At 62.8% G+C, this 55,643-nt stretch carries 53 protein-coding genes and 3 pseudogenes (1 of these 56 running past the window's edge); 30 read left to right on the forward strand and 26 right to left on the reverse strand.

Annotation, left to right across the window (positions count from 1 at the left end; genetic code table 11):
• Positions 1–146 precede the first annotated feature (146 nt).
• On the forward strand, positions 147–1,082 hold the full coding sequence (locus AC1DJB_RS13040) for a pilus assembly protein TadG-related protein (RefSeq protein WP_476910447.1): 936 nt from the start codon (positions 147–149) through the stop codon (positions 1,080–1,082).
• A gap of 339 nt (positions 1,083–1,421) precedes the next feature.
• Here the strand turns inward: AC1DJB_RS13040 and AC1DJB_RS13045 are convergent, their stop codons facing one another.
• The 9 genes from AC1DJB_RS13045 to AC1DJB_RS13085 all read right to left on the reverse strand — a co-directional run bounded on the left by AC1DJB_RS13045 (position 1,422) and on the right by AC1DJB_RS13085 (position 8,717).
• The gene (locus AC1DJB_RS13045; protein ID WP_476910448.1) at positions 1,422–1,655 is read right to left on the reverse strand and encodes a hypothetical protein; all 234 of its coding nucleotides are present in this window, start codon (positions 1,653–1,655) and stop codon (positions 1,422–1,424) included.
• Between the two features lie 47 nt (positions 1,656–1,702).
• The gene (locus AC1DJB_RS13050; protein ID WP_476910449.1) at positions 1,703–2,578 is read right to left on the reverse strand and encodes a type II secretion system F family protein; all 876 of its coding nucleotides are present in this window, start codon (positions 2,576–2,578) and stop codon (positions 1,703–1,705) included.
• A 13-nt stretch (positions 2,579–2,591) separates the two neighbouring features.
• Positions 2,592–3,542 (reverse strand): type II secretion system F family protein, encoded by a 951-nt coding sequence (locus AC1DJB_RS13055; RefSeq protein WP_476901963.1) that lies wholly within the window; start codon positions 3,540–3,542, stop codon positions 2,592–2,594.
• Positions 3,539–4,867: a CpaF family protein gene (locus AC1DJB_RS13060; RefSeq protein WP_476910533.1), complete on the reverse strand. Its 1,329-nt coding sequence runs from the start codon at positions 4,865–4,867 to the stop codon at positions 3,539–3,541. The genes AC1DJB_RS13055 and AC1DJB_RS13060 overlap by 4 nt, the downstream gene beginning before the upstream one ends.
• 146 nt (positions 4,868–5,013) lie before the next feature.
• Positions 5,014–6,219, reverse strand: coding sequence for a CpaE/TadZ family protein (locus tag AC1DJB_RS13065; RefSeq protein WP_476910450.1), 1,206 nt, complete (start codon positions 6,217–6,219; stop codon positions 5,014–5,016).
• The gene (gene cpaB / locus AC1DJB_RS13070) at positions 6,216–6,983 is read right to left on the reverse strand and encodes a Flp pilus assembly protein CpaB (protein ID WP_476910451.1); all 768 of its coding nucleotides are present in this window, start codon (positions 6,981–6,983) and stop codon (positions 6,216–6,218) included. The genes AC1DJB_RS13065 and cpaB overlap by 4 nt, the downstream gene beginning before the upstream one ends.
• A gap of 21 nt (positions 6,984–7,004) precedes the next feature.
• The gene (locus AC1DJB_RS13075) at positions 7,005–8,003 is read right to left on the reverse strand and encodes a TadE/TadG family type IV pilus assembly protein (RefSeq protein ID WP_476910452.1); all 999 of its coding nucleotides are present in this window, start codon (positions 8,001–8,003) and stop codon (positions 7,005–7,007) included.
• Positions 7,991–8,374 carry a TadE/TadG family type IV pilus assembly protein gene (locus AC1DJB_RS13080; RefSeq protein WP_476901958.1) on the reverse strand — a complete coding sequence of 128 codons (384 nt, stop codon included), beginning with the start codon at positions 8,372–8,374 and terminating at the stop codon, positions 7,991–7,993. The genes AC1DJB_RS13075 and AC1DJB_RS13080 overlap by 13 nt, the downstream gene beginning before the upstream one ends.
• Positions 8,375–8,510: 136 nt before the next feature.
• Complete coding sequence (locus tag AC1DJB_RS13085) at positions 8,511–8,717, reverse strand: Flp family type IVb pilin (RefSeq protein ID WP_476910453.1); 207 nt, start codon at positions 8,715–8,717, stop codon at positions 8,511–8,513.
• 1,456 nt (positions 8,718–10,173) lie between these two features.
• Here AC1DJB_RS13085 and AC1DJB_RS13090 point away from each other — a divergent pair.
• The 5 genes from AC1DJB_RS13090 (at position 10,174) to AC1DJB_RS13110 (ending at position 14,748) form a co-directional block, all read left to right on the forward strand.
• Entirely contained in the window at positions 10,174–10,779 is a 606-nt protein-coding gene (locus AC1DJB_RS13090) for an RNA polymerase sigma factor sigma-70 region 4 domain-containing protein (RefSeq protein ID WP_476910454.1), read from the forward strand.
• A 542-nt stretch (positions 10,780–11,321) separates the two neighbouring features.
• The gene (locus AC1DJB_RS13095) at positions 11,322–11,774 is read left to right on the forward strand and encodes a hypothetical protein (RefSeq protein WP_476910455.1); all 453 of its coding nucleotides are present in this window, start codon (positions 11,322–11,324) and stop codon (positions 11,772–11,774) included.
• Between the two features lie 88 nt (positions 11,775–11,862).
• Positions 11,863–12,711: a COG1470 family protein gene (locus tag AC1DJB_RS13100; RefSeq protein ID WP_476910456.1), complete on the forward strand. Its 849-nt coding sequence runs from the start codon at positions 11,863–11,865 to the stop codon at positions 12,709–12,711.
• Position 12,712: 1 nt separating this feature from the next.
• Positions 12,713–13,222, forward strand: a complete 510-nt coding sequence (locus AC1DJB_RS13105) for a hypothetical protein (RefSeq protein ID WP_476910457.1) — start codon at positions 12,713–12,715, stop codon at positions 13,220–13,222.
• The gene (locus tag AC1DJB_RS13110; RefSeq protein WP_476910458.1) at positions 13,219–14,748 is read left to right on the forward strand and encodes an OmpL47-type beta-barrel domain-containing protein; all 1,530 of its coding nucleotides are present in this window, start codon (positions 13,219–13,221) and stop codon (positions 14,746–14,748) included. Before AC1DJB_RS13105 ends, AC1DJB_RS13110 begins: the two co-directional genes overlap by 4 nt.
• 156 nt (positions 14,749–14,904) lie before the next feature.
• Here the strand turns inward: AC1DJB_RS13110 and AC1DJB_RS13115 are convergent, their stop codons facing one another.
• Positions 14,905–15,195: a hypothetical protein gene (locus tag AC1DJB_RS13115; RefSeq protein WP_476910459.1), complete on the reverse strand. Its 291-nt coding sequence runs from the start codon at positions 15,193–15,195 to the stop codon at positions 14,905–14,907.
• Positions 15,196–15,879: 684 nt separating this feature from the next.
• Here AC1DJB_RS13115 and AC1DJB_RS13120 point away from each other — a divergent pair.
• The 4 genes from AC1DJB_RS13120 (at position 15,880) to AC1DJB_RS13135 (ending at position 18,199) form a co-directional block, all read left to right on the forward strand.
• The gene (locus AC1DJB_RS13120) at positions 15,880–16,017 is read left to right on the forward strand and encodes a hypothetical protein (protein WP_476910460.1); all 138 of its coding nucleotides are present in this window, start codon (positions 15,880–15,882) and stop codon (positions 16,015–16,017) included.
• Positions 16,018–16,027: 10 nt separating this feature from the next.
• A complete protein-coding gene (locus AC1DJB_RS13125; RefSeq protein WP_476910461.1) occupies positions 16,028–16,207 on the forward strand; it encodes a hypothetical protein in 180 nt (59 codons plus the stop codon).
• 462 nt (positions 16,208–16,669) lie between these two features.
• The gene (locus AC1DJB_RS13130; RefSeq protein WP_476910462.1) at positions 16,670–17,251 is read left to right on the forward strand and encodes a recombinase family protein; all 582 of its coding nucleotides are present in this window, start codon (positions 16,670–16,672) and stop codon (positions 17,249–17,251) included.
• Positions 17,252–17,788: 537 nt separating this feature from the next.
• Entirely contained in the window at positions 17,789–18,199 is a 411-nt protein-coding gene (locus tag AC1DJB_RS13135) for a hypothetical protein (protein WP_476910463.1), read from the forward strand.
• A 366-nt stretch (positions 18,200–18,565) separates the two neighbouring features.
• Here AC1DJB_RS13135 and AC1DJB_RS13140 read toward each other — a convergent pair whose 3' ends face one another.
• The 5 genes and pseudogenes from AC1DJB_RS13140 to AC1DJB_RS13160 all read right to left on the reverse strand — a co-directional run.
• The gene (locus tag AC1DJB_RS13140) at positions 18,566–21,097 is read right to left on the reverse strand and encodes a DUF4268 domain-containing protein (RefSeq protein WP_476910464.1); all 2,532 of its coding nucleotides are present in this window, start codon (positions 21,095–21,097) and stop codon (positions 18,566–18,568) included.
• A gap of 200 nt (positions 21,098–21,297) precedes the next feature.
• Positions 21,298–21,939: a recombinase family protein gene (locus AC1DJB_RS13145; RefSeq protein WP_476910465.1), complete on the reverse strand. Its 642-nt coding sequence runs from the start codon at positions 21,937–21,939 to the stop codon at positions 21,298–21,300.
• 110 nt (positions 21,940–22,049) lie between these two features.
• Positions 22,050–22,373 carry a TniB family NTP-binding protein gene (locus AC1DJB_RS13150; protein ID WP_476910534.1) on the reverse strand — a complete coding sequence of 108 codons (324 nt, stop codon included), beginning with the start codon at positions 22,371–22,373 and terminating at the stop codon, positions 22,050–22,052.
• A pseudogene (locus AC1DJB_RS13155) lies at positions 22,372–22,497 on the reverse strand (IS3 family transposase); the annotation flags it as partial. The pseudogene AC1DJB_RS13155 and the gene AC1DJB_RS13150, both read right to left, overlap by 2 nt.
• 80 nt (positions 22,498–22,577) lie before the next feature.
• A pseudogene (locus AC1DJB_RS13160) lies at positions 22,578–22,713 on the reverse strand (recombinase family protein); the annotation flags it as partial.
• 165 nt (positions 22,714–22,878) lie between these two features.
• On the opposite strand from AC1DJB_RS13160, the gene AC1DJB_RS13165 reads away from it, so the two are divergent.
• From AC1DJB_RS13165 to AC1DJB_RS13175, 3 genes and pseudogenes are all read left to right on the forward strand, one after another.
• Positions 22,879–23,229, forward strand: coding sequence for a hypothetical protein (locus AC1DJB_RS13165; protein ID WP_476910466.1), 351 nt, complete (start codon positions 22,879–22,881; stop codon positions 23,227–23,229).
• A gap of 88 nt (positions 23,230–23,317) precedes the next feature.
• Positions 23,318–23,545 (forward strand): annotated as a pseudogene (locus AC1DJB_RS13170) (DUF4913 domain-containing protein); the annotation flags it as partial.
• Between the two features lie 29 nt (positions 23,546–23,574).
• Positions 23,575–24,195, forward strand: coding sequence for a DUF6308 family protein (locus AC1DJB_RS13175; RefSeq protein ID WP_476910467.1), 621 nt, complete (start codon positions 23,575–23,577; stop codon positions 24,193–24,195).
• A gap of 93 nt (positions 24,196–24,288) precedes the next feature.
• Here AC1DJB_RS13175 and AC1DJB_RS13180 read toward each other — a convergent pair whose 3' ends face one another.
• Entirely contained in the window at positions 24,289–24,849 is a 561-nt protein-coding gene (locus tag AC1DJB_RS13180) for a recombinase family protein (RefSeq protein ID WP_476910468.1), read from the reverse strand.
• A gap of 1,158 nt (positions 24,850–26,007) precedes the next feature.
• Between AC1DJB_RS13180 and AC1DJB_RS13185 the strand changes: the two genes are divergently transcribed.
• Positions 26,008–26,778 (forward strand): ParA family protein, encoded by a 771-nt coding sequence (locus AC1DJB_RS13185; RefSeq protein ID WP_284750799.1) that lies wholly within the window; start codon positions 26,008–26,010, stop codon positions 26,776–26,778.
• Positions 26,775–27,266 (forward strand): hypothetical protein, encoded by a 492-nt coding sequence (locus AC1DJB_RS13190; RefSeq protein WP_476910469.1) that lies wholly within the window; start codon positions 26,775–26,777, stop codon positions 27,264–27,266. The genes AC1DJB_RS13185 and AC1DJB_RS13190 overlap by 4 nt, the downstream gene beginning before the upstream one ends.
• Before the next feature lie 93 nt (positions 27,267–27,359).
• Here AC1DJB_RS13190 and AC1DJB_RS13195 read toward each other — a convergent pair whose 3' ends face one another.
• The 3 genes from AC1DJB_RS13195 to AC1DJB_RS13205 all read right to left on the reverse strand — a co-directional run bounded on the left by AC1DJB_RS13195 (position 27,360) and on the right by AC1DJB_RS13205 (position 30,401).
• On the reverse strand, positions 27,360–29,201 hold the full coding sequence (locus AC1DJB_RS13195; RefSeq protein ID WP_476910470.1) for a MarR family transcriptional regulator: 1,842 nt from the start codon (positions 29,199–29,201) through the stop codon (positions 27,360–27,362).
• Between the two features lie 201 nt (positions 29,202–29,402).
• On the reverse strand, positions 29,403–29,633 hold the full coding sequence (locus AC1DJB_RS13200; protein WP_059389791.1) for a hypothetical protein: 231 nt from the start codon (positions 29,631–29,633) through the stop codon (positions 29,403–29,405).
• 435 nt (positions 29,634–30,068) lie between these two features.
• On the reverse strand, positions 30,069–30,401 hold the full coding sequence (locus AC1DJB_RS13205) for a helix-turn-helix domain-containing protein (RefSeq protein ID WP_284750796.1): 333 nt from the start codon (positions 30,399–30,401) through the stop codon (positions 30,069–30,071).
• 257 nt (positions 30,402–30,658) lie between these two features.
• Between AC1DJB_RS13205 and AC1DJB_RS13210 the strand changes: the two genes are divergently transcribed.
• From AC1DJB_RS13210 to AC1DJB_RS13275, 14 genes are all read left to right on the forward strand, one after another.
• Positions 30,659–31,138, forward strand: coding sequence for a hypothetical protein (locus AC1DJB_RS13210; protein WP_476910471.1), 480 nt, complete (start codon positions 30,659–30,661; stop codon positions 31,136–31,138).
• Positions 31,131–32,213 carry a CHAP domain-containing protein gene (locus AC1DJB_RS13215; protein ID WP_476910472.1) on the forward strand — a complete coding sequence of 361 codons (1,083 nt, stop codon included), beginning with the start codon at positions 31,131–31,133 and terminating at the stop codon, positions 32,211–32,213. Before AC1DJB_RS13210 ends, AC1DJB_RS13215 begins: the two co-directional genes overlap by 8 nt.
• Positions 32,214–32,218: 5 nt before the next feature.
• The gene (locus AC1DJB_RS13220) at positions 32,219–32,734 is read left to right on the forward strand and encodes a hypothetical protein (protein WP_476910473.1); all 516 of its coding nucleotides are present in this window, start codon (positions 32,219–32,221) and stop codon (positions 32,732–32,734) included.
• A gap of 50 nt (positions 32,735–32,784) precedes the next feature.
• On the forward strand, positions 32,785–33,981 hold the full coding sequence (locus tag AC1DJB_RS13225; RefSeq protein WP_476910474.1) for a MinD/ParA family ATP-binding protein: 1,197 nt from the start codon (positions 32,785–32,787) through the stop codon (positions 33,979–33,981).
• A gap of 11 nt (positions 33,982–33,992) precedes the next feature.
• Positions 33,993–34,337, forward strand: a complete 345-nt coding sequence (locus AC1DJB_RS13230; RefSeq protein WP_284750791.1) for a hypothetical protein — start codon at positions 33,993–33,995, stop codon at positions 34,335–34,337.
• 3 nt (positions 34,338–34,340) lie between these two features.
• Positions 34,341–35,123, forward strand: a complete 783-nt coding sequence (locus AC1DJB_RS13235; protein WP_476910475.1) for a hypothetical protein — start codon at positions 34,341–34,343, stop codon at positions 35,121–35,123.
• Positions 35,110–36,906, forward strand: a complete 1,797-nt coding sequence (locus AC1DJB_RS13240; RefSeq protein ID WP_476910476.1) for a hypothetical protein — start codon at positions 35,110–35,112, stop codon at positions 36,904–36,906. The genes AC1DJB_RS13235 and AC1DJB_RS13240 overlap by 14 nt, the downstream gene beginning before the upstream one ends.
• 45 nt (positions 36,907–36,951) lie before the next feature.
• Complete coding sequence (locus AC1DJB_RS13245; protein ID WP_476910477.1) at positions 36,952–38,517, forward strand: hypothetical protein; 1,566 nt, start codon at positions 36,952–36,954, stop codon at positions 38,515–38,517.
• On the forward strand, positions 38,514–40,214 hold the full coding sequence (locus AC1DJB_RS13250; RefSeq protein ID WP_476910478.1) for an ATP/GTP-binding protein: 1,701 nt from the start codon (positions 38,514–38,516) through the stop codon (positions 40,212–40,214). The genes AC1DJB_RS13245 and AC1DJB_RS13250 overlap by 4 nt, the downstream gene beginning before the upstream one ends.
• On the forward strand, positions 40,211–41,902 hold the full coding sequence (locus AC1DJB_RS13255) for a type IV secretory system conjugative DNA transfer family protein (RefSeq protein ID WP_476910479.1): 1,692 nt from the start codon (positions 40,211–40,213) through the stop codon (positions 41,900–41,902). The genes AC1DJB_RS13250 and AC1DJB_RS13255 overlap by 4 nt, the downstream gene beginning before the upstream one ends.
• Positions 41,899–42,576: a hypothetical protein gene (locus AC1DJB_RS13260; RefSeq protein ID WP_476910480.1), complete on the forward strand. Its 678-nt coding sequence runs from the start codon at positions 41,899–41,901 to the stop codon at positions 42,574–42,576. Before AC1DJB_RS13255 ends, AC1DJB_RS13260 begins: the two co-directional genes overlap by 4 nt.
• 408 nt (positions 42,577–42,984) lie before the next feature.
• Positions 42,985–44,037, forward strand: coding sequence for a PDDEXK nuclease domain-containing protein (locus AC1DJB_RS13265; RefSeq protein WP_476910481.1), 1,053 nt, complete (start codon positions 42,985–42,987; stop codon positions 44,035–44,037).
• A gap of 162 nt (positions 44,038–44,199) precedes the next feature.
• A complete protein-coding gene (locus AC1DJB_RS13270) occupies positions 44,200–44,334 on the forward strand; it encodes a hypothetical protein (protein WP_476910482.1) in 135 nt (44 codons plus the stop codon).
• A 336-nt stretch (positions 44,335–44,670) separates the two neighbouring features.
• On the forward strand, positions 44,671–46,305 hold the full coding sequence (locus tag AC1DJB_RS13275) for an ABC transporter substrate-binding protein (RefSeq protein ID WP_476910483.1): 1,635 nt from the start codon (positions 44,671–44,673) through the stop codon (positions 46,303–46,305).
• A gap of 83 nt (positions 46,306–46,388) precedes the next feature.
• Here AC1DJB_RS13275 and AC1DJB_RS13280 read toward each other — a convergent pair whose 3' ends face one another.
• Together AC1DJB_RS13280 and AC1DJB_RS13285 are read right to left on the reverse strand one after the other, a co-directional pair.
• Entirely contained in the window at positions 46,389–47,516 is a 1,128-nt protein-coding gene (locus AC1DJB_RS13280) for a glycerate kinase (RefSeq protein ID WP_476910484.1), read from the reverse strand.
• Positions 47,513–47,992: a GNAT family N-acetyltransferase gene (locus AC1DJB_RS13285; protein ID WP_476910485.1), complete on the reverse strand. Its 480-nt coding sequence runs from the start codon at positions 47,990–47,992 to the stop codon at positions 47,513–47,515. Before AC1DJB_RS13285 ends, AC1DJB_RS13280 begins: the two co-directional genes overlap by 4 nt.
• A 474-nt stretch (positions 47,993–48,466) precedes the next feature.
• Between AC1DJB_RS13285 and AC1DJB_RS13290 the strand changes: the two genes are divergently transcribed.
• Positions 48,467–49,720 carry an MFS transporter gene (locus AC1DJB_RS13290; RefSeq protein WP_476910486.1) on the forward strand — a complete coding sequence of 418 codons (1,254 nt, stop codon included), beginning with the start codon at positions 48,467–48,469 and terminating at the stop codon, positions 49,718–49,720.
• A 39-nt stretch (positions 49,721–49,759) separates the two neighbouring features.
• On the opposite strand, the gene AC1DJB_RS13295 is transcribed toward AC1DJB_RS13290, so the two are convergent.
• From AC1DJB_RS13295 to aepY, 5 genes are all read right to left on the reverse strand, one after another.
• Entirely contained in the window at positions 49,760–50,818 is a 1,059-nt protein-coding gene (locus AC1DJB_RS13295) for an ABC transporter ATP-binding protein (RefSeq protein WP_476910487.1), read from the reverse strand.
• Positions 50,815–52,875 carry a dipeptide/oligopeptide/nickel ABC transporter permease/ATP-binding protein gene (locus AC1DJB_RS13300; protein WP_476910488.1) on the reverse strand — a complete coding sequence of 687 codons (2,061 nt, stop codon included), beginning with the start codon at positions 52,873–52,875 and terminating at the stop codon, positions 50,815–50,817. Before AC1DJB_RS13300 ends, AC1DJB_RS13295 begins: the two co-directional genes overlap by 4 nt.
• A gap of 7 nt (positions 52,876–52,882) precedes the next feature.
• Entirely contained in the window at positions 52,883–53,860 is a 978-nt protein-coding gene (locus tag AC1DJB_RS13305) for an ABC transporter permease (protein WP_476910489.1), read from the reverse strand.
• A 160-nt stretch (positions 53,861–54,020) separates the two neighbouring features.
• The gene (locus AC1DJB_RS13310; RefSeq protein ID WP_476910490.1) at positions 54,021–55,217 is read right to left on the reverse strand and encodes an iron-containing alcohol dehydrogenase; all 1,197 of its coding nucleotides are present in this window, start codon (positions 55,215–55,217) and stop codon (positions 54,021–54,023) included.
• On the reverse strand, positions 55,210–55,643 hold the final stretch of the coding sequence (gene aepY / locus AC1DJB_RS13315) for a phosphonopyruvate decarboxylase (protein WP_476910491.1). Its footprint extends 703 nt past the window's final position; the window shows 434 of its 1,137 coding nt (coding positions 704–1,137); the start codon falls outside the window, past its right edge; its stop codon occupies positions 55,210–55,212. The genes AC1DJB_RS13310 and aepY overlap by 8 nt, the downstream gene beginning before the upstream one ends.

Genomic DNA, 55,643 nt, shown 5'->3' on the forward strand with positions numbered 1-55,643 from the left:
CGCAAGATTTGCGCAGGGCTTGCCTAGGTCTTACCCAGGACTTGCCTAGTTCTTCCCACCCTGGTGGAATCCGGACCGGCGGCAGCGGGCGGGCGGGGCATGATGGTTCAGACACCGTCCTGCGCACGTTCATTGGGGGCTTTCTGTTGACAAGAGAGAAGGAACGCGGCGCGGTCGCGGTTCTCGTGGCGCTGCTCTTGGTCGTGCTGCTCGGGTTCGCGGCGATTGCCGTTGACGAAGGCATGCTTTATGCCCAGAAGGCACAGCTGCAGAACGGTGCGGATGCGGCGGCACTGGCCATCGCCCAGGACTGCGCCAAACGGGGCACCACACTGTGCGTCCCGGCCGCCCCCGGGACCGCCCTGCAGCTGGCGAAAGCCAACACCAATAGCGGCATGGCCGACGCGCCGGCACCATCATTCCCCTCGCCCGGAACCGTCGTCGTGACAACCGCCGCCAAAGACGCCAACGGCAGCGGGGTATCGCTCTGGTTTGCCAGGATCCTCGGCATTTCGCGTGCCGACGTCACGGCATCCTCCACCGCGAAATGGGGATCGCCATCCGGACTCACCACCGCCCTGCCCGTGACATTCTCCGAATGCCAGTTCGACCTCTCCGGCACGGTGCAGCTGCTACCCCTCCACGGGACCAGCACATGTGTCAGTGACAGCCCGTCCGGACAGATCATCCCCGGCGGCTTCGGCTGGCTGACCCCGGACGATTCGACCGTCTGCGGATCAACAGTGACCATCGCCAACCCTGCAGTTTCGTCGAAGAACGGCGACAGCATGCCGAACCAGCAGCTGTGCAAGCCGGCGTTCACGGCCTTGGAAGGCCAGACTGTCCTTCTGCCGGTCTTCGACGGGATCGATGCCGGCGGGAATTTCCATATCAAGGGCTTCGCCGCGTTCCAGATCCTCGGCTTCAACTTTCCGGGCCAGTCCTGGAACAACACCGGCACACCCGGCTGCAAAGGCTCCTGCAAGGGAATCATCGGGAAATTCGTCAAATTCGTCTCCCTCGCCAGCCTCCCCACGGGAGGCCCTGATCTTGGTGCGGAGACAGTGAAGCTCGGCCTGTAGGAGCCCGCGGCCATGACTTCCAGCCCGGCACTTCCCATGTGTAAAGACACGGACACACATGCCGGGACCGCCGCCCACATGACGGCTGCGGACTTGCACCGCGCCCGTGTCCACCAGATAAAAGGACCCCGTGATCGAGGGCATCGGCCTGACGAAGCGGTACGGCCAACGAACCGCCGTTGACGGAATCACCTTCACCGTCCACCCCGGGCAGGTGATCGGGTTCCTGGGCCCCGAACGGCGCAGGGCGTCTCGACGTTGGACGGCCCCTCTCCCGGCTCTGGGTACCGGGAGTGGGGCCTGGAGACCAGCCGCGATCTGGGGTCGCGGCTGGTCAGCTTAGGGGGCTCTCCAGATGCGCCGGTCGGCAACTGTCCGTTTGGGCAGTCCCAGAGCAGTTTTCACTCCGCCGGCCAGCGCGTCGAAGTAGCCGTTCAGGGCAATCCCGAACAAAACCCGGCTCCCCCCACAATGACCATCGCGATGGAGCCGACCAAAATTGAGTGTTCTGCGGCCGTGGCTTCTCGCTCGCGGGGCCAGAAGAATGATCAGCTGCCTGACCTTCTTTTCCATGACGACCGCTCCTTGCTCGTTGATGCAGCGCAGTTGTTGATGTGGTTCTAGGAGAATGCAGCGATGATCTTCATGACCGCCGGGCCCAAGAGGATGAGGAACAGCGTGGGGAAGATGCAGAAGATCAGTGGAAACAGGATCTTGACGGGGATCTTCATGGCATGCTCCTCGGCCGCTTGCCTTCGCTTGGTCCGCATCTCCTGTGCTTGGGCTTTGAGGACCTTGGCGATCGCAATGCCGTAAGTATCGGCTTGGACGACGGCTCGGATGAAGCTTCGAACGTCGGGAACATCTACGCGCTGGGACAGGTCCATGTAAGCATCCTTGCGACTTCGCCCCACTTGGATGTCTTGCAGGGTCCGGATGAACTCGTCAGCCAGCGGGCCTTTCCCGTTTTCAGCGGCGCGGGCCATGGCCGCTTCAAAGCCCAGCCCGGCTTGGACTGCGATCAGCATCTGGTCCAGCGTGTTGGGCAGTTCCAGGCGGATGGCTGCCCGACGTTTTTGGGCATTGGAACGGATCAACAGATCCGGCACGAAGTAGGCCACAGCAATGACGGCAAGGCCAAGGAGGAGACGGCCGACCGATCGATCTCCGAGGAACAGCAGGAGTCCCAACCCTGCGCCGCCGAGCGCCAACAGGGGTTTGATCATCAGGATCCGCCCCAGCGGCCAATCCTTCGGCCGCCCGGCCCCGGCCAGTTGCATGTCGAGCCAGGCAACGTAACCGTCCGGCGCAAGTTGCCGTGAAAATGCCGTCAGACGGTCCTTTGTGTTGCCGGACTGTGGGGCAGCCGCCGCGCGTTCGCCCAGATTGGCCCGGATATTGCGCAGCCCTGCCCTGTCCCCGGTGAAAGCGAGCCAGACCATCCAGGAGACGGGGGCCACAATGGCCAACATGGCCGCATAAGCGATGAGTTGCATGGTGAAATCCTCCCTAGTACTTGGGCTTGATGAGCCGGTTCAACCAGAGCGCACCCAGGCTGAGCATGACGACTGCGACGCCTAGCATGATGTAGCCGGGCAGGGTAGAGGTAAAGATGTGGGCGTAGCCGGGGTTGAGGAATTGCAGGAGGATGAACATCAAGACCGGCAGCGCGAGCAGCACCAGCGCTGACATCCGGCCTTCCGCGCTTAGCGCCTTGACCTGTCGACGGATTTGATTGCGGTCACGAATCGTTTCACCAACGTGGTCCAGGACTTCGGCCAAGTCCCCGCCGACTTCCCGGTGGATTTCGATTGCTTGGGCTATCCAGCCGAAATCTTCGCTCTTCGTCCTGATGGCGACGTCGTTCAGGGATGCTCCCAGATCCCGGCCGATCCGGGTTTCGTTGACGATCCTGCTCATCTCTTCGGCCATCGGTGCCTCGGATTCCTGGGCAGTTGCGTCTACCGCGCGCAAGAGGCTGTGCCCGGCGCGCATTCCTCCGCTCATCATTTGGAGGGTGTCGGGTATCTGTTCGTCGAATTTCGCCGAACGTCTGGATATGAGCACGCTGAGGAGCGCAGTGAGGGAAACAAGGGCGACGAGCGCCATGAGGATCGCGAAGGCGAGGCCACCGAGCGTGAAGCCGATGGTGCCGGCGAAAACCGTCATGATGCCGGCTATCAAGACGTAGTCGGCCGGCTGTTTCTTCAACCCGGCGGCATCCAACCTCGCCCGGGAAAGATATCCGCCAGAGCGCGATTGAATTCGTGTCTGGATGGCGTCCCTCGCCCCGTCGGTGATCCGGGTCAGCGTGGATGTGTGGATCGGCGAATCGGGACGCCGCCTCTCGACGTCGAGTTTCCGTGACCTAAGTACCACTAGCACCAGAAGAAGCAGGGCGAGGTAGACCAGGCCTAGCCCGCCCGCCAGCCAAATGATCTGGTTTCCTGCATCGCTCATCGTGAGCCTCCCACCATGTGGGCACCGAATACTGCCGGAGAGATGGAAATACCGAGCTCCGCGAAACGGTCCGTGAAGCGGGGACGTACTCCGGTGGGGATCGGTTTGCCGAGGAATCGGCCGTTGGCATCCACCCCGGCTGAGTAGTCGAACACGAAGGCGTCCTGGAGGGTGACGATATCGCCTTCCATGCCTTGGACTTCGGTGATGTGCGTAACCCTGCGTGTTCCATCCCGCAAGCGGCTGATTTGCACGATCAGGTTCACGGCGGAGGCGACTTGTTCGCGGATTGCCCGGAGAGGCAGGTCCATCCCGGCCATGAGGACCAGAGTCTCCAAGCGGGCGATTGCGTCGCGGGGCGAGTTTGCGTGGACCGTGGAAATGGAGCCGTCGTGGCCGGTATTCATGGCTTGAAGCATGTCCAGGGACTCTCCTCCGCGGACCTCGCCCACCACAATGCGGTCCGGGCGCATGCGGAGTGAGTTCCGCACGAGATCCCGGATGGTGACTTCACCGCGTCCCTCGATGTTGGCGGGCCTGCTCTCAAGCCGCACCACGTGCTCCTGCTGGAGCTGCAGCTCGACGGCATCTTCAATAGTGACGATCCGGTCCGACGCAGGAATGAAGGAGGATAAGACATTTAACAGCGTGGTCTTGCCGGTACCTGTGCCGCCGGACACGATGATGTTCATCCGGGCAAGGACGCAGGCGCTGAGCAGTTCAGCCATTTCCGGTGATAGGCTGCCAAATTCGATGAGTTTGTTGACGGTCAGGGCCTCGCGGCCGAATTTCCGGATGGTCAGCGACGGCCCATTGACGGCAAGCGGGGGGATGATGGCATTCACGCGGGAGCCGTCAGCCAGCCGTGCATCCACGAGCGGAGACGACTCGTCGATTCGCCGCCCGACCCTGGACACAATACGCTCAATGACCCGACGCAGGGCTTCATCCGAGGAGAACTTGGCTTCCGTCTTATACAGCTGCCCATACCGTTCCACGTAGATGCTGTCGTAGCGGTTCACCATGACTTCCGTGACTTCCGGATCGTCCAGGAACCGCTGAATGGCGCCGTGGCCCAGGACGTCGTCGATGATTTCTGCTGTGAGTCGTTGCCGTTCTGCTGACGTCAGGGGCACCTGTTCCTCGTCGACAACGACCTTCAGCTCGTCGCGGACGTACCTGTGCAGTTCCGCCTCCTCGAGGGAGGAATCGGAGAGCCTGGAGCCGAGTCGTTCAAACAGGGTCTTGCTGGCGCGCTCCTTAAGGTCGTTGAGAGCTTCGCTGGCGAGGATCGTCGACGGCGTGTTTTCCTCGGAGTGGGCCATGGCGCTTGAGGACTCTGCCGCTTTCACCTCCTGGATACCGCCGAGGGTTGTCGCCGTTGGCGCCACCGCATCGGGAACTGCCATCGCTTCCGGTGCCGCGCCCGAGCCGGCGCCGTAACGACGACTTTCGAGTCTGCGTGAGAGGTTCACTGGACAACCGCCCTTCTGTGCAACTGCTTGTGTGATCGCTCGTCCCAATTCGGCCGGAACCTTTTCACCAGCAGCCGTAGGCCTTTGGTGGCGGCATCTCGCGTCCCGTCTTGGAGCAGCGGGACGCCTTTGTTGGTGGAGAAGGGAAGGGTCCGGGATCGGGGTATGGCAACATCCACGGGTACTCCGATGGTCGCTTCTACGTCCTTGAGGGCCAGCCCGCTCTTGGGGTCTGCCATGTTCAGTACCACGTGCCGGTACTGCGGGAGCAGCTGCAATTCGTCGAGAATGTTCAGTCCGGTCCGCAATCCTCGGATGCTCGGAATGTCCATGCCGCAAACCCATACTGCGTCTGTTGCGCTCTCCAGCGCAGCGAGTACATGTTCGCCGAGCCCGGGAGCTGTGTCGATCACGACGTATTGGAATTCATCGCGTAGCTGTTCCAGCAACCTGGTCACGTGCTGGGCCGTGATGCGATCCATTTCCGTCGGATTGCGGGGGGCGCAGAGCGCGTAGATGCTGGCAGGGTGAACGCTCAGGTAGGTCTTGAGCACCATGGAGTCCTGGCTGGCAGGACCGAGTACCGCGTCGGTGATGGTGTGTTCGGGGTTCAAAAGCAATCCGCTGGCCACATCGCCGAACTGAAGGTCCAGGTCCACGATCACCACCCCCATCGGCGCCAGGGCCCCAAGTCCGACCGCCAGATTGGTGGCCACCGTGGTCTTGCCCACCCCGCCTTTCGGCGACATGACGGCAATGATTCGCCCGCCCGAAGCCTGCGACGGCGTCTCGATGGCGTTGGGTGCAAGCCCTCTCCGCCTGCCGGCGGCCGCGAGGCTTGCCCGTTCCACCATGACACGGATGGTGTCCGAATCGGCAGCGGGGGAGAGGATGTCCCGCACACCGGAGCGCATTGCCGACAGGGCCAGTGATTCGCTCTGCTCTGCGGCCAGCACAACACTGATTTCCGGGAACTGGAGATCCAGCAGGGAGGCGTGCTTGAGGGAATCGTCGATTTCCAGGCCCGGTCCCAAAATCAGTACTTCAGGTGGCTCTCCGAGGAGCTGGTCCAGGATCTCCCGCGGTCCAGCGGGCAAGTAGTCGGCCTGGAACCATTGGAGGCTGCCACTCATACCGGCAGTTGCCGCGCGGACCCGCCGTTCGAAGTCAACCTCAGGGGTGATGAGAACGAAGCGGCTCATTTGAATACACTTCCCCGGTCCATGACGCCGGAGCTAGCCTCCGTGGCGCCCGAGGGTTCTTTGCTCAGGTAGATGGTGCCGAACTCCGCGGCGTACACGATTTTTTGGACATCGACGGCGGAGCGTGCCACGGTCACAAGGTAGCCGCTGTTTGCATTTGCGGTCTTGTTGGCGTTCAGGGAACCACCGCTTCCCTGGGACGCGGAACTGCTGTTGTCCGAAATCGTTCCGCTGGCGTCTTGGACTGCGGTGACGAGGACCTTGTGGAAGGTAAAGCTCGTCTGGTCAGGGGAGCTGGATTTGTCGTCGGCTTTGAAGGACAGCACCATGCCGACAGTGTCTCCGGCAGCCACATTTCCTCCCACTACGCGTTCGATGGGCAGTTTGACCGTGACTTCCTGAAGCCCCGTGGGGACTTGCATCCTGCCGGGACCGGCGAGGCTGCTTGGATCAACCATCCGGGTGGCGAGCAATTGTTCACCAGGCATGAAGTCGATCGAAGAAACCTTGGAGCCCAGATCTCCGAGGCTGCTAACGCTGTCCGCCGCGATTGCCGATTTGGGGACGGATTTTTTGATGACGGCATCCCCGAATTTGGCGGTGGGAGTGCCGGCGGGAATTTCTTTTTGGATGACGTAGACGTCTTCGGTCTCCGTATTTGCCAGAGCGCGCTTGTCGGCGCCCTGGACGTAGAACACGAGCATCACTGTTCCAATGATGGCTACGACAAGCGCAGCGATGCCTCCCAGTAGGCGAGTTTTCACTTTATTCCCCTTAGAAATGCACTATTTGATGAGTGTCACAACGGATGTCTGGTAGTACGGCCCGCCTGGCAAGCTGGCCGCCGACGACGGAATTGTTTTCAGGAACTTGCCGCAGATCCCTCGGTTGCTGCCACCGAGTCCGGCACAGGCTGGATCGGCTTTCCCGGGAGGCAATCCATCTGAGTTCTGCACAAAATCCCAGCCGTGCACTTCCACCACGGCGTACCCGATGATGTGGAATTGTCCATTTGCGCCCCCGTTGGAACCATCGTCGAAGAGCGGAAAATAGGCGGTAACGAATTTCTTTTGGGAGAAGTCGATTGCCGCGCTCCACGCGTCCGTTACTGACTTGCAGTCGCTGGGGAATTTGCTGTTTCCCGGCGTGGAATTGACCCATCCGCTGGCATCGGGGATGGCTTGGCATGTTCCGTTTTCAGCCAACCAGCCAAAGCCTCCTGGTATGTGGTGACCGGACGGACTGCCAACGCACGGGCTCTTACCGTGTTCTTTGATGATCACGGTGGTTCCTGGCGGCGCATATGCCGGGCCCACTTGGCATTGGTCAAAGACCAGTGGAAAGTCTCCTGGCGCAGGAACCGTGGTCCAGCTCGCCGTGGCGCTGGCACCGACAGTGACGGCTGGCGTGTTGAGGGCGCTGGAGAACATCTTGCTTAGATAGCCGGCACCGGAGGTGCCGTCCTTGGTGGATGTGGTGACGGTCACCTGGCCGGCAACACTCAGATCCACGGACTTCACGGTGCTCGCACCGTCGTTGGCGTTGGCGTTGGCCAGGGGGCCAGCCAGCGACGTGTTGCAGGTTCCTTTAGCGCAGCTGTTCGCGACGGCGAGGGCGCCGGCATCTGCGCCGTTCTGCAGTTGGGCCCGTTCTTCATAGATTTGACCGACGTCCACCGCCATGGCTCCGACGCCGATCAGGACGAGCATCATGAGTGCCACGATGACGCCGGCGACACCGCGCTCCTGGTCATCGTTCTTGATGTTGCGTGTCAGCCATTGCATTGCATGGCCCCCTGCCCGGTGACGGTGATCGATGGCGTGAAAAAGCCGGTCAGCGAAGGAGCACTGAAAGTCACGGTGGCTTTCACTGTGGCTCCCGGAGTACAAGAGCCCGAGAGGCCGACGTTGCTGGGCGAAAGACTGATGCTCGGTGCACCGGCCACAGCCGCGGCCTGCGCCTTCCCGGTGTTATTTGTGATTGCCATGGTGCGGGCGGCTTCGCGGGCTGCCTGGGTGACCGAGATTTGAAGGTTGTAGAAATAGGAGAATTCAACGATCGCCACAATCAACAGCAAGAGAATTGGCGCAATGAGCGCAAATTCCACAGCGACGGCTCCGCGTTCTCCTTTTGGTCTTTCTTTGCTGCGGATCATGTTATCCCCCAGAGGATTAAGCAGCTTCAGGATTCAACAAAGTTGGGGAAGAAATTTCCCGGAAATGGAGGTGCCGCGTCCGCGTTGAGCGGACGCGGCACTCCACCAAGAGTCAGCTTGAAGCTGAACGTGCCTTCTAGGAGTGCCATCCACCTACAGTGGTGGCCAGGCTGTTGAACCAGGTGTTCAATGCGCCGCCGAAAGCGGTGACGCCGACGATGATGACGAGTGCAATGAACGCGACGAGCAGCGAATACTCAGTTGCCGTTGCGCCCTTTTCGGAGGTGAGCTTGTCTTTGATGCCGGCGATGAATGCGAGGGCGGAGATCATGAGAGTTGACATTGGAAAAACCTTCCCAGATAAGTGGATTTGTCTACGAATTCCAGTTGCCTGCATATCCCGTTTGGCGTTCGGATTTCGATAGGACAAGAATTGCCTCCCGGATGGTTAACTGGCAATGCGTACCGGTACTCGTCTTTTCAAGCACGTCGAGCTCGAATTACTCGAAAGAAGCCGCCCCGGTACTCGGTTTTACTGGCTAAGTAGTACTTAGCGCCGACACAGATGGGACTCCAGTCATCTGAAGGGAGCCCTGGATGTTGGCCCTCGCCTCTCTCAACGACAAGCACGCCTCCAATTGCCGCGGGCGCGAAAATAGCGGTCCGTGAGTCACGTCAGCAGCCTTGATTCCGTGCTTCAGGGATAACAGCAGCACCGTCATCACCCCGCTCACCACGAACCCCAGCAGCCCCCCTGGAGAACCCTTGGCTCCAGCCCCAAGTAGCCCAAGTACCCTCCGAGTAGCGCTGCGAGCTTCACATCACCTGATCCGAGACCGCCCGGAGAAATTAATCCAGGAATTAAGCACCCGAGGAACAAAATGACGCGCCGGCATTGGCGCGCAGGAGCGAAATCCAGTCCTGAACAGGGTTCTGCAGAGCCCGGATGAGCCATGGAAGGACCTGAACGCAGTGCCAGAACCCCCCGGAGTACGAGGCTCTTTCCTAGTCAGTGCTGAATAGTCTGCGGGGTTAAGGCGAGCTTGCTGGATTTTCGGGACCGGTGATTTGAGACTGTCTCCATGCAAGGTCGTGGCGACGCTCTGCGTGGATATTTGGATATGGAGGCCCTCCCCGGGGTTTATTGGGTCCCGGCCAGATTTCGCGTTCTTGCCCCGGACACCGGGGCGGTTGTTCCGGACTCGATGATGGAGGACTTCTTTCCGGACATTGCGTGGGACGATGCGGAGGCGAAGGATTTGCTGGTGTCGTCGCTTCGTCACGGACGCTTTGGCCCGTGTTGGCCGCGGTGGATCCCGATGGCCTGGACGAGTAGGACTGCGGACGCTTACGCTCTGCTGGTGTTGGTGGCCGGGCAGGACGTCGAGCCCGCGGACCGCTCCGACAGCACGGATGGGCGGTTCGCTCGGAAAGTCGCCCCGACCGGGTGATGATGCCAAGCTTCCCCCGTCCTCGTGGGGTGTTGTCAGCTGATGAGCCCCCGGCACTCGTATTCGAGTCTTCGGCCCCCCCGAGCACTGCCACGGTCAGACGGTCGTCGAACTCAACGTATCGAAGGCGCCCGTCCGTCCAACGCAACGCACAGGTTCAAGACCGTTCCGGACTGCTTCGTGCTTCTGCGACCTTCGATGAGGACGACCTTTAGGTCTGTCCGGAGGTCCGGCCACTTGAAGACTCGTGAACCGCACAGGAAAACAAATGCGCGTTACTCTTGCCACGGCTGACCCGGAGGATGTTAGCTCTTACGAGAAACCTTGGTGCTGGGGAGTGAGGGTGGGATGAACGCAGTAGTGCCGTCACGTGAGGCTCCGCTAACGTTGCGGCAGGCAGCCAAGCGGGCAGGACAAGACGTAAGGACCTTCAAGGCCTTGGCCGACACCCTTAACGGCGCGGCGGCGGATCTGCGCCTACCCGGCAACCGTGGCGCGGCCCGGTATGACGCGGAAAGGCTCCGCAACTGGATAAGGAGCCGGGAGGTGCCCGAGGAATCCGGTAGCCCGGTGGCGGTACAGATCACGGCTTCCTGGGACGGTGTGCAGTGGACGGTGCGCGATGGGGAGAGGTCCCTGAGTGTCACCGGCCCTCGACTGATGGCCGCCCAGCGGTCCCTGGCAAAGCGGCTCGCCCAGGTCCTCCCGGTCGGCCAGGACCGGATACTTTTCGACGTCGCCTACGAAGCGGCCCGTCCTGCCATGCTTGCGTGGGTGGAGGCCGAATCCCTGAAGGTCCGGGCGGACAAGTTGTTGAATGAAGCCGGGCGGCTTCGCGTGGAAGCGATCCTTGGGCTGATGGAAGAAGGCATGACCCCGCCGGAAATCGCCGACGTGTTCGGGGTGTCTTACCAGCGCATCCAGCAGATCTTGGCCAACGCGAAACGACAATGAATCACGCGCGGAAGTGCCGCCAGCCGGTGTAGCCGGTTGCGGGCGGGGCTCGTTCCGGCGTGGACGTTTTGCCCCCTGCCCGGCCCGTGTCAGCGAGGAGCCTGGGGTGTTGCCGGTGCATCCGGTCCATTTCCGTACCCGCCGGCCGTGCAAGACGCGCCGAGCCATCGCGCAGGAGCATGGGTCGAGGGCCAGAAGATCACCAACCCAACGGCACCGACGGTGAGATCACCACGGCTCACCCGATTGTCTGGCTTCCACGGATTAGCGAATGGCGGGGACTCCATGACCACGTGTTTGCACTTTTAAAATGTTTGCACTTTTAAAACCTCGCACAGCCAGTTTTCCCGCGCGCCGGGCCCAGGGCAAGTAGTACCACTCGTCTTGGTTTAGTTAAAAGACACGTAGTACCACCGCTGTTACTTAAACACGGCCCATGCCAGCATTTGGTCATCGAATGAATGGGCATTCAAGCAGGAATTGAGAATTCCTTGCCACCGTCGCCTGTTCCGGGGAATACCAATTCAAAAGGAGTCTCACTCATGCGTAAATTGAGCAAAAAAGGAAAAGTCTACGCGGTTGCAGCATCAGTTGCCCTCGTAGCGGCAAGCGGTGGAGCAGCCTTCGCCTACTGGACCACCACAGGTAGCGGCTCTGGCGCAGCGGCCAACTCGGCCGGCGGGGGCACCGTTACCCTGCACGCGAGCTTCACCCCTGGTCTCGCACCGGGCAACTCAACGCCTGTCGCATACACGGCGGACAATTCGAGCAAGACCGGGACGGTGGTCGGGGCCCTCTCCGCATCGGTAACCACCAGCGACCCAGGTTGCCTCGCTACCTGGTTCACGGTCGACGCCACAACGTCGAATTCGGCAGTAGCACCGAACTCAACCGGCACGTCGGTAGGCAGCGGAACACTGACCTTCCTCAACGCCGCCGCCAACCAGGACGCCTGCAAGAGCGCAACAGTTACGGTCACCGTCGGCAGCCTCTAGCAATCCAGCTGGTGGGCCCGTCAACGGCCCACCAGCTTGTCCCTTTCCAGTCGTCGTAACCCAGGTAAAAAGATCCAAGGAGGCACAGGTGCCGAGCATCCCGGAGTTCTTCCGCTCGCCGAATCGCACCGTCCGCGCGGGGGCCAAACTGCTCCTGGCATGCCTCCTTTTGGTGACACTTACGTCGGGCGTGGTGCTCGCCGCCAGCAGCAACGGCAATGGCAACCAAAACGCCCAAAAAGGCATCACGCTGCAGCTTGCACCTGCCAGCCGATCCGTCACCCAGGGAACGTCGGCAAGCTACAACGTCGTGGTCCAGCCCACGGGCGGGTTTTCCGGGAACGTGGCGCTGTCAATCTCTGGGCTGCCGACAGGCGCCACTGCCGCGTTTTCGCCCCCAATCGTTGCTGTCGGGCCCGGGTCATCGCCCGTGACCCTCGACGTTTCCACTACTTCCGCGACACCTCTTGGGACGTACTCCCTGAGCCTCAAGGGCAGCAGCGGGACGCTACAGACCGCCGTCGTCGTCGTCGTTTCCTTGACGGTGACCGCCGGCCAGCACCAAACGTTCACCATCTCAGGCGACCCCGCCGGACTTCTGGCGCCGGGCTACGCCGTGTCGATTGATCTTCACTTGGCAATCCCGGGCAACGCCGGCCTCAGCCTTACGGGCCTTACCGTTTCCATCACGGGGGTAACCCGGACCGCCCAGGCCGTGGCGAACAACCGGCCTTGCAGTCCTTCGGACTACGCCGTGACCCAGTTCAGCGGCAGCTATCCGTTCACCGCCCCGCCAGGCAATTCGTCCCTCTCGGGAAGCGGCGTACCGGCAGCCCAATGGCCGCAGATAAGAATGCTGAACACCTCGCTCAACCAGGACGGCTGCAAAGGCGCAACCCTGCAGCTTTCCTACTCCGGAACGGGACAGGGCAACTGACATGAAAGCGAACAGCTGGATGAAGGCGGGCCCCCTGCTCGCAGCGAAGGCAGCCGTGATGGCAGCCCTGCTGAGTCTGGTCCTGGGCGTCGGAAGCGCCTACGCGTACTGGTCCACTATCGGCATCGGCAGCGGTTCGGCAGCCAACGGCACCATGCAGACAGTGACCGTGGACGCCTTGGTTGCCGGAGACTCCCCCGCAACCACCCTCGTCCCGGGAGGCACCGCCGAGGTGATCGTGCGCGCGAGCAATCCAAATGCCTTCGCCGTGCAGGTGTACAGTTTCGCCTCCAACGGGACCGCCACGGCAGATTCCTCGCACCCCCTGTGCACCACCACGGGCGTTACGTTCAACGCACCGGCCGCTCCTTTGACGCCAACGGTATCCATACCGCCGAATTCCTCCGTCCTGATCACCCTGCCCGGGGCCGCGACGATGTCGGCGACCTCACAATCCAGCTGCCAGGGTGCAGTATTCCACCTTCCAGTGACGATGGCGGTCCACAAATGAACAAGCCCCAGGACACCACAGGCCGCGGACACAGGCAGGCGCTCTTGCGTCGCGCGTTGTGGACGCTCCTGGCCGTGCTCTTCATTTCCTGGGGCGGTCCGGCAGCCAATGCCTTCTGGCAAACTCTGAGCAGTAGCAATTTCGGGGCGGCAAAAGCCGACACCATGCCACAAGGCAACACTCCTGCTGCGTCATTGAGCGGCACCAACGTCACGGTTAGCTGGTCAGCCGTCACAACAACGGGCGGACACGCAGTATCGGGCTACACCGTTGCCCGCTATTCCTCCCCCTCCGGCGGTACCAAGGTCACCGCCGGCGGAGGCTGCGCGGCTACGGTATCCGGTCTCAGCTGCATCGAGCAAAGCGTGCCCGACGGAACCTGGTACTACGCAGTCACACCCATCATCTCCCTGTGGACCGGTACCGAAAGCGCTCGGAGCGCAGGCGTTGCCATTGATACGACTGCGCCCGCCGTCAGCGTGACCTCCATTTCCCCGACACCGAACGGCGCAGGGTTCAACAACACGAGTCCGGTAACCGTGAACCTCAGTGCCGTGGACAACGCGGGCGGCTCGGGGGTCGCGACCATCAAGTACACGGTCGACGGCGGCAGCACCGTGACCGTCAACGCGGCCGCCGCTGCCGTGAATGTCAGCGGCAACGGAACCCACACGGTGTCCTACTTCGCCACGGACGTCGCAGGGAACTCCAGCACTCCTCAGGCTCAAACGGTCAAGATCGACACCGTCGCCCCCGCTGCCCCCACAATCTCCGCACCGGCATGGGTGAACAACGCCAACAAGAGCAATGTTCCAGTCACCGGCACGGCAGAAGCCGGGGCCTCAGTAACCCTCACCGTCGCAGACGCAGGATCTGCCCACACGGCCAGCCAGACCGTCACGGCCAACGGATCAGGTTCCTGGAGCACCAGCGGCCTGAACCTTTCGACGCTCAATGACGGAACCCTCGCCTACAGCGCCGTTGCCAAGGACGCAGCCGGCAATACGAGCCCGGCGGCCAACACCACCTCGCCCAAGGACACTGTGCCGCCAACGGTTTCGTCCATCACGATGGCCAACAACGGAGGGGGCGGCAACGCAGGACGCACAACCGATGGCGACACACTGACAATCGTCTTCTCGGCGGACATGGATGCCAGCACAGTATGCAGCAGTTGGAACAACACAGCTTCCACCCAGTCAATAACGGGAACCGTGACCATCAGCGCCGCTGACATCCTGACGTTTGCCGGAGCCTGCGCAACACCAGCGTTCGGCAGCATGGACCTCCAAGGCAACTACAACTCGCACGCAAGCCAGGACCGGACATTCTCGTCCTCCACTATGGCCTGGACCAAGTCCACCAAGACGCTGGTCATCACACTGAACGGATCGGGTACAGGGGGCACCCAAGGAACAGGCGTCCCCACCAGCAAGCCGATTTACACCCCGGCGGCAGGAGCAGCGGACCTCGCAGGCAACCCCATGACAGGTACCTTCACGGCCGGTACCGCCTCGAGATTCTAGGAAGCCAGCGTCAACCGGCCAGTCGACCCAGCTCACCTGTTTCGCACAGCCACGAACCTGACGTCGGATATTCGACGAATTCACAAGATTCACATCGAGGGAGGAGCCCCGCACACCAACGGTGTGCGGGGCTCCTCCCTCGATGCGGTGCCTGTGTCAGCGGACGCGCGTGCGGTTCTTACTTTGCGCCCGGGTCTGGTCGGCGGACGCGCCACGGGTTTTGCCGGCCTTCGCTCCCTTGCCGGCGGCGGCGGGCGTGATCGGGTACTTCTGGATTTTCCCGCCCTGCATGCGTGCCTTGATAGCCGGGTCGGTAACCCCTGCGGTCACGAGCTGCTTCACGGTGTTCTCCTTAATGGGCGCTTCGATACGGGCCGGGTCGAGCACGATCTCCCGGTTCCGAAGCGCGGGGTTGAAACGGCCGGGGTCCTTTTCTAGCGGGGGCATCGACGGCATTTCCTCCTTGGGCCAGAGCCGGCCACCTGCTCATGCATCATTGCATCGGCCCGCTGAGTCACGGATTGTGATCCGGCCAACGTAAGGATATCCCGGCACGCTTAGCAAAATGGATGCCGCTTCGTCGGCGGACTCATACGGCCTCGCCCACATGATCCAGCAGGAATCCGCTAGCTAAGCACTCGCCACCGATGGGTCACACCGCGCTACTGGGCACTACCGAGTACTGACCCCTGATGCACGTGGTCCCCGAGAGAATTCGAGTATCGGATACGCATGACACCCTCACGGGCCGATGCGAAAGTGAAGTCATCGGGGCACCTGTTGGCGGCGTCCGGGACCGGGGTCGCAGCGAGGGAGGAACACATGGGCGACGAAGAGGTGCCCGACCGTCTTGGGGGCCTTGCCGAATGGCTCGAACAGCGGAAGCCATGGGGATCGCGACCGGGCCGCTACGTTCCATTCCTGGCGCTGCGGGCAGCGATAACGAGCCGAACAAGGCATCCCGTTGCCACAAGGGCGACCTGATGCACCCCTCGGCAGTGACCAGGATTGGGCAAATACGCCCCTGCCATCCGCCGCTGGGAGCGAATCACCGGACCGGCAGCTCCCCGGCCAACTGAGCCTACTGGACGAGCTAGAGCACACCGCCTCAGCGCCTACTTCACCGATTGGATGATGGGCCTGCCCCTCGGCTGGATCACAGATCCCGCCAACGGCATCACCCGCAACGAACAACTCAAAGCCAGCGGCGACGGCGTCGTCTCCCAACAAGCCGCCGCCGCCCTCGCCGACATGCTCACCGCCATCTAAGGAACCCGCCATGGACCGCTACGTCAAAGCCGCCGAACACGCGCTCCGCACCGGACAACCCAACCTCGCCGTCCTCTACATGCGCCGCGGCCTCTCCGAATTCCCCGAAGGCCTGATGTGGCTCATCTGGCATGACTTCCGCACCGCCGTCGACTACGCAGCCAACGCACTGCACGAAGCCATATGGTGACGAGCAACGCCGGAATGGGCCAGGGCCGACCGAGTCCAAGGCGGCCGAGATCCTCGCCAAGATGGCTTCGATCTGCCCGGAATGCCCGGACGGCAAACACTCACCTTCCCCGGGGGAAGGTGAGTGCAAACCACTCGCATTTGATCCAGGACATGAAAAAGCAGGAGCAAGCGCCCTTTCAAGCTTCCCCAAAGGGACATATCCATCAGCGGCAGCCAAGTTGTGCAGACGACTTCGGACGTTCCGTGTAGACGACTTAGAGAAAAATGACACACCGGGGAGGGAGAAGACTATGGCGGGTATGGCCCGTCCCATTTCCTTGGAGCCAGGACAGTCCCGGCGGGACACTCCCCCGCCGGTCTGGATCCGCGGAATGCCGCGTAACCTGACTGTCCCGTAAGTTGTCCCTAAACTCCCGCCACAATGACCCGTCACAGCTGCAACTTTCGGTACGGTGCGGACATGGATATTGCGTATGCGAGGGTATCGAGTGCGAAGCAGGACCTGACCCCGCAGCTGGACGCCTTGGCGGCCGCTGGCATCAGCAAGGAACACATCTTCGTGGACAAGAAGTCAGGAGCCACCACCGCCCGCCCAGGCCTACAGTCGGCTTTGACCCATGCCAGGGCCGGAGACGTGCTGGTGGTCCACACCCTGGACCGGCTGGGCCGGACAGTCCGGGACACCCTAAACCTGGTCCACGAGCTCAAGGAACGGAGCGTGGGCGTCCGGACCCTGGCCGATCCTCTGGCGATCGACACCGCCGAGCCCGAGAGCCCCATGTCCCAGCTGGCGTTCCTCATGCTGGCCCTGTTCGGGCAGATGGAACGCACCTACGCGGCTGAAAGGGCGGCGCATGCGCGGGCGGTGGCCACGGCCAACGGCCGGCGCACGGGCAGGCCGTCCGTGGTCGATGCAAACAAGCTCGAACACGCTGCGCTGTTGCGGGCGTCCGGCTCCTCCATGCGGGAGATAACCGCCAAGACCGGCCTGAAACGCACGACGCTGTACCGGCACCTGCCGCCCCGCTCCCCCGGCCAGTGATTTGGTTCCACCTATCCACGGATATGTGCGAAAAAGTGAAGGGTCCGACGCCAGCGTTCCTTAGGGGTTGCGGTCCGGAACTCAAAGTCAGGCCGGTGATGACAGCATTCCATCGAAGGGCTAACATTTGGCCAGCACTACAGCCAGTCAAAGGGGGTAGACATGGCGTGGCGTCCCAAGGTCCTGTTAGCGATTTTCGCTGCCGCTGTGGCTCTCCTTTCAGGGTGCGCACCGGGCCAGCCTGATGCGACCACAGTGTCCCCGAGCCGGACCCCTGGACACTTCAACTGCTATCTCTCCGCAGGCTGTGATTCGACCTCGAGTCCGCAGCCGAGCCCGGCTGCGCCGCAGTCCACACCCGGGCCGACCTACACTCCCGAAGCGGTCGCCAGCTCGCCGGCCCGATCTGCCTCACCGATCGCTGGGCTGCCGGAGCCACCCATAACCCCGATCCCGGATCAGCCCAATATTCCGCTCGCGCAGCCGACTCCGTACTATCTGTGTCCTTGGGGAACCCTTGAAATCGGCATCTCATACATGACGGCTACGCCTGCCGGTGACCAAGTCAAGGTCGTGATCACCGGCGGTGTTCTCAACCTGGCAAGTGAGGATGTACTCGTTCCTGTTCCCGCTCTGAATAACTTCGGTACCCACATCCCGAGCCCTACAGGTTCCTTTGACGGGGCACCCGGGCAAAACGTCGTCGACTTCAAGCCAGGCCAGAACCGGACGCTGACCTACTCCGCCACTATGTCGTTGACGGACTTCAAAGCGTCGGACGAATGGGGAATCGATTTCAACGATGGAGTTGATGTCAACCCGGAGTCCGGCATCAAATACGCCTCGGCAGCGGCTCAAGCCCACTCCTGTGCCGTGCGTATCTACGCACGTCCTGTGGCCATCATCAATACCTTCGGCCCGATGTCGCCCGGGTGGATCCCACGTTAGCGCCAGTTTTCTGCGCAATGGTCCCCGACCCCCGAAACGGCCCGTCGCGAGCATCGGAACAGTATCCGGCGCTAAGGGCTCAAGCACGCTGGCCCGGGCCTTGAAGTGGAATGAAGTCCCAAGGCTTTGCCTTGCAAGCCTTGAGATTCGAGGCGTCTCATCGAACCGGCCACCCCTGCGGCGGCAATGCTCCAATTTTCGCTGAATGGTGTGGGTTCGTCCGCGGCGGGCGATTCCTGTAACTATGTCTCGGAACCTTCAGATCAAATCGGCGAATTCACTACTAGTTAGTGGACACATCGGAGCAGCCCATGACGAAAATGATCAACTCCGCACGCTCTTCTACTTTCAAGGGTGGGAAAGCCGTCAAAGGTACTTCGACAAGACCCGCGCGAACGTATCTCCCGTAGTCACGAGCCACTCGACAAGTTCTGGCGACTGCGCCTCGTCTAAGAAGTCGCCTGGACGACTGATGACGAGCTTGGATGCCTTGCGTTCGGGCTTGTCGTCCCACTCTAGGACGAAACCGAGGTCGGCTTCGATAGGGTCGCGTTGGGCCAGCAGCTTCGCGTAGAGGTCCTTGTCGTAGTGGATCCAGAAGATCGTTGTGACGAGCTTCTTCTGCGAGTTGGCTTGGAGGGAGATCACCGCACGGGAGTCTCCAATGCTGACCTCGTACCAGTGCTGTGGGGCGGGCTTGCGCCAGGTACTGATGTTGGTCGCGTTCGCTAGGCCGTAGTCCCGTACCTGCTCGAAGAATGCCAGCTGGGCGTCCTTCACGGACACCCTGTTTCCTGTTCGGGTAGGTGGCTTGATCTTCTTGCGGCGGGCGGCGATCACGTCCTCGTCAACGTCGAGGCCTGCGGCTCCCGCAAGTTCCTCTGCGCCGATGAACCGCCCGGGATCCGCGCGGCCTTCTGCGTTGAACCGGAGCCCCTCTTCCTCAAGTACTGCACGCGGGTCGTCGTTGCGGCCGGCCTCGGTCCATCGGAACCCAGGCGAGATGGTCCCGCCGCTCTGCAGGACTCGCCAAGCGTTAGCCATCGGGAAGTTCGCGATGATCGCAGCCAGGGGCTGGGCCCAGGTTCCGGCCACGATTGCAACGTCGCCGTACGAAGTCCAGCGCCCTGCAGGGATTTCGGCGACGATAGCAGCGATTTGGCTGCGCAGCGCTGACGGTTCGTCGCCGATTGCGATGATGCTCTCGTCCGGGCCTGGCCATAACTCGATGATCTTTTCTGCTAATTCAGCGCTCCGGGCGTCGATTTCTTCGATACCCCACGTGGCTTGCGCAGCGATCGCCTGGTTCATCGATACGCCGCTCTTGGCCAGCATCTCGCGCTTTTCTTCGAAGGGCTTGTTGCTGAGTTCACTGTTGTACCCGCTCAGGGTGAGGTTTCCGAGCGTATGGACGACGCGCTCGTGTTCGTAGTCGATGTCCGAGTCTGCGCTGAAACCCGCTGCGAACTTCTCGCGCACGGACTCAGTCATGGTCTGTGGCAACACATGCTCGATTGTCAGATGCCGTGGGTCGAGGTCGACGATCTCCTTCGGGCGGTAGGCCTCTTCGAGCCACTGCAGGATGAGCTTTTTTTGCGGGCCGCGGCCCTGCCAGTAGAACGCGATCGTCTTGGCAGCCTCACGAACCTGGAGGTCGGTTGCGAAGTGTTTGCGACCGCGGGACAGGTATTCGCGCAGCCCGACGTCGATGTGGTCCGCATCGCTGACTGCACCGACCGCCTGAAGTAGCGTCCGGTTCAGGTTTGCTGTGGCTCGCCCGATGACGATGCGGCGCACGAAGTACGACTCCAGGTACGTCAGCGCGCGGACAACTTCATCGTCAGCGGCGGTGCCGGCAGCGCGGCGGGCGAGGATTTGCATCACCACCGGATATGCGGTCGTCGATCCCCAGGCTCTGATCCTGGTGAGGCGACGGCGGATCTCTGCCTGTTTCTCCCCCGCAGGCTCAAGGATCGTCGCCAGCACGTCACCCAGCTTGGCGATACGGATCACCTCCGCCTCGACCTCGTCGGTGGTCTTTAGACCCTCGAGTCGGCGTTGCTGTCCGACGTAGGTGTCCGACTGCTTGGCCCGTTCGTCGCGCTGGGCGAGGTCGAGCCAAAACAACAGCTCGAGGTTCTCAGAATCGAGTTTCCTCTCCAGTGGAAGCCAGATGTTCTCGTAGACCATATCTGCACGATCACCGAGCCGCATGAACAGATAATTCTTGAGCAGGTCACTTTGCGTCAGCCGAAGGCCAGTGTTGTTCAGCGACTCGAAGATGCGGTGTGCGTTGTCGGACGGCTCCGCCGTGACAACCACGAGCGCGAGACCGCGTACGACGGCGGCTTCGAGCAGTTCCAGGTCATGAGGATCATCCGGGTCATTGGCCGCTGCGATCTTGGAGCGGAAGAACCGGTACGCGTCGCCAACAGCATCCTCCCCGCCAGCCTGCGGGGCACGATTGAGCACCGCCATGTAAGCGGGCCGATTTGTCTGGGTCGGCATAACCTTAAGCGGCTTGCCGCTGTCGAAGACGTTTATTAGGTATTGGGCGTCAATGCCGTTCGCCCGTTCGTTCTCCCCGGTCTCATGCAGGTGGTCGCGGAGGGCAGCCAACAGGAGAGTCAGCGTTGTCAGGCGCTGCTGGCCGTCCACGACCAGAAACTTGTTGACGCCGATGGCGCCAAAGTCAGGACTGCTCGCCAGCACGAGGGAACCGATGAAGTGCGAGGCCTTCGGGTCGTCGCCAAGAGTGCGCTCCAACTCGACGACGTCCGACCACAGTTGGTCGAGCTGCTTCTTACCCCACGAGTACACGCGTTGGTAGAGCGGGACCTGGTACTGCTTCTTGCCCTCCAGAACACCCGCGAGCGTCCCGTTCTCCGCTCGAACCACACATGCCTCCCTAGGGTTTTGGTAACGGGACGAGACTACATGGAGAGAGGTTCGCGATCCTCGACGGCGGACATGACCCGCCGGACCTGAGGACCATCCTTCCCACACCCACACCGGGCATCAAGTAACAGCCACACGGCGTCAGCGGCTGCGTCCCGTCGTCATAACCCACCCTTGTCCTCGGGAGTATGCCTTGGGTTCTAGGACTCCATGCTGAGGTACCGGTACACGGTCGCGCGGCTGGCCCCGATGATCTTTCCGATGTCGGTTGGCTTGAGCCCCCGCGCCGTCAGCTCATGCGCACGCTGTACATTCTCGTGATCAGCTGTGACCTCTCGCCGTCCTGCCTTTCGACCGGCGGCAGCTGCTGCGGCCATCCCGGCCCTGGTGCGCTCGGAGAGCTGGTCTCGTTCAAGCTGGGCAAAAGCAGAAATGATGGTGACCATCGCCTGGGCGATCGCTCCCCCGACCTCACTGTCAGGGTCAGTGGCGATGCCATCCCTCAACGAGCGGAACTTGATGCCGCGGGACTTGAATTCATCCAGCAGCTCCAGCAGGTGGCGGGTGTTGCGCCCGAGCCGATCCAGCTTCCACACCACGACCTCATCTCCGCGGCCCAGGCGGTCCAACAGTCGGTCCAGTTCCGGACGATTTTTCTTGGTCCCGCTCACCCCGTGGTCTGTGTAGATGCGGTCGCACCCGGCCACATCTAGCTCGCGAAGCTGCAAATCGGTGTTCTGATCCGCCAAGCTGACCCGCGCATATCCAAGACGCGCCATACTCTCCCCCAGTCTTATCAAAGGACGAAATTCGCTGATCCTGAGAATATCAAAGTGAGACACGTTGTTAGGACAAAGCAACGCCACTCAACTCGCCCCCCGATCGCAGAAAGCCGTCAAATTGTGACTCTCCACGGTATTTGGCGTCTATTTAGCGGCGCTATTTGGCGCGGTCAGGTGCCGATGAGCAGGGTTTCGCGCGCCGCTTCGACGACTTCCTTGGTGATGTTGTTGAGCTGGTTGATGTCGCGTATGCGCGTGATCTGGGTGAAGAGGCGTTGGATGAGCCGGAAGTTGCCGTTGGTGATGCGGGCGACGGCGGCGATCGCTTCGGCGTCCGTGAAGTCGTGGGGGTCGATAGTCAGGCCGAGTTCCTGCCAGCGGTTAGCCAGGACGAAGGTGAGTTCCTCGGTGCTGAGGGTCCGGTAGTGGTGGGCGAAGCCGATGCGGCTGTAGAGCTGGGGGTAGCGGGCGAGGCGTTTTTCGATGCCGGGCATGCCAGGTCGCTTCGGTGATCTGGAGCTCCTTGATGACTTCGACCATCGGGCGTCCGTCGTTGAGCATTTTCTGGCCCTGCCGGACTTTGGCGATGACCTGCTCGGGGGTGTGTCTGCGTGCCATGATTCGTGAATTTCCTCCTGTGTCCATTCTCGGACACGAAACTCACACAAACACTGGACTTCTATCTGGGGACCCAACCACCCGGTGAAGAGAAGGTTTTCCTTGAGGAACTCGATGCGTACGCCCCGGCCCGTCAGGTATCTGCACAACGGAGCGCAGGTCATCGAGGTTGCGTGCCAGCCGGTCCATGCTGTGCACGATCACGGTGTCGGGGTCGCCGTAGTACTCGCCGAAAATAGGGCGAATATGCGCGACCGACGGCACCCTGCGGCAATCCACCAAAGCGTGCGAGGCGATTCAACTGTGGCGAATGCGAATTCATTCCTCCCCGGAGATACTCTCATCGAGTATCAGTAGCCAATTCGGGTCAGGAGCTTGCTAATGAACCTCGGTCAGTACGGTCATTTCACTCAGGTCGTTCTTGGGCTTGCCGCGGAGGATCAGACCCCTCCTACGCCCACAGAAGTATTTAAGTGGGCAGAAGAGGGGTTTTTGTACGAAAAAGTCATCGAGCGGGCAATGAGTGTGGGCGTAGACGCTTCTGCCTTCGCTGCGCTTGTGAACGGGACCGACCGGGACGACTTCGCGGAGCAGACTGGTAGCTGGGCAAATGTCATTGATCCTGAACGCAAGTACGGGCTCGCTTGGGGTGGAAGCCATGGTTGGCTGACGCTCATCTGGTTATACGTGGACATGGTGAACAGTCATGCGGCGCAAGCTGACGTCCGTTAGGGCGGAAGACAGGCGACATTAATCGTCCGTCACGGAGCGTGGCAGCGTTCAGGCGTACTTTGGGGGTCCCACCCCTTATGCCACAGTCGCCGATTTCGTGCGGGAGAAGCTGCCCACTACTTATCGGCGCTCGATCAATCCCGGTGGCGGCACAACCTGGTGCCCGCAGTGGTGGAAGCACGCTGAGGCCATCAGCCGTCTGGCTCCGTCCTGCTCGCCACAGACAGACCGTTCAAAGGCTGCAAGCCCGGACGACGGCACAAGCCCAAGCTGGGACCCGCTGCCGTGCAATGAACGGCCCGCGGGCCCGTTCTGAGTCGGGAGTCACAAGGTTAAGCTCACTCCATGACCTTGGAACAACGCGTCGATGAAGCCGTCTCATGGCCCGCAGGTCCCTTACTGGTCCACTTTTTTGACCCCCAAGGACCTTTTGCCGGGAACACATTCGATGATGTCGGGGACAATCCTCCTGACCGCATCGTCCCTGCCGACATTGTGGCGGTGAGTCTACTTGACGTTCGCTTCGAGCCCAGAGCCATTCGGGCCCTGCTTGAAACGGACGCCGAACTGCTCGCGGATCTCTTAACCGCTGTGCCGGCGAACATAGACATATGGTCGGCCGAAACGCGGCATCTCGATGCAGCCGCTAAGCTATTCCGGGCAGTCGACTCGTATCCAGGCGTAGGTGAAACAAAGGCAAGCAAACTTCTTGCCCGCAAACGACCGCGCCTTCTACCTGTGATCGACAGCGTTATTCGCAGAGGCCTGGCCTTGGGTAGCCAGCCAGTGCACGAATTCTGCGAGGCTCTTTCAACCCCATCGCGCGTTAACGCGATAGAGGCGATCCGGCCGCCCGCTGCATCCCCCACTATTTCAACGGTCCGTCTGCTGGATGCCGCCGTATGGATGCGCCACAGCCAATCGCGCAATGCGAAACGAGCACGCCGTGCTGTGGCAGCATCCTGAATGAGATTCGTGACTGCTGACATTGGTTTGTCTGAAGTCCCCTGCATCTGGCGCACTTTGGTCCGCAGTTGCCTGCACGGAACGCGCCGACCTTCAGCCTTCAGTCTTGAGGTACTGGTAGAGCGTTTCTCGGCTTATACCGAATTCACGGGCCAGGCCCGTCTTCTGCTCGCCGGCGCCGACCCGCTTCCGGAGCTCGTGGGCCCGCTCGGGCGAGAGTGCTTTCCGGCGACCGCGGTATGCTCCGCGCCCCTTGGCCAGGGTGATGCCTTCGCGCTGGCGTTCCCCGATCAGCGCCCGTTCGAATTCGGCGAAGGCTCCCATAACGGAGAGCATCAAATTTGCCAGAGGTGAGTCCTCTCCCGTGAAGGTCAGGTTTTCCTTGAGGAACTCGATCCGGACACCTTTCCTGGTGAGCTGCTGCACCAAGGACCGGAGATCATCCAGGTTCCGAGCGAGCCGGTCCATGCTGTGCACGACCAAAGTGTCTCCATCACGGATGAAGCGCACGAGCTCATCGAGCTCAGGGCGTTTGGTGTCCTTGCCCGACGCCTTGTCCGCGAAAACCCGGTCCAGCTGAACACCCTCGAGCTGGCGCTGGGTGTTCTGGTCCAGGCTACTGACCCTGATATATCCGATGCGCTGCCCAGCCATGTTCCATTCCTAACGAAGAGTGTCAGGTTGAACCCTAAGACCCGGTCGCCTAAGTGTCAATAAATAAGAAAGACCACCCTATTTTGACATGACTGTCCATTCCCATCCTGACGTCAGTTTCGGGTATACCTCAATCGGACACACACTGAGTAGCCGTTGCACTAGCGACACCTCCCCGCTGCCGGGGACATCTCCCCCGTGGCGTGGCCAGCCGATCCAATACCTTGCTCCCCCACGGCTGGGCGGTCTGCCGATCCAGGATGGTTCGCCCGATCCCCCAGTACAGTTCCAGCATGGGCCGTATTCACCGCTCTGCGCCGAGCGCACCCGGCCCTTCACAGACGCACGGACATCCGCACGGTGGCCAGGACTCCGGCTTCGGCCTGGGTGTGGTTCTCGGTCCGCCTGGGCGGCAGTAAGCCCGGGAACCATGCCCGGCGCCGAACCTTGGCCATTTCTCCTCTAGCGCCTGCAAAGCGAGGTGACCACCTAGAGCTCGTTGTGCATCCTGCGGACCCCGTCGAGCTCCCCATCGCCCTCTCCACCACCGCGGTCCCCGTACAGGAACGTCGGCAACGTCGAGTAGGGCCGCCTCGGTCGAGCTTAGCCAGGAAGTACCGTGACCCAATGGACTTGCATCCATTCACGCTTTCATGCATGCATGAAAGCTTGCTTGCTGGTCGAACGACCGCAGGGGCCGCAGGTCCGAGATGTATGAATGAATGCATTGTTTCATTCATTCTTTCGGTCCTTCCTTCCTGCATTCATTCAAGAAATCGGTCATGCTGTCATGCATGATTTCGTTCATACATTCTTGCAAGCATGCACGAAACTCTCCCGGCCAGCGACCAGCCGGTGGTGGCTGCGCGGAATTAACCCGGGGCGTGTTAAGGATTGCAGTCATTCATGCATGAAAGCATGCTCGGTGACTCGAATGCTCGGCGGGAGAAGTCTCGCCCAACCGGGGGTGGGGGGCGCCGAGGTCGTCTGCCTCTTGAAATGACCGAAAATCAGCGGATTTCTGGAGGAATGTAAACATGCATGAAAGAACGAAATCATGCTGGAAGGAAAGTTTGCTTGCATGACATCTTTGTCACAGTAGGGGGCAGGCGGCGTGGCTGCTTGTAACGCATGCGTGCGTCAGGAATGCTTTCAAGCATGCAAACAATCATGGTTTACAGCGAGTCGGGTGGTGCCACCAAGACGACGACTGCTGTATCACTGGCGGCCGTCACCGCCGCTTCAGGGCGCAAAGTTGTACTTGTCGACCTCGACCCGCGGGCCGCGGCCAGCAAGTGGATCGGCGTTGAACCCAAAGAGGAAGGTCTGCACGTCGGCGCCATCCTGGGGGACGCCGATCCGGAAGGCTGGGCTGAAGATCTCGCTGTGGAGAGCTCGTGGTTTCCGAACTTTCGTGTCGTCCCCTCGGCCCGCAGCGTCTCAAATCGTGAGGCTGACCGCGCTGACCATGCGGAGTTGCGCTTACGCACGTCACTCATCGGGATAAACGCAGACGTCGTCATCATCGATTGCCCGAACCGCCAGGGTGGCCCGTTGACGCTGTCTGCCTTGAACGCCGCCGACACAATTGTGTACGCAGCAGGAGCCACCGTCGATGGAGTGGATGGTGTTGCAGGCGCCCGCAAGAGCGTCGAACAGTTCCGGATGTCCCGTAAGCGGATCGGCGCCCCGGACAATCTGCAGGAGGCTGGCATCGTCGTCGGCGCCGTCGCTTCTACGGTCATGTCACGCATCGCGGTGTCCAGCATCGATGAGCTTCGGCAAACCGGGATGCTGCTCACCCCACTCGTCCCACACCGGACCATTGTCCAGGAGATGCGTGTAACACAGGAATGGTATGGCGAGTACCGAAAGGGCCTGCCCGTCGTGGAAGCCTACACCGAGTTGATGAAAGAGATCGTCAAGTGAGCGATGACTTGAAAGAACGCCCGCCCGTCCTCAAGCGCAGGCCCCGGCCGGCGGCCGATGAGAAGGTCGATCCGGTGGACTACTCGCCGGCGGCCCCCGCCCAGGCATCCGCCCAGGCATCCGACGCCACTTTGGCACCGGTCGTCGCACAGGCTGCCGAGCCTGACGCCAGTAGGGTAGCGCCGGTGGTTAAGTCGGAGCCAGACACCACGGCTCCAGCGACCCAACCGGTGACGGTCGAAACGCCGGTGGCCCCACCGGCCGCGACACAGTCTGTCAAACAGGCGGCTCCCGTCCGCCAACAGGCCAGGGCTTCGGCGAGCACCAAGAAAGCAGTCAATACAAAGATTAGCCGCCGGGAAGTGACATACCCGTTCAGCACGCGGCTGGCCCAGAACGTTGTGGATGTGCTTTACGCTGCGGCTGACGAAGAAGGCATCTCGGTCCGCGAGGCAACCGAACAGGCGATTCTTAGCCGCTGGGGCTGATGAAGGAAAAGCGCTGAAGAGGTTCTAACGGACATGAATGAAATGAATGAAATCTTTCATGCATGAAAGAAGATCGACCTCGCGCTGCCAACTCTACGAGGCTCTTGTGAAAGCAAGGTCCGTGAGGGCCCACTCATCGGGTGGGCCCTCAAACGTCTCCCAAGGATAGTCTTCGCCAGGGGAGAGCAGCTCAGCGACGGTATTGACGTTCTTGGATAACCACTCCCTCCAGAGGATTCGGTCGTTCTTGTATTTCTGAAGCTGCTCAGCGACGGCCTCCAGGACGCCGAAGTGTTCGGCAAGCTCCTTCAGCGACGTCGTGGGCACCACTGACCATGCCCCTTGCTTGTTTCGAACGATCATGTTCCAAGCAGCCATCACGTCGAGCGCTTCACTGACAGCGGTACGTGAGAGACGGGTGATCCGGACGACGTCCGCCGTTGCCAGGCCGGGGGAGTGCTCGAGTGTTTCGTACACGAACGCCGCCGGCAAGCCCAACTCCCTGAAGACAGGACGGAGGGCATGGATTTTCCCCTTCCGCCAGGTCAGATCTTCGGCTGCTGTCTTCACCTCCTCCGGCACCGTCAGCATGTAGAGATCCCCTTTGGTACCGCGGCCTTCTTCTACCAGTGTTACCAAGGGATCTTTCTCGCTGCGCAAGGCTCTCAAATGGGATCCGACTGTTGTGTGGTCCAGACCGGTGGCCACCGCGATGGACCGAGCGCCGAATTCCACAAACCTTGACGCTGTCTTATGAGCAGCTTCCCCCAAAGAACGCAGTACCATCCGGCGGGCAAGTCCAGTTCTGGAGTCGGCGTAAGCGTGTTCCTTTAGGTGGAGTGCATTGCGCCAGGTTCTGATGAACCGATGTTCGGCATCGGGATTCGATGAAATCGGATTTCCTTCAATTCCTTGGGGCTGTGTACTTGGCTGGCTTGTGGGGGATATACGGGCATTGTTCTTTCCGTTCCTCGATTCCTTGTTTCTGCTGAGGTAGCTGATAGCGTTCATCCAGTCCCGTCGCAATGCGGGGATGCGGTGGCGGGATGTATACCGGGCATAGAAAGAGGCCAGCCCGGGCCAGCTCCCCTGCAGAATCCGGCGCTCGACCTCGACCAGCTCCATGCCGGCTGCTGCAGCGCCGGCAACAATTGCCTGGCGGGCTTCCGAGTCGGAGGCGTACCGGTTGGCGTCGTAGAGCCCGGTACGTGCCATTTGCTGCATGGCCCGGGACATCCGGCCTGCAAAGTATTGGACTCCTGGTGCATCGACGGCCGTCGGCATGTACGTCTGCTCAAGGCGCAGCGCACGTACCGCGGCTATCTCACTGGCCAGATCATCGTTCATGGCAGACCAGATGGAGATCGAATTGGGGCGGCGGGCAACGTCGTAAGCCATGGAAAGTGACATGGCGAGCTGCTGGTGGCCGCCGTGTTTGTGCGGCGAACCGGGGGTGCGCATGCAGCCGTGAAGGATGTTCTGGTGCGGGGTCTTGTCCAGAGTCCGGTACCGGGTGCCCAGAGCTTCGACAAGATCGCGTGCTTCAGAGAAAGTCACACGTTTAGCCAGCGGGATGTAGACGTGGCGTCCGCCGTTGGGCGAGTAGTCCTCAATCCAGCGGGCTCCGCAGCGGTGCAGCCAGGCCTGGACAGCCCGGACGTCGGCCTGAACCCAGTCAGTGCCTGCGACGGCGGAGTCGAAGTCAAGGAAGATCGCGGCACAAGTACCGTCTTTGCCGAAGATCCGGACCGCGGCAGGGAGGGCGGGGAGCGCCTCAGTCAGGGCACGTTCGTGCTTCTGCGGGTAGGTCTTTCCGGCGTCCTTGGAGAGCCGGACGCGCGGCTGTCCGGCGAGCATGGGTGCAAGTGCAGCCCACAGTTGTGCGGGGTCATTTGAATCGCGCGACACGCCAACGCCGAAGGCAGCTGGCAGCACGATCGCGTGCTGGGGTACGATAACCTTGTTCCTGTCGAATGGAATGACAAAGGGCCAGTCCTGCCAGACTGGTTTTATAGCAGCAAAAAGGTGGGCCCGTGAGGGTCAACCACTCGACTTACTTACTGTCTCGCCGGCCAGCAATCCAGAAAGTAAGTCTCAATCTTCGTCGAAGGCCCGCTTAATGCGGGCCTTCTTCTTTTATGAGGCTAAGCGCCTAAGGGGCAACTCCTCCTGCTGAACTATTGCGTGAAGGTTGGTGTTGGCCAGGCGTTGGTCGACCAAGTCGGACAGCCAGTCGCTTACGTACTGGTACCCCTCCGCTTTGGCAATGAGGTCCATTGCGTCTGCCTTCGGCGTAGCGATGCGGAATCCGACGAATTTGCGGTCGCCTTTGGAGCGCCTGCCTGTGCGGGTTATTGGTGCCATCATCCCTGTCCTTTGAACTCGGCAGTTGAAAGCCGCCGTTGCTTCAATAGATTGGTCGGGCCGAATGTCTTAGTGGACCCTGAGAGTCGAATTGCTGGGTAATTCGGCATCTCTGAAACCGAAACTATCACCGAGGAGTGATCTATCCCGGCATTGAAACTGAAACAGCTTTCGGCGTGTTGAAACAGAAACACGTGCCGAAATCAACATCAGCCGCACTAAGTCCTCCTGCCTCCCTCCAGTGGAGAGTTAGCCCCGTTCGGTCACTCCGACTCCGTCCCCGCCTGAGCGCGCCGACGGACAATGATGGCGTGGTCGTGTACCGGCCGTAGGGGAAGCTGAAGTTGGCTGGACGTCTCGGTGAAGCCCATCTGGTTTCGGTACTCCATCTTGCCTGAGCGCTCAATTACGCGACTCAAATCATGCGGTGAATCCCAGCTAATCGACAAGCCCGAAGGACCTGCCCAGGGCCTCGTAGTGGCGGCGGAGCTCATCCGTGACCACCGAATATTTGACCCGCCGCCCGGTGCGGTCTTCCACGGGAAGCACTCGCGCCGGGTCGGCAACGACCACCCCGGCGTCCGCGAGCTGATACAGGTGGGCTTTGACTGTCGGACGACCCAGCCCTGTTCCGTCGGCAACCTCGGCCGCCGTGGCGGGGCCCTTTTCTGTGAGGAAGCCAAGGACGGCAACCTTCGCGTGATTGCCGCCGAACGCGTCAATTGCCGCCTCCAGGGATGCTGGCGCTTTCGGTCGGACATATCGAGGCATGAGTTATATCTTGCCCCAACCATTTGAACTTGGTCATACGCAGAGCTTAGCGCATAGTTAAACTATGCGCTAAGCTTGTCATACCGATCGACCTGTTTTATGACGGGTTTGTTTCGCACAGCCGATGGGATGGGTCTCGTTTGGGGGATGTGACAAGAACATACCGGCGGTATGGGAGAGACTTTGCCCGGTTCCAATCGATGGATTTTGTCGGGACCGACTGGTAGGGAGTAATCGTCCGGAGCAAAGGGGGAGTGATGGAGATGGCAAGTTTGTTGCCTTTCGGGGTGATGTGGCCGGCAACACCGTTCCTGTCAGACCGTGCTGCCGCCGAACGTGAAGGGTTCGCCGGATGGATCAACAGCCTTGACGTCCCGGAAGACCATCGGAAGGTCCTGACTGTCATGTTGGGGATGATCGATGACAACGAGCTGGTGTATGGCCGCTGCGCCGGTGTGACGTCCGCGGCCGAGGTCGCGCGCCGTGCCGGTGCCCTGGGTGATGTTGAGGCGGTTCTTGGGGAGTTGGTCAGTACCGGGAATCTGACCCTGCATCCTGCGGCGGAGGTCTTCGGAGACAAGCGCCCTGGTGTCGTTTTCCGGCTCCGCCGCCCTGATGTGGTCCTGACGGTCGAGTCGGCTGGTCAGCTGTGGATCGCTGACGCTTGGCCCCGGAGGAGTGTTGCCGCCATCCCGCTGACACGAGCGCTTGCAAGAGAACGGGCCGGCAATGGTTAAGGCCGCTGGTGCTGCGCTCGGAGCGATTCTGGTTCTTGTCGTTGGTGTTGTTGTCGTGCTCGATGACAACAACACCGACACCCCTGTTGCTGCCAGCGCCTGCTCACCGCTCGTTGCTGCAGCCGGACGGGCGTCGGGATCCCCGGCGCCGGATGGGAACATCGCCGGCTATTCCGGAGTGCAGCTGGAGAACGCGGACAAAATCATCGCCGCCGGCAAAGCGCTGGGCCTGTCCGCGACGGGCCAGACCATTGGGGTGATGACCGCGATGGGCGAGTCCTCCCTGAAGGTCCTGGACTACGGGGATGGCCCGGGTCCCGATTCGCGGGGATTGTTCCAGCAGCGGGCCAACGGCTCGTGGGGTTCGTATGCGGACCGCATGGACCCGACGATCAGTGCAACGAACTTCTTCAAAGCACTCCAACGGGTTTCCGGGTGGGAGTCGCTGCCTCCGACAATCGCGGCGAACCGTACCCAACGCAACGCGGACCCGTATCACTACGCCCCGTTCTGGGGACCGGCAACCGAAGTGTATTCGGCAAGGTCCGGGGGCACCGTCCCGCCATCCGGCTGCACGAGCAATGCCGGCACGGTGGGGGAGGGCGACGACTACCCGGACGCGGGTAAACCTCACTGCATCATCGAAGCCGGTTACACCTGCCCTGACGGCAGCCTGAACACTGCGACCTCGTTCTATTTCCGGGAGTGCGTGGACTTTGCCTGGTATCGGCTGCTGCAGCAGGTGGGCCCGGGTGCGAAGGTCACGCCGGGATCCATCGGGGCCGGGAACGCGGTGACGTGGAAGGCCGCCTGGGACCGGCAGGGCTGGCCCACGAGCAAGACGCCCGTCGTCGGGGCGATTGCCTGGTTCGATGCAGGTTTCCAGTCTCCGGATCTTTACACCGGGCCCATGGGGCACGTGGGCGTGGTGAAAGCAGTCATGGGGGACCGGATCATCATCGAGCAGTACAACGGCATGGCCCCGCCCAATGACCACCGGTATTCCACGATCGAGGTTCCCGCTGGCTTCGCCAGCGCCTACCTGTACATCCCGAGCAAAGCAGATCAGAGGTAACCACCATGCTGCACACCACCTACAGGGTCGCTGCCGCGGTCGCCGTGGCCGTCGTTTTGGCCGGCTGCGCTTCCACGTCACCGGCGAGCGACCCGGCGCCTGCCCGACAGGCCCAGGCTTCATCCGCTCCGACGGTGGGCGAACACCCGCAGGTCGCCCCGGATGCCCCCGCGGCGTCTTCGGTTGCCTGGGACCAGTCGTCCAAGGCCGCAGCTTTGGACGTGGCCACCAAGGCCATGACCCTGTACGCCCGCCCGTCGGTGGGGGAGGAGAAGTGGTTGGCCGATTTGAAGCCGCTGTTCACCCCGGCCGCGGCGGAGGACTACGCCTATGTAGACCCCTCGCTAATCCCGATCAGCACCTTCGGCGTCGGGGATCTATCGATCGACGAAAGCAACGGGTACGCCGTCCTGGCACGGTTCGGATCCCCGGCCGGGACCTACGGTGTGCAGTTGCACCGCACCGGCAAGGACGCCCCGTTCAAGGTCGTCCGTTTCGTCGTCCCGGAAGGTGCCAAATGAGCACGGCGCCGGGAACCCACCATCACTCATGCATGAAAGGAACGATTTCGATGAGCACGAACTGGCAGGGGAGTGAGCGGTCCAGCCGTTCTCCCATTAATCTGACCGAGCCCTACACCGAAACCGAGGGCGAGGCCGCTGCTGCTGTTCCGGAGCCGGAGCTGAAGGTTGTTGTGCCTGCGGAGCATCAAGCCCCCGCTGCTGAGGAAATCCCGTCAATGATGGTTGACCGGTCCGAGACGGAACCGCTGGTGCGCGGCCGGCGGAGTGCGGCGATCCTTCGCAAGGAGAACGTCGATGACCAGCTGCCTCCCACCACCGGCTGGCAGGCATTCCTGCGGGCGGTGAGCTTCGGATTGATCAGCCCGAAGGTCGGAGCCGCGGAACTGGCCCGCCGTTCCGATATCGCCGCGATCCAGCGGATTTACTCCCGCCCGATGAATATCATGGTCGCCCAACCCTTGGGCGGTGTCGGGAAGACCACGTGCAGCATCGGCCTGGGCTCGACCTTCGGGATCCATTCCGCGCTGCAGACTCTGGTGTGGGACAACAACGAGACCATGGGAACGGCCGGTGTCAGGACGAATTCCAACGACTCGACCCGCACGGTCTGGGATTTGCTGCGGGTGTTGGAGTCCTTCGAGACCGTACAGGCCCGCAAGGGCGAACTGAGCTACTACACCCGGCACCAGGGCAACAACGGCTTCCACGTTCTGGTCTCGGACGAAGACCCGGACCGCATGAAGTCCATCGGCGTGGAAGAGTTCAACCGCCTCCACACGGTGGTGGCGAGGTTCTACGACACCATCATCGTGGACACGGGCAACAACACCCGTTCAGCGAACTGGCTGGCAGCCGTCGAGGTGACGGACCAGCTGGTCATCCCGACCACACTCAAACGCAACGCCGTCGTCTCGGCCCTGAGGATGATCGAGCAGCTGGAATCGATGTCCGACCACACCGGCAATCCCCGTTACAAGGACCTCGTGGCCAACGCCGTCGTTCTGGTCACCCAGGGCGCGGGCTGGAAGGAAGCCACCGCGGAACAGAAGAAGCTGCGCGAAGCACTCAGCGCTGCGGTCCGGACCGTTGTTGACATCCCCTACGACACGGCCCTGGATACCGGGTCCATCATCGACTGGCAACTGGTCGGCGACCCGGCCAGGCGCGCGTTCGAGCGGGCCTCCGCCGAGATCGCCAACGGCCTCCTTGCCGTCGATGCCGCTGCCGCCCCCACCGCCCGCTAGGAAAGAAGCCCATGTTCACTGCCTTGAAATCCGAAATCATCATCCGCTCCGCGGTGCCCTTCGTAGACAACCCCCTGGATTGGACGAAGCCGAACTTCGACGTATTCGGCGTGAAGTTCAAAAACGCCGCTTCCCTCATAATCGGCGGCATCTGGGGCCTTGCCTTGGTCCTGGTCGCCGGAGCGTTCCTGTGGAACCTGGCCAAGTGGGGCATCGCCCGCAAGCGCGGGCACACCGATGACATTGCCGATGGTGCCGACGGGGCCAAGAAGACCGCGATCGCGTTTGGCTGCACGGCCGGGGCCGGCGTGATCCTGGGCTTCATCCTGGCGCTCGTCGGCGCGATCGGAGGATAGCCGATGCGCGGACGTTGGAAACTCCTGATCGCCGTGGCCGTTGTCATCGTCGCCGCTGTCGCCTCGGCGCTGATCATGAGCCTGCGCCCAGGCTCCCCGGCCCCGGGAGGCTCACAGTCCGGTCTTGGGCCGTCCGGGAAGCTTGGCTTCCCGGTCTCCCAGCTCGCAGTCGGCCAGGGCGGGACGAAGACCGCAGCCGACGGGAAAACCCCCATCGGCTACGACGGGTCCTGTGAGTCCGCAGCCCAGGCAGCCGCCAACTACCTGCCCCTACGGGCTGATTTCAACGCGAAGACCTGGGAGACCCAGAAAAAAGCCCTCCTCCAGGTCAGCCTCCCCGGCCCGCAGAAGGACCTTGTCATGCAGGTGAACGATGGGAATGCGGCGAACAAGGCGTACCAAGCCGCCGGCTTCGACGGCGGCTGGCTGCAGCGCTTCGATGTGAAGTCCGGCGGTCTCTACCGGGTCGCCTCCTGCGAGGCAAGGATGACTGCCCTGATCCAAGTCTTCTCCGAAGTCATGGTTGCGCAAACGAAGACCGCACCAAGAGTGGTCTTTCTGACTGCGGCTGTCGAGCTGGCCTGGGACGGGGACTGGAAGTACGCAAATGCCTTCCAGCCTTCCGAAGGTCCAACGATGAACGGCCGACTGAAAGACGCCGGCCCCGGATTGCCGGACGACGGGATCACCCAGAATCCGGCAGTACTGACCGCTAAGGATGTCGATGTGCTGTTCCGAGGAGTCAGCCGTGAGGGGTGGGTTGAGTATGCGAATGCTACGCGCTAGCCGCATCAGGGCCGTCGCATCCTTCCTGGTGGTGTTTTTGTGTTTCGGGGTGGTGGGCGCGCAGGCTGCCCACGCCGACGATGGCCAACCTGCCGTGGGCCAGACGCTGAACGCGGACCAAGCGAAGAGACTGGCCGGCCTGCCGGCCGACCAGCGCAACGCCATCCGCGACGACATGAACAAGCAACTCGCCAAAAGCGCGTGCGCCAATCCGACCATCTCGATGGCAATGATTGGTGCGGATTGCGAGCAGGTCGCGGCCGCCGCGTACGGGACGTTCCTGACGACCCCGGAGCAGGCCATGGCCTTCAACACCAAGACCGATGGTGAAAAGTTCTGTGTCGGGCTGGCACAGGTCAAAGCTCCCATGACGGCCGTTGGATCGTGCTCTGCCGGTGCCGCCTTCAGCAAGGCTTTGCCAGTGTTGGGTGCTGCGACGCGGGTGGCGTTGCAGTTGTCTCCGGGCGGGCAGTTCGTGTTGGGCACGGTGGACACGGTGGCGTTCATTGCGAACGCGAAGGACGGGTTTGAGAAGTTCTCGAACACGGTCAAGGACGAAGCGGTGAAGTCCACGAACGAGGTGATGAACAACCTCCTGAAGACCTCTGCACTGTCGATGGACGACGAGTTCCGCAATACCTGGGCAGCGTTCGCGGCCGTCGGCATCGTCGTTCTGGCACTGATGTACTTCAAGCTCTGGAAAGACGTCTCGAACGAGGACGTGGACCTTGAGGAAGCCCGGAAATCGTTGTTCTGGTACGGGCCCTTGTCGATCATCCTGGTGCTGTTCGGGCCGGCGATCGGGTACCAGCTCAATTCCTGGATCAGCGGGTTGACCGAGGCGGTCACCGGCTGGACCGCAGGGCATATTGCCACCTTCATGGAGGTCATTGCCCGATTCGCTTCGTACCAGTCCAACGGCGTGTTCGGGCCCTTGGTCGCGGTCGTCGTCTATGGACTGTTGTTCCTGGGCGCGTGGGGGCTGCTGGCGATGTTCTTCCTTCAGCCCTTTGCGCTGTACCTGATGGGGGTGGGTATCGCGGTGATGATCGGCTTCATGATCCATCCCGAGTACCGGCAGCGGGTGGCCAAGACGGGCACCTTGTGGATTGCCGTCGGCTTGTCCAAACCGGTCCTGGTGCTGCTGATGGGGGCGGTCTTCACCTTCATTTCCACCCGCCCGGCCTTCCAGGGCGGCGGCACCGACGATGCGATGGTCAACGCGGCCAGTGTGTTCATGGCCGGGTCCGCGATGCTGCTTCTGGCTTTCTCGCCGGCGCTGCTGTTCAAGTTCGTTCCGCTGCTGCCTTCGTCTGCGACGGGTCTGGGCGCTGGCCGCGAGTCCGTGGCCGGCGCGGCGATGGTTGCCGGGGCAGGTGCCGGTGTTGATGCGCTGATCCGGAACCGCCGGATCGCCCACAACCGTTCCGCTGATCCTGGGACCAACAGGGGAACTTCGACGCCGTCCACCCCTTCCGGGAACTCCGGCAGCTCTGTGCAGGGAACGGAGCCTGGCGCGGACGGTCGGAACATCGGCCAGCTGCAGCGCGATGCCAGGACCGGCAGGAGCGGCTCCGGACAGGACGGTGCCGGGCAGGAAGGGGCCGGGCAGGGGCGGAGGTCCGGTGCCGGGGCTGTGGTCCGGGGGTCCGGGAAGATCGCGGCCGGCGGGGCGGCGGCGTTCCTGCTGGCAGGCCGGGAAACGGCCCGTCAGGCGGGGCTGCGCGGGAAGCGGTCGACGGGCTCGATGGTCCCGGATACCGACCACATCAGCGGCCGCTGACAGCGGCCAAAAATGATTCTTTTTCGAGCGGGAAGCGGGTAAGTCATGGCACGGATGGTGGTTATCGGCGGTGAGGTCGGCGGCCGCGGGTTGTTCGGCGGCAAGCGGACGCCTCCGGAATGGGCGGGCCTGGGCGTCGCTGTCCTCGTCACGGTCATGGTGTTGCTCTCGGCCGGGCCGATCTCGGTGCTTTCGCTGCTGGGCGCGGCAGCGGTGCTGCTGACCGGTGTCGTGTTGACAACACCGAACAAGTTCTCCGGGGACCGGTCCCTGGGGGCGTTGTTCGTGGAGGCCCGGCACCGGAAGCATCGCCGGCGCAAGGGCACCGTGAACTTCACCCCGGTGAAGGACCGCCCGCAGACCCGGCGCGTGAAGGCCCCGAAGTCCCGGCAGGAAGAGGCCGACGAGCACGGCATGATCGACGTTCCTCTCCGGCACCGGAACAACGCACCGTTGATGGTCGGCAACGTGCGGCATTTCGTCTACGACTCGCCGGAGGGGCCGATGGTGATTTTCCGTCACCAGGGCAAGATCAAGAAGCCCTACTACACGGTGACCTTGGAGACGCTGGGCACGAGCTCGGGGATCCGCGAAGAACACCGCGAAGATGCCGGGCACATCGCGCACGGGCTGATGCTCTCCCGGCTGGCACGCCGGCAGCACCTGGTCAGCCATGTCCAGTCCCTTGCCCGGGCGGTGCCGGTGGACTCCGCGGATCACCTGTTGTGGATCCACCGGCGCATCCCTGCCGGGGTCCCGAAGGTGTTGTTGAAGTCCTATGGAGAGTTGTGCGATCTTGTGCAGTCCAGGGCCGAGCAGCACCGCAGCTACGAGACGTTCCGGATCCCGGTCTCGGAGAAACTCTCCCGCAAGGCCCGCGCCCTTGGCCCGGGAGATCTCGGATACGGCAAGGCCATTTACCAGGAAGTCCGCTCGGCGATGTCCCAGGCCGAGATGATGGGCTCCGTTCAGGCCTTCCGGCCCTTGGCGCCTGAAAACATGGCGGCGTTGCTGCGTCACCTGCAGGACCCGGGCTTCGACATTGACGACACCGCCGGCGCGGACCTGATGGACTGCTGGCAGCACCTGGACGGCGCATCCTCGCCCAATTCGGTCATCGTGAACGGTTCCTGGCACACCCGCACCGGGTATGTCCCGGCCGCTGCGTTCAGTCCCGAGGCGATCCCCGTCCAGGCGTTGAAGGCCGTGATCAGCGGAATCCAGCCGGCCGTGGTCCACAGCGTGTCCGTGGTCATTGAACTCCAGGATGCGCGCGCGGCCCGCGGAAAGGCCCGCTCACACGCGGCCATGGACCGGGCCCGGGGCAAACAGGTCGCCAAATCCGGTGTCGTGACCGACGGCAGCGAGGAGGTCCTGCTCAACGCTTCCCACCAGCGTCTGCTGGACCTGAAACCCGGCTCCGGGCACCACGGCGCCGCCTACGCCCTGTACATCTCCTACTCGGTCGAGCACGAGGACGAGATCCTGGGCACCGCCGACATCATCGAGGCCGCGGCCGCCGATGCCGGGATCGAACAAATCGACTGGCTGGATCAACGCAATGATCTGGCCCTGATCACCACCATGCCTTTCACCAGGGGGATCCGATGAACACCACCGACACCACACCCCAGCCGGACGCGGGAACCACCGACGCGGTCAAGCGGTTCCCGCTGCCGTGGGCTGTTGCCCGGAAGTCCCGGCGCAGCATCCGCGCGGCCGCGAGGGCCGAAACCCGGGCCGGACAGAACCGTGCCGCGCACGTGAGGCCCGAGGGTCTGGAACGGGCCAAGAACGGCAAGACGACACAGAACGCCAAAACGACACGGAACGGCAAGGCGGCGAAGAAGCGTGCCCGGAAGGAGGCCGCCGCTAGGGAGCGGGCCGAGCTGGACGCGTCCAACAATCCTCTGCGGTGGCACCATGAGCGGGCATGGAAGTTCGCTTCCACGCTCGGGTACTACGATCCGGCCGCCCCGGGGATCCTGTCCTCGACCCGGCAGATGGAATTCGCGCACATGGCCATTGCCTCGCCCCCGACATCGCACCGGGGTCTGCTGTTCGGGGTGGACGCCGGGTCCGGATGGATGATCGTCCACGACGTCTTCAGCTCGTACGGCGAAACCCTGGAGTCCCCGAACGTCTGCTACATCGGCGATCTGGGGCAGGGAAAGTCCTCGGCGATGAAGACCTGGGGCGTGCTGCGCCAGCTGATCCTGGGCCGGCGCATCGTGGTCATCGACAAGAAGTACCAGCTGGACATCAGGGCCGGTGAATACACTCCGCTGGCCAGGGCACTGGGCGTGAGGCCCGTGAAGTTCCGGATCGGCGGCGGCGGATCCCGGATCAACATCCTGGATCCAAGGATCGCGGCCCGCCTGGATGAAGAGGACCACGACAGCGGGACGGCGGCCGAGACCCCGGCCGGGCAGTCGATGCTGCTGCGGGCCGTCACCGAGGAAGCCCTGGAACGCCGCCTGACGCCCAAGGAGGGCAAGGCTGTGCGCATGGCGCACCGGCAGGCGCTGGCCTCCGTCCGCGGAACGGGACGGGACGCTGACATCCGGGATGTGCTGGCGGCCCTCTACGCTCCGGATGCGACGGCGGCTGCGGACGCGAACCTGACCGTGGAGCAGCTCAAGGAGTGGGGCCTTGATCCGGCGTTCGAGCTCGAACGCATGATCGAAGATGACCTGGCCGGGCTGATCGACGGGCCGACCAGCCCGGACATCGAACTCAGCGGCGGGCTCACGGTCTTTGACGTGTCCCTGCTCCCCGAGGACGGTCCGGCCCTGCCCCTGGTCATGACGATCATCAACACCTGGCTGGCGAACACCCTGTACCGGCAAAAGACACCGGTACCGACCACTTTGCTGATCGAGGAAGCCTGGCACACCGTGCAGGGCTCGGTCGCGAAGGTCACCCGCCGCAACACCAAGCTCTCCCGCGCCTTGTCGCTCTCCTGCCAGTTCGCGTTCCACCACATCTCCGACATCCCCCAGGACAGCCCGGCGATCGCGATGCTCAAGGAATGCGGAACGGTGTTCCTCTACAAACAGGGGAAACGTGAAGACGCCGTGGCCTGTGCCAGGCTGTTCAACCTCCCGCCCGGGTCCGCGGACGACATCGGCAAGCTGGCGAAGGCCACGTGCCTGATGAAGATCGGCTCCTTGGATCCGTTCGTGGCCATTCACCTGCGCAGCCCCCTCGAGGTGGCCCTGACCGACACGGACAAGGCCATGAAGTCCGCAGCCACCCTGGACCTCGCCCAGGACCTCACCGAACGGGAAGAGGAGAACGTCGCATGAGCACGCCGGTTTCCTCCGAAACGATTCTGATCCGGATCCTGGCCGGCAGTGCGGCCGTGCTGCTGCTCTGCGCGTTTCTGGCCTTGCAGCTCGGGGAGGTCTTCACCCCCACCGGCACGATCTCCTGGAACCCGGCGGAGCTGGGGGCAACCGTCAGGGCCGGCCGCTTCCACTGGCCTCCGGCGTCCACCTGGATCCTGGTTGTCCTGCTCCTGGCCGCGTTCCTTGGGGCCCTCTGGTTGTCCATGACAGTCTTCGGCGCGAAGCCTGAAGACAACGGCCTTCCCCGGTACAAGGACCTGGAGCACCGGATGGGCCGCAAAGCAGCCCTGAAGCAGGCCCGGCAAGCCCTCACCTTGCCCGAGGACGCCTCCGGGGAAGACATCATCGTGGCCCTGTGCAAACTGGACGGGGAAGTCCTGTACGTCCAGCACGAAGACTCGATGTGGGTCTACGCGCCCCAGCGATCAGGCAAGACCCTGTGGCTGGCAGTCGGCATCGTCGTCGATGCCCCCGGCCCGGTGCTGACCACCTCGACGAAGATCGACCTGCTCCAGCTCACGGCCCTGCGCCGCCGGGAGCAGGGCACCGTCGAAGTGTTCGACCTGCAGGACATTTCCGGGTGGCCTCAGTCGATCAGCTGGGATCCGGTGGCCGGCTGCGAGGATCCTGATGAAGCCCTGGCCCGCGGCAAGGCCTGGGCCGGGGCGCAGCCCATGGGGGATGTGAAGAACGGCGACTGGTTCAACAGCAAGGCCGCGGCCGTGCTCGGCCGTTTCCTGCACGCTGCGGCACTGGACGGCGGAGACATCGAAGACGTCGTGCGCTGGTCCAACAACTTCTCCGACCCTGAGCCGATGGAGATCCTGCGCGAGCACGGAGCACCGGCCGCGTTCGCCGCCCGTTTGCAGGCACTGACGTCTTCCCGGGCCGGGGAAACCGTGGACTCGATCCAGGAAACCCTGGCCGGGCTGCTGGAGCCGTTGTCCTCACCCAAGGCGCTGCGCTTCCTCATACCCGAACAGGGTGAAGGGTTCGACGTGGAAACGTTCCTTGCCGGCGCGAACACCCTGCACCTGGTCACCGACGGGGAAGACTCCCCGGTGGCCCCGCTCGTGACCATGTTCGCCGACCACATCTTCCGCAAGGCCCAGAAGATCTCCCAGGGCCGTTCCGGTGGCCGGCTCTGGCCGGTGTTCACCATGGTCCTGGACGAAGCGCCGAACGTGGCCGCGTTCCCGAAGATGGCAGCGGCCCTATCGGACTCCGGCGGCCGCGGGATCCGGATCGTGGGCTTCAGCCAATCCTTCGCACAAAACCGGGCGCGCTGGGGCGTCGAAGGCGCGAAGGCCATCCGCGGCACCTCCTCGATCCGGATATTCCTTCCCGGGCTGGAAGAAATCGACGAGCTCGAATCCATCGCCAAAGCGGCAGGCCCCACCACAAAGACCCGTACATCCACGTCCAGGGGCCGCACCGGCACCTCCACGACCATCAGCGAGGAAGAGCGTCCGGTGATCCTGGCCCACCAGATCCAGCAGCTCGACAGGGGCCAGGGGTTCATGCATTACTCCAACCTCCGGCCCGCCGTCGTTGACCTGATCCCGTACTGGGACCGACCGGACGGTGAGCAGATCGCCCAGGACCGCAAGGCCGTCGAGCGGATGACCGGAAGGATCAGCGCGTGAGCCAGGACCCGTACGACGGCCCTCCGCTGCCCGATGACGAACCGGCACCGGACGAGACGACACCGCCGTTCGACGACGAAGGCCCGGGCTCAGGGCCGGGAACCCCGCCGGACCGTCTTCCTCTGGAGGACGGTCCGGCGGGCGTCGACGCTGACGGGGTGCTCCCGTCCCCGGAAGAACTGCTCCTGGAGCACGACGGGCGGATCGGCGTTCTCCGTACGGACGTCAACGAACTCGCCGGGGTCGTGGCGGACCTGCTGGCGAACCCACCCAAGGGCAAACCGGCCCCGTGGAACTGGAAGCACCTCAACGGTTCCGCCGCGGCGAAACTCCTGACCGAGCTGCGCGGATGGGTGGACTGGTACAACGACCGGTACGGCGTCGCGGCCGATTCAAGGATCCCCGGCTGCTGGTACCGGCACGCGCCCGTCGTGGAAGAACTCACCGGCGTCTGGGTCGCCTGGCGTGCCGCCTACTACGGCCACACGACTCCGTTGGATGCCCCGGCGTACTGGCACGAACGGATCCTCTGGCCCACCTTCGACCGGATCACCAAAAGACAATGGGGGATGGTGAACTGCATCAACGGCCACAAAGACCCCCGACCCCAGCAAACACCCTCCACCGACAACGGATTCGACGAATTCCTCAACGCCCTCGGACAGGAAGAGTAAAGGAATCCATCACGAACGCCACCGCGGTGGCTGACCACGGAAGAAGCAATGTCGGCACCGGGTACCAGGGTGCCGGTCACGACGGGATTACGAAACCAAGTGGCTGATTGGGGAGGATGCATGAAGATGCTGCAAGGCCTGCGCTGTGTTGGGCGCCGCTGGCCTCGGGATGGGCGGCATTGGGGTCAACCGACTGGCAATTGAGAATCAACTCTCAATTGCGCCGCAGGCTGTGGCACATTTGCCGGTCCTGCCATTCGTCACCGGTGGTGGGCAAGGGATGAATGAAGGTTTGGGCGGTCCGAGTGACCGAAGGGCGCAATTGTCCAGACAGTGTCTGGACAATTGAATCCGGGCTGTCAGTGGAATTGAATCCGGGCTGTCAGTGGCCCCCGATAGGGTGGAATCATGACCCAGATCGAGCCGGACCTGCCGCGTGACTACACGGCTGCACTTATGTCCCTCAAAGACCTTGTGCGCCACGCGCAATTCAAGGCCCAGCGTGTGGTGAACAGCGCCATGATCGAGCTGTACTGGAACATCGGACGAACGATCCTGGACCGGCAGGCCAACGAGGCGTGGGGCAGCAAGATCCTTGACAAGCTGGCGCGTGACTTGCGGTCGGAGTTCCCGCACATGAGGGGCTTCTCTCGGACGAACGTCTATAACATGCGTGCGTTCGCGGCCGCATGGACCGGTCCTGAACCAATTGTCCAGACACCGTCTGGACAATTGAGCTGGAGCCACAACGTCACGCTCCTGAACAAAATCAACGACCACGAACTGCGACGCTGGTATGCCTCCAAAGCCGTCCAAAACGGCTGGTCCGTCGCGGCCCTTGAACACCAGATCCTCACGGGCCTCCATACCCGCACCGGAGCAGCACCGAACAATCTTGAAGCGCGCCTCCCGGGCGAGGGAAGTGACCTGGCCCGGGCCGTGGCGAAGGACCCCTTGGTCCTCGATTTCCTGGGGTTGACCGAAGAATCCCAGGAACAGGCCATGGAAGAAGCCATGACCTTGCGGATGGCCCAGACCTTGGCTGAGTTCGGTCCAGGGTTCGCGTTCGTTGGCCGGCAACACCATCTCGATGTTGACGGGGACGACTTCTTCATCGATCTCCTGCTGTATCACGTCCCGTCAGACCGTTACGTGGTGGTCGAACTTAAGGCCGGGAAATTTAAGCCTGAGCACCTGGGGCAGCTGAACTTTTACGTCGCAGCGGTCAATGACATGCTCCGTCTTCCGCGGCAGGCTGCCACGGTCGGCATACTTGTCTGCGGTTCCCGGAACGAGCGAACGGTCCGCTACGCACTCGATGGTTCCGCCCAGCCACTCACGGTAACTTCGTACACCTACGAAGCCCTACCCGCCGATGAACAAGCGACCCTTCCGTCTCCCGCAGCAATCACTGCCGCCCTGGAACACGACCCGACCGACGACGCGGGGGTCAGAGGCTGACGAGCAGAACCGGAAATCGAGTCAGCTCTGCGAGTCAGCACGTCCACTTGGCTGAGCAAGCTGAGCATAGGCTTTGAGCATGAGGGTAGCCAAGACTGACGTCATCGCCGGACTGCCGGCACCCGTAGCCCGCAGTCTCGTCCGGCTCTTCAGGGCCGGCCAGTGTTCCAGGACGCCGCCGACCTCCTTCTCCAAGACCACGGACTCGGCGACGCCAGAGCTGTGTTCACTTCGCTCGAGGCTGCCGGATACCTTGAGCAGGTCGATTTTGATTTCGACGACGACTACATCTGGTGAGTGGGAAACGACGGCGGACGCCCGCTGACCAAGAGGAACGCACAACAGGAGCGCGCTGTCGGTGCTGCTTGCACTGGGCGCTCACTCAGACGCGGGATTTCCAAGATGTGCTCGAAGGTGCTCGAAGGTCCTCAGGATGACGCGGAGGCAGCATGTTTGAGTGATTGCACCTGCCATCCGTTGACCTATTCATTGTGCGATTGATATTGTCAAATCTAACAGTTGATACATTTTGCGACTGACATATTCGAATCAAGTCGTTTGTGGGGATGCGACAAGGCCACGACGGGGTGCGCGATGAGATTGATGAAGCTGTCCAAGAAGTTCGTTGTCGGCATGAGCGTATTCTTACTCCTGGCGCTGAGCGCATGTGGCGGGGGAGGTGCCGGCCAAGGAGCTGGCGGCTCGAACACTTTGAAGATGGCTGCGGGTGCCACGGGGCCGTTCACGTCCCAGTTCAACCCGTTTCTGCAGGCGTCGGGAAGTTCGAGCGGGTATTCGGGGCTTTTGATCTATGAGCCGCTCATGTTGGTCGACTACGTCAAGGACGCCACCAAGCCCTGGTTGGCGCAGAGCGCCAAGTGGAACAAGGACGGCACGCAGCTGACGATTGACGTGCGTCCGGGGGTGAAATGGTCGGACGGCACCCCGTTCACGGCTGATGATGTGGCGTTCACCTTTGAGCTGATGACCAAGTTCAAAGCGCTGAACTTCAACGGCTTGCCCGTCAAGTCGGCCACGGCGGCGAGTCCGACGCAGGCCGTGGTGACCTTCTCTGCTCCGGCTTTCCAAACCCTTTGGTACGTCACGGAACCGGTCCAGAAAAAGCAGTGGTCTTCCGTCCCGGATCCTGTGACCTACGCGAACCCGAAGCCTGTCGGCACTGGGCCTTTCATGCTCAAGAGTTTCACTCCCCAGGTGATCACTCTCGACAAGAATCCTTCCTACTGGGATGCCGGCAAGCCGGCGGTGGACAGCGTCCAGTACCTTGCCTACGACTCGGAGAGCAGCATGGTCGCCGCCATGCAGGGAGGTCAGGTGGATTGGATCGTGTCGTCGAATACCGATCCCAAGCAGATCACACAGCACTCGCCTTCGACCTTGGCTTCATGGGCATCGACGTTCGGGGTTTCCATCTACCTCCTGCCCAACGCGACCACGGCTCCGACCAATGACGCGGCGGTCCGGAAAGCGATCAGCCAGGCTATTGACCGGCCTAACCTTGCGAAGCTGGCATTTGGTCCGGGCGCACAACCCGTCCAGTCTCCGACGGGGCTCGACGGCGCCGGGGCCTCGGGCATGATCGCGGACCAGTACAAGAACGTCTCGCTGGGCAGCGGCGACGCCTCGGCTGCGAAGCAGACGCTCCAGGCCGACGGGTACACCCTGGGTTCGGACGGATACTTCGTCTCGCCCGATGGCAAACAGCTGGCACTGACGCTGACCGTTCCGACGACGAACCCGTATGGGGACTGGGTCCGCGCCGGGACCCTGATGACCGAGAGCCTCAAGGCTGCCGGCATCAAGCTGACCGTCAAACCCGAATCGCAGCAATCCTGGCGTTCGGATGTGGCCCTGGGCAACTTCCAGCTCTCCATGCGGGCCGCCGGCGGCGCCGGTTCCCTCTATGACAACCTCAGCAGGCTCATCTCCCAGCCGGTGCCTGCCCCGGGAAAACAAGCGGTGGTCAACTGGGAGCGCTACAGCAGCCCCAGGGCGGGGGAGCTTCTGAACGCCATGGCTTCCTCGGAGAGTTCGAGCCCGGCCTTCAAGCAGGCTCTGGACGGCCTCCAGTCGCTCTTGGTGGATGAGGCACCGGTCATTCCGCTCGGCAACCCATCGGCAGCTGGGGTTTGGAGGACCGACGCGTTCACCGGTTGGCCCTCCGAGCAGGATCCGTATGGGCTTCCGACGGCGAACAAGCCTTCCGTGGTCGACATCGCGGCGCGGTTGGCCCCTGCCCGTCACTGATACGGCGTCGCTGACGGTGGTGCCCCGTGTTCCGGCGGCTGGACGGCTTGCAGCGTCCAGCCGCCGACGCATGGCCGGATGGGCTAGGTCAGCTTCGATGCCCGGGTTGCCAAGAGGCGGCCCGCTTCTTGAAGCCATCGGCCAGGATCGTCGAGCGCGGCGGCGGTTGACCCGGCCAGCTCGACCAGGCTCCACGATGCGATGATGCCGTGCCTGGCAAGCTCTGACGGTGTCAGCTCAATGCGGCCGGCGACCACAACGGTTGGAATCCGATGGGCAGCGGCGCGGGCCGCGAGGGCGAGGGGGGCCTTGCCGAAGAGGCTCTGCGTGTCGAGGGATCCTTCGCCGGTCACGACGAGGTCGGCTTCGTCCAGCAGTATGTCGATCTGCAGGAGATCCAGTACCAATTCGGCACCGTCAATGCGTCGAGCCCCCAACGCCGTCATTGCCGCGAAGCCGATGCCGCCGCTGGCTCCTGCGCCCGCTTCAACGGCCGTGTTGTGTCCGGAGCGATCGATGAGATCCGCCCATCGGGTGAGTCCGGCCTCGAGGAGCTCCACTTCCCGGGCCCCTGCCCCCTTCTGCGGGGCGAACGTCTTTGCTGTTCCCGTAGCTCCGAGGAGCGGATTGCGGACGTCGATGGCCACGGAGATGTCGACCTCCTGCAGCCGCGGATCCAGGGTCGACAGGTCTACGCCGAGTATCCGGGAGAGTGATCCGCCGCCGGCACTTCCCGCGTCGGGCGGGGAGAATTCCGCGCCTAGCGCGTGGAGCATGCCTGCTCCGCCGTCGCTGACGGCGCTGCCGCCCGTGGTGAGGATGATTTTGCGGTGCCCGGCGTCGAGGGCGCCTGCGATCAGCTCTCCGACTCCGGTGCTCGTCGCCCGCAGGCAGGTCTCCCCGGTGTGGATGGGTACGTGGTGCGCGCCCGCCCCCTGGGCCACCTCGACATATGCGGTGCCGTTGTGCGCAGCCCACGATGCCGGGACCGGATATCCCAGCGCGCCGGTGACGATGGTGTGGTGTATGTGGGCGCCCAAGCGTTCCAGGACAGCGATGGTCCCCTCGCCGCCGTCGGCGATGGGGCACTCGACCGTCGTGCAATCCGCGGGTGCCGCGGCGATGCCGGCGGCGAGGAGGCGGGCGGCATCGGTGGCCGAAAGAGATGACTTGAACGCATCGGGTGCGACGAGCACGCGGACGGGTTTCATGGCAGGACCAGCCGCAGTCCCTCGTGGCTGCGAATGAAGCCCAGCCGCGCGTAGAAGCGGTGGGCATCGACTCGCCTCTTGTCGGATGAGAGCTGGACGACGCTGCAGCCTTTGAACCTCGCCCGCTCCACGGCCCACCTCACCAGCGCCGAACCCGTTCCGCGGCCGCGTTGGCTCGTCGCAACCCGCACTCCCGACAATTGGGCCCTGAGAGCAGCGTTCCAGCTCAAAGTCGTAAAGAAGACGAGTTGGAGGGTGCCGATCACCTCCCCGCTCTCGTCGGTGGCAACCCAAAGCTCGTTGCAGGGCTCCCCGGTAATAGCCTCGAACGCCCGCAGGTAGCTTTCTTCGGTCGCGCCCGGCAGGCTTTCCGCTGGTCCGAGTGCGTCGGATTCGAGGAGTTCGATGATACGAGGGAGGTCCTCGGCCCGGGCGAGCCGTACGGTAGTACCGCCGAGTAGTTGTTGCTGATCCATTCGAGACTCCTACTACTACCTTGGTTGTAACACCAATGATAAGCTAGATGTAGCAGAAATCGAACTTCAGATGTATCAATCGTTTGTTCCATCCGTGTCCATTGTTATTCATGTAGTGGCGGCGGCCTTCGCTAGGCAGGTGTCTCTGGCTCGTTGGGTGGGGGTGGTCCGGGTCGAGGCGAAGGAGGAGGATGTGACATCGATGCTGGTTCGGTTGCGGGTTCGGCTGCATGTCTATTTGGAGAAGCAGAGGGCGGATCGGGAAGCGCGCGAGGCGCAGTGCCGGCACGACGGCACGGGCCCCAGATGCTTTGCCTGCATCAACTACGCCCACATCTATGACTGATGGTTTTCGGCGCGACTGCGTGCTGCGGGTTGAGGATAGGGAGTTGAGTTCGACTGTTAACGCCACGACCTCCTCGAGGAGCCAGCCGCCCACCGGGGAGGCGCCCGTCGGCAGCGGGCGGCCCGTTCGTGGCCCTTCGCTTCGGGAACTACCGTCTTTTTCTCGCAGGCCAGCTCCTGTCGGTTTCGGGAACCTGGACTCAGCGCGTCGCCCAGGACTGGCTCGTCCTGGATCTGAGCAACGGTTCGGGCGTGGCCCTCGGTCTTGTCTCGGCGATTCAGTACACACCCATGATGTTGCTGAGCTCCTGGGGAGGACTCCTTGCGGACCGTTATTCCAAACGGCTGCTCCTTGTCATCACGCAGTCGCTGCTCGCCCTTACGGCCGCGGCACTCGGCCTTCTCGCTCTCACCGGGCAACTCGCGCTCATGCACGTCTACGTCCTTGCCGGAGTCATGGGCATTGCAACCGCGTTGGACAACCCTACGCGTCAGTCGTTCCTCATCGAATTGGTCGGCCGTGACCATCTTCCGGCAGCGGTGGGACTGAACTCAGCCACGTTTAACGTCTCACGCATGATCGGGCCCGCCATCGGCGGGGCCCTGATTGTGCTGGTCGGTGCCGGTCCCGCTTTCCTTGTCAATGCCGCATCCTTCCTGGCAGTCATCGCATCCGTGGCGCTGATGCGACGCGAGTCGCTGTTTGTCGAGCCCCCCACGGTTAAGGCCCGAAGGCAAATCCGGGCCGGGTGGGCATACATCTTCCAGGACCGGCGGGTCGGGGCCACGCTCGGGCTCGTCTTTGTCACCTCGACCTTCGCCATGAACTGGCCGGTGCTGCTCGCTCTGAGTGCGAGAACCCGGTACGACACCGGAGCCCAGGGCTACGGGGTCCTCCTCACGGCCCTCGCAGCCGGGTCCATGGCCGGTGCGCTGGTCTCCGCCTGGCGGGGAAGACCCCGGTTCTCCTACCTCGTGCTGGTGACAGCAGCATTCGCGCTCACCGAAATCGCGTCCGCTTTCATGCCGAGCTACGGCTGGTTTGTCGCCACCTTGGTCCCTCTGGGTTTTCTCGCCCTTAGCGTCAACACAACTGCGAATTCGCTGATCCAGGTGGTCACACCCTACGAACTCCGGGGCCGGGTGATGTCCGCATTCGTGATGGCCACCGCGGGAGGAACACCTCTCGGAGGACCGATCCTGGGGTACCTCTCCGAACGGTTCGGGCCTGCTTCCGCACTCGCCTTCGGAGGCTCGGCGTCGGTTCTCGTGACCTGTGCCGCGGCAATCGCTGTCCGAAGGGCCCAGAAACCGGATCCGAAGGTGGCGGACTCGCCGGAACCGGAGGCCACGGGCGGCCTGAGCACGAAAGACAGCTTCTGAGCGTCAGCTTCTGGTCCCCATGCTGGTTCTAAAGCTCAGTCAGTGCAAAGGAACCCGTGGCTCGGTGGCCGTTTCCGGGGTGTTGAGCCAGCAGCGCACGTCGTGACCCTCGGCGTCCACCGTGGAGACGGCCGGCATCTCGGTCGAGCAGACCGGCATCGCGTAGGGACAGCGCCGGGCGAAGGGGCAGCCTGTCGGCGTGGCTGCCGATGCGGCGCCTCCGCCTTGGCCGATCCCTGCCACTTCCGCCGCGTTGCGGCCGCGCCTGGCAGGGTCAGGCGCTGACTCGATGAGCAGCTGGGTGTAGGGGTGGGCCGGATGCTGGGTCACGCTTTCGCTCGGGCCCCGCTCCACGACGTGTCCGCGGTACATCACCAGGATCTCGTCAGCGAAGTACCTGGCAGAGGCAATGTCATGGGTGATGTAGAGGATGGCGAGCTCCTGCTGTTCCTTGAGCGTTGCGAGCAGGTTCAGGATGCCAAGTCTGATTGACACGTCAAGCATTGAGACCGGTTCGTCCAAGAGCAGGACGGAGGGCGACGCTGCGAGTGTCCGTGCGATCGCGATACGCTGCAACTGCCCTCCGGAGAGTTCGTGCGGATACTTGTCCAGGAATTGGGAAGCCGGATGGAGCTGGACCGTGGAAAGAAGTTCGTCCAGTTGCTCTTCGATGCGCTGGCGGCCGGAGCGGACTCCGTGTAATCGGAGCACCCGGGTGAGCTGATAGCGGATGGTGTGGACCGGGTTCAGGGACGCGAACGGATCCTGCAGGAGGAGCTGGACTTCGCCGACATAGCGGCGCCGCTGGCGCCCCGTGCGGGGGTGCACGGGTTTCCCATGCAGTCGCACTTCTCCGGAGGATGCCGGGAGCAGCTGCGCCAGGAGCCGGGCGACGGTGGACTTTCCGGAGCCGCTTTCTCCGACGAGCGCGACGGTTGACCCGGCACAGAGGGTGAGGTTGACGGCGTCGACGGCCACGACCTTCCGTTGCCCGCCGACGGCTCTGCTGAGATTGAAGGTCTTGCCGAGACCGGTCGCCTCGAGCACGGGTTTCTTGCTGTTCTCGGTCATGGGAAGCACGTCGATTCCGGCGTTCATCTGGGCAACTCCTCTTGGACGAGAGCGTCGACTGGACGCAGCTGTAGGGTCTCATCAACGTGGTGGCAGGCAACAAGCCTCGCCTCGCCGCCGGTATCGCTGGTTGCGGGTTGGCCGGCCTGATCAGGCAGGGAAAGCAATGGCGGATCTTCCTGCCGGCAGATGTCTGTGGCGAGCGGGCACCGGGGGTGGAATGCGCACCCGGTCGGGATGCTGCGCAGGTTTGGTGCGGCGCCGTCGATCGCGGCGAGCTTCCTCCGTGGACCGCGAAGGACCGGGAACGAGAGCAGCAGGCGGCGGGTGTAAGGGTGTCGTGGCTGGTGTTGGATCTGGGCTGCGTCACCAAGCTCGACGAGCTCGCCCGCATACATAACAGCGATCCTGTCTGCGATCTCGAGCAGCAGGGACAGATCGTGGGTAATGAAGATGAATGAGCTGTCCAAGCGGGTGCGTAGGTCCATGATGCAGCGGATGATGTCGCGTTGGACGACGACGTCCAGAGATGTGGTGGGCTCGTCCATGATGACGACAGCGGGATCGAGTGCGAGTGCCATGGCGATCATGACGCGCTGGCGCTGCCCGCCCGAGAGTTGGTGCGGGTAGGAACCGAGACGGGACCGGTCAATTCCGACGAGCTCAAGGAGTTCTCCGACGCGTGCTTCCTGGTCAGCGGCCGCCATCTTCGGCCGGTGGGCCCGGATGGTGTCCTCAAGTTGGGTGCGCACGGTGAGCACCGGGTTCAGGGAGTTCATGGCGGCCTGGAACACGACGGCTGTCTCTTCCCAGCGATAGCGGCGAAGTTGTGCCTGGCTCGCGGAGAGGACATCCAGCGGGGGGAGGGAGGATCCGTCCGTGGCGCGTCCGAAGTACTTTACGGAACCGCCGACAACTTCACCCGGTGCCCGGAGCAGGCGGGTCACGGCGAAGGCCAGGGTCGATTTGCCCGATCCGGACTCACCCGCGATGCCGAGGACCTCTCCCCGGCGCAGGGTCAGATCCACGCCCCGCACGGCCGGAAGCGCTCCGTGCGCGGTCTGGTAGTCAACGCGGAGCCCGGTGATTTCCAGGACGGAGTTCCCGCTGCGGGAAGGGGCTGCGGTCTTCTCTGCGTCGTGGTCCAGTTGGATGAGCCGGCGCGTTAGGCGCGACCGTTCGCGTGCCGTCTTGACCCGCCCGACGCCGCGCAGCCGGGGGTTGACGACCTCGTCGATTCCCAGGTTGATCAAGGCAAGCCCCATGCCGACAACGGCGAGACAGAGTCCAGGCGGCACGAACCACCACCAGGCGCCGGTCAGGAAGGCGTTGCTTGCTTCCGACCAGCGCAGCACCGATCCCCAGCTCCAGCTGGCGACGTCGCCGAGTCCCAGGAACGCCAGGCCCGTCTGGACGATGATGCCGGAAAGGACGCTGAAGAGGAATCCCGTGGCGATGATGGCTGTCTCGTTTGGCAGGATCTCGAACCAAACGATGCGCCAGGCCGGCTCCCCGGCAGCGCGGGCGGCTTCGACGTAGTCACGCTTGCGGATGGACATCGTCTGTGCGCGTAGCTTGCGGGCGCCGTGGGACCAGGCCGTGAGCGCGATGACGGCCGCCGTGACGACCCAGCTGACATTCCCGAGATAGGCGATGATCAGAATCTGCAAGGGAAGCACGGGTATGACGAGGAAGATGTTAGTGCCCAAGGACAGGAGCTCGTCGGCAGAGCCCCCGAGGTATCCGGAAGTGATTCCGACAAGAATGGCGACCGTCTCGCTGATGAGCGCGGCGAGGAAGCCCACCTCAAGGCTGAGCCTGGTGCCGGCGAGGACCTGCGAGAAAACGTCCTCTCCCAATGCCGTGGTACCGAGCAAATGCTGGGAGGAGGGCGGCACGAGGACGTCCGGGCTTGTGGCGGAGGGGTCGTAGGGGGCGATCCAAGGCCCGATGACCGCGAGCACACCAAATACAGCGAGGATCGCTGCGCCGACCAGAACTTTGCGGGAGCGGAGCCAGTGGCGCTTTTTGCGGCGTGGGCGGGTGCTCGTAACGACTTTTGTGATTTCGACTGCGGATGTCATTTGTGCCTCACGCGTTCCGGGTACGGGGGTCTAGGACGAAGAACGCCACATCCGCGAACAGGTTCGCGGCCAGGACGGCGAACGTCGTGACGAGTAGGATCGCCTGCAGCAGCGGGAAGTCCTGGTTGCTCACGGCCTGGAACATGACGTAGCCGATGCCCGGGAAGGAGAAGACCTTCTCCACAAGCAGGGATCCGCTGACGACGAGGCCAAGTTCCATGGCAAAACCCGCGACTGCGGGGAGGATGGCGTTCCGGGCCGCGTAGTTGAGCATGACCCGTTTCGAAGAGAGGCCCTTGGCCTGCGCTACGACGACGTAGTCCTCGGAAAGGGTTGTCACCATCATGTTGCGCTGCATCAGCATGTGGCCGGCGAGTGAGCCGATGACGATGGTCAGGGCCGGCAGGATCGAGTGGTAAAGGAGCGTGCCGATGAAGTCCAGGCTCAAGCTGGGCGGAATTGACGGGTCGTACCCGCCGCTCACCGGAAACCACCCGAACCCGACGGCGAAGACCGCAACCAACAGCAGACCGACCCAGAAATGCGGGATCCCGCGCAGAAATGCTCCGATAGGCAGGACCGAATCCATCCACGTTCCGCGGCGCCATCCGGCGATGCAGCCCAGGAGCGTCCCGAGCAGAGTGGCCACGAGGGTGGAGACGCCGAGCAGGCCGATCGTCCACGGCAGGCTGTCTGCAACCACCGAGGAAACAGGGGTCGGAAAGTAAGTGAAAGAAAGCCCGAAGTCTCCGTGGAAGAGGTTCTCGATGTACACCACGTATTGCTCGAAGAGACTCTGGTTCTTATTGAGGCCGAAGGCGGCGGCGAGTGCTTCGCTGGCCTGCGGGGAGAGCTGGCCGTTGAACCGCTCCATGACAGCTTGCACCGGGTCCCCGGGCATGAGCCTGGGGAGGATGAAGTTGATAGTGATGGCAGCCCACGCCGTGACGAGATAGAACGCTAGGCGTCGTGCGAGGAAGCGCATGTGCTGCCCTCTTTCGTTCGCGGTCGCGACCGTTGACGCTGGCCTCGACTCTGATGACCTTTGACGTTTCCAACAAGCCGAATACCCTCTTATACGAGGCGGATCTATCAGCTGTTAGTTTTTAAGCCTAACCTAACCTAACTTCTTCTTGAAGGGTCGGTCAAGCGCTTCGTGGCATTTTGTGCTGAAGATTGTCGGTGGATTTCCCGCCGAGGCGCCCGTCCCACCCGATGTGGCGGATTGCTTCCGCCGGTTCGATGGGGAGCGGGTGTGTCGCCATCCGTGACCGGACGTTGAGTCCGGCGTCGACGTACTCCTCAAGGGCTGAGCCGTCGAGGGAGGGCAGCGTGACAAGGCGGGCGCTCCGGGCTCCGTCGAGGTGCCTCCTGAGCGACTCCACCACGGCGCGGGTCGCCTCGTCCACGGTCTCTGGCTGACGGGCGCTGGCGTGGGCCTCGATCCACGACATGCTTGCCGCGCACGCGAAGCCGTGGGGAACACCGTATTCGGCGGTGAGATGGTAGGCGAAGGCATGGGCCCCGGTTGTGCGGGTCTGGGAGATCGCCACGCCGGCAACTGCTGCCGCCAGGAGGAGCAGGTGCCGGGGGGAGTCGGAGGCCGGCGAATCGTCCGCCCAGCGGATCCCCGGGGAAGGTGGGGCGCTGTGGGTGAGGTGGCGGAGGAGGTGGTCCCGGGCGGCGTTGGCGTATACGCGGCTGGAAGGTGTGCTGGCCAGGCTCCAACCGGATTCGATCGCATGGCATACGGCATCCAGGGCCGCAGCGAGGCTATGCCGGTCCGGGCATGTCAGGGTGAGCTCGCCGTCAAGGACGGCAAGGTCGGGGCGGCATTGCGGGAGGTCGAGGGAGACTTTGGCCGATCCGCGGTACAGGGTGGCGAAAGGGGTGATCTCCGCCCCGGTTCCTGCCGTCGTTGGTACAGCGACAAGGAGCGGTGGTTCGGCCCGCAGCGAGGAGGTGTTCCCCTGCAGCCCGGAGTCCAGGAAGCGGGGATCGGGTTTGAGCAGGCGGGCTGCTTTCGCCTGGTCGATGGCAGAGCCGCCGCCGACGGCAAGAACCGTGTTCGGACGGAGCTCCTCGATCACCTGTGAGAGGTCCAGGGCGTCATCGACGGAAGGATTGGGCCGTATCAGTCCATATTGGTGCGCGCCGTGACGTATCAGGGAAGCAATGTCCGGGATGTCTTCGATGGTCCGCCGGCTTGCGACGACAAGTACCCGGCGGGGGGAGCGGCCAACGATCTTGCTCAGCGCCGAGGACGCCCCGCTACCCTCGAGCAGCTGCGGTGCGCGTCCAAGCTTCGACGCGGTGAACAGAAGTCTCTGGAGGTCATGCATGGCTGACGACTGCCGTATCTGGAATTGTCGCGCTGCGCATCCGCTCCGCGATGTGCGGCAGGGACAGGGATGCGCCGGCGCGTTGCGGGGTTTCCCTGACCGTTCGCCCGGCGCGGACGCGGATGAAATGCGGGCCGGGGGTCAAGGCGGCGGAGGCGAGCCGTTGCTGCAGGGACTCCAGGGTGTCCACCGTGGAGGTGGCGTGATACCCGCTGGCTCTGGCGACGGCGGCGAGGTCGGTGGTTCCGGACGTGCTCTGTTGTGATCCGGTCGACTCGTATCCGCCGTTGTCGATGACTACGTGGACAAGATTGGCCGGCTGCTCGGCGCCGATAGTAGAGAAGCTCCCCAGGTGCATGAGCGCGGCACCGTCGCCGTCGAGCACGATGACGGTCTTCTCCGGCACGGCGGAAGCATAGCCGAGCG

Source organism: Arthrobacter sp. 01T428 (genome assembly GCF_056398685.1).

What these genes read in the sequence shown, in the direction of transcription:
- AC1DJB_RS13230 (WP_284750791.1), top strand. Translation starts at nt 33,993, where the DNA reads ATGTTCACTGCCTTGAAATCCGAAATCATCATCCGCTCCGCGGTGCCC.
- AC1DJB_RS13065 (WP_476910450.1), bottom strand. Translation starts at nt 6,219, where the DNA reads ATGAGCCGCTTCGTTCTCATCACCCCTGAGGTTGACTTCGAACGGCGG.
- AC1DJB_RS13295 (WP_476910487.1), bottom strand. Translation starts at nt 50,818, where the DNA reads ATGAACGCCGGAATCGACGTGCTTCCCATGACCGAGAACAGCAAGAAA.
- AC1DJB_RS13095 (WP_476910455.1), top strand. Translation starts at nt 11,322, where the DNA reads ATGCGTAAATTGAGCAAAAAAGGAAAAGTCTACGCGGTTGCAGCATCA.
- AC1DJB_RS13115 (WP_476910459.1), bottom strand. Translation starts at nt 15,195, where the DNA reads ATGCCCCCGCTAGAAAAGGACCCCGGCCGTTTCAACCCCGCGCTTCGG.
- AC1DJB_RS13245 (WP_476910477.1), top strand. Translation starts at nt 36,952, where the DNA reads ATGGCACGGATGGTGGTTATCGGCGGTGAGGTCGGCGGCCGCGGGTTG.
- AC1DJB_RS13205 (WP_284750796.1), bottom strand. Translation starts at nt 30,401, where the DNA reads ATGCCTCGATATGTCCGACCGAAAGCGCCAGCATCCCTGGAGGCGGCA.
- AC1DJB_RS13200 (WP_059389791.1), bottom strand. Translation starts at nt 29,633, where the DNA reads ATGATGGCACCAATAACCCGCACAGGCAGGCGCTCCAAAGGCGACCGC.
- AC1DJB_RS13220 (WP_476910473.1), top strand. Translation starts at nt 32,219, where the DNA reads ATGCTGCACACCACCTACAGGGTCGCTGCCGCGGTCGCCGTGGCCGTC.
- AC1DJB_RS13075 (WP_476910452.1), bottom strand. Translation starts at nt 8,003, where the DNA reads ATGCAATGGCTGACACGCAACATCAAGAACGATGACCAGGAGCGCGGT.
- AC1DJB_RS13240 (WP_476910476.1), top strand. Translation starts at nt 35,110, where the DNA reads ATGCTACGCGCTAGCCGCATCAGGGCCGTCGCATCCTTCCTGGTGGTG.
- AC1DJB_RS13180 (WP_476910468.1), bottom strand. Translation starts at nt 24,849, where the DNA reads ATGGCTGGGCAGCGCATCGGATATATCAGGGTCAGTAGCCTGGACCAG.
- AC1DJB_RS13080 (WP_476901958.1), bottom strand. Translation starts at nt 8,374, where the DNA reads ATGATCCGCAGCAAAGAAAGACCAAAAGGAGAACGCGGAGCCGTCGCT.
- AC1DJB_RS13280 (WP_476910484.1), bottom strand. Translation starts at nt 47,516, where the DNA reads ATGAAACCCGTCCGCGTGCTCGTCGCACCCGATGCGTTCAAGTCATCT.
- AC1DJB_RS13185 (WP_284750799.1), top strand. Translation starts at nt 26,008, where the DNA reads ATGCAAACAATCATGGTTTACAGCGAGTCGGGTGGTGCCACCAAGACG.
- AC1DJB_RS13125 (WP_476910461.1), top strand. Translation starts at nt 16,028, where the DNA reads ATGGACCGCTACGTCAAAGCCGCCGAACACGCGCTCCGCACCGGACAA.
- AC1DJB_RS13210 (WP_476910471.1), top strand. Translation starts at nt 30,659, where the DNA reads ATGGAGATGGCAAGTTTGTTGCCTTTCGGGGTGATGTGGCCGGCAACA.
- AC1DJB_RS13250 (WP_476910478.1), top strand. Translation starts at nt 38,514, where the DNA reads ATGAACACCACCGACACCACACCCCAGCCGGACGCGGGAACCACCGAC.
- AC1DJB_RS13215 (WP_476910472.1), top strand. Translation starts at nt 31,131, where the DNA reads ATGGTTAAGGCCGCTGGTGCTGCGCTCGGAGCGATTCTGGTTCTTGTC.
- AC1DJB_RS13105 (WP_476910457.1), top strand. Translation starts at nt 12,713, where the DNA reads ATGAAAGCGAACAGCTGGATGAAGGCGGGCCCCCTGCTCGCAGCGAAG.
- AC1DJB_RS13235 (WP_476910475.1), top strand. Translation starts at nt 34,341, where the DNA reads ATGCGCGGACGTTGGAAACTCCTGATCGCCGTGGCCGTTGTCATCGTC.
- AC1DJB_RS13050 (WP_476910449.1), bottom strand. Translation starts at nt 2,578, where the DNA reads ATGCAACTCATCGCTTATGCGGCCATGTTGGCCATTGTGGCCCCCGTC.
- AC1DJB_RS13150 (WP_476910534.1), bottom strand. Translation starts at nt 22,373, where the DNA reads ATGCCCGGCATCGAAAAACGCCTCGCCCGCTACCCCCAGCTCTACAGC.
- AC1DJB_RS13285 (WP_476910485.1), bottom strand. Translation starts at nt 47,992, where the DNA reads ATGGATCAGCAACAACTACTCGGCGGTACTACCGTACGGCTCGCCCGG.
- AC1DJB_RS13130 (WP_476910462.1), top strand. Translation starts at nt 16,670, where the DNA reads ATGGATATTGCGTATGCGAGGGTATCGAGTGCGAAGCAGGACCTGACC.
- AC1DJB_RS13225 (WP_476910474.1), top strand. Translation starts at nt 32,785, where the DNA reads ATGAGCACGAACTGGCAGGGGAGTGAGCGGTCCAGCCGTTCTCCCATT.
- AC1DJB_RS13135 (WP_476910463.1), top strand. Translation starts at nt 17,789, where the DNA reads ATGACGGCTACGCCTGCCGGTGACCAAGTCAAGGTCGTGATCACCGGC.
- AC1DJB_RS13060 (WP_476910533.1), bottom strand. Translation starts at nt 4,867, where the DNA reads ATGGCCCACTCCGAGGAAAACACGCCGTCGACGATCCTCGCCAGCGAA.
- AC1DJB_RS13165 (WP_476910466.1), top strand. Translation starts at nt 22,879, where the DNA reads ATGAACCTCGGTCAGTACGGTCATTTCACTCAGGTCGTTCTTGGGCTT.
- AC1DJB_RS13310 (WP_476910490.1), bottom strand. Translation starts at nt 55,217, where the DNA reads ATGCATGACCTCCAGAGACTTCTGTTCACCGCGTCGAAGCTTGGACGC.
- AC1DJB_RS13275 (WP_476910483.1), top strand. Translation starts at nt 44,671, where the DNA reads ATGAGCGTATTCTTACTCCTGGCGCTGAGCGCATGTGGCGGGGGAGGT.
- AC1DJB_RS13175 (WP_476910467.1), top strand. Translation starts at nt 23,575, where the DNA reads ATGACCTTGGAACAACGCGTCGATGAAGCCGTCTCATGGCCCGCAGGT.
- AC1DJB_RS13090 (WP_476910454.1), top strand. Translation starts at nt 10,174, where the DNA reads ATGAACGCAGTAGTGCCGTCACGTGAGGCTCCGCTAACGTTGCGGCAG.
- AC1DJB_RS13055 (WP_476901963.1), bottom strand. Translation starts at nt 3,542, where the DNA reads ATGAGCGATGCAGGAAACCAGATCATTTGGCTGGCGGGCGGGCTAGGC.
- AC1DJB_RS13045 (WP_476910448.1), bottom strand. Translation starts at nt 1,655, where the DNA reads ATGGAAAAGAAGGTCAGGCAGCTGATCATTCTTCTGGCCCCGCGAGCG.
- AC1DJB_RS13110 (WP_476910458.1), top strand. Translation starts at nt 13,219, where the DNA reads ATGAACAAGCCCCAGGACACCACAGGCCGCGGACACAGGCAGGCGCTC.
- AC1DJB_RS13255 (WP_476910479.1), top strand. Translation starts at nt 40,211, where the DNA reads ATGAGCACGCCGGTTTCCTCCGAAACGATTCTGATCCGGATCCTGGCC.
- AC1DJB_RS13120 (WP_476910460.1), top strand. Translation starts at nt 15,880, where the DNA reads ATGATGGGCCTGCCCCTCGGCTGGATCACAGATCCCGCCAACGGCATC.
- AC1DJB_RS13085 (WP_476910453.1), bottom strand. Translation starts at nt 8,717, where the DNA reads ATGTCAACTCTCATGATCTCCGCCCTCGCATTCATCGCCGGCATCAAA.
- AC1DJB_RS13300 (WP_476910488.1), bottom strand. Translation starts at nt 52,875, where the DNA reads ATGACATCCGCAGTCGAAATCACAAAAGTCGTTACGAGCACCCGCCCA.
- AC1DJB_RS13265 (WP_476910481.1), top strand. Translation starts at nt 42,985, where the DNA reads ATGACCCAGATCGAGCCGGACCTGCCGCGTGACTACACGGCTGCACTT.
- AC1DJB_RS13305 (WP_476910489.1), bottom strand. Translation starts at nt 53,860, where the DNA reads ATGCGCTTCCTCGCACGACGCCTAGCGTTCTATCTCGTCACGGCGTGG.